Origin of the sequence: Pseudomonas sp. HR1 (assembly GCF_030175875.1) — a bacterium.
Classification (GTDB): domain Bacteria; phylum Pseudomonadota; class Gammaproteobacteria; order Pseudomonadales; family Pseudomonadaceae; genus Chryseomonas; species Chryseomonas oryzihabitans.
In genome coordinates, this window is the sequence record NZ_JASNRF010000001.1 from 1,110,059 (window position 1) to 1,165,722 (window position 55,664).

The following is a 55,664-nucleotide window of genomic DNA, read 5'->3' on the forward strand; positions in this document are numbered from 1 at the left end:
AATTGCGGTTGGCCAGGATCACCAGGCCGAGCTGGCGCTCGGGGATAAACAGCGCATAGGCGCCGAAGCCGTTGGTGGAGCCGGTCTTGTTCAGCAGGCGGGCACCGCTCGCCGGCAGGGGCGGGTGTTGCCAGTCCACCGGTTGCGGCTCCAGGGCCATCGCCGGGGTGTTGCCGGCCAGCAGCTGGGTCTTGGCCAGCGGATAGGGGTAAGCCTCCCAGCCCAGGCCCTGGGTCAGGGGACCACTGCGGTAGTAGCCCTGCTGGGTGGCGTCGAGCGCCTTGGCCAGGGGTGCCGGCAGCCGGCCGGGATTGAGATTCGCCTCGACGAAGGCGAGCAGATCGCCGGCGGTGGTCTTGATGCCATAGGCCTCTTCGGCATAGACACCCGGATTGACCCGCAGCGGCTGATCGTTCTTGCCATGGCCCCAGGCATAGTGGGCCTGCTCGGCCGCTGGCACCTGCAGATAGGTGTGATCGAGTCCCAGGGGCTTGAGTACGTGGCGCAGAAGCGCTGTGGCGAAGGGTTCGTCGAGCCGCTGGGCCGCCAGGGCGCCGAACAGGCCGATGCTGGGATTGGCGTAGAGGCGGCGGCTGCCGGCGGGGAAGGGCGGCTGGAAGGCGCGGTAGAAGGCCGTCGCCTGATCTTCCGTGGTGACGCTATCGGGAAATTGCAGCGGCAGGCCGCCGGCGCTGTAGGTGGCCAGTTGCAGCAGGCTGGCCTGGCCGATGGCGCTGCCGGCCAGGGCCGGGCGGACCTGAGCGGCGGACTCGTCCAGCCGCAGGCGACCGGTCACCGCGGCGTAGCCACCCAGGGTGGCGGTGTAGGTCTTGCTCAGGGAGCCGATCTCGAACAGGGTGGCGGCGTCCACCGGCTGGCCGCTGCGACGGTCGGCGGTACCGAAGTAGTAGAGCCGGCGCAGGCCCGGGGCCGTGACGCCCACGGCCAGACCGGGGATGTCCTGCTCGGCCATCACCGCGCGGGCGGCGGCGCGGACCTCGTCGTCGAGGGGATTGGCCGCGTTGGCCAGGAGCGGCAGGGCCAGGCCCAGGCCGAGCAGCAGGGAAAGACGCGGGAAAGCCGACATGCGGGAGCCATTCCTGAAGAGGGGAGACCAGGAGTCTAGCCGAGCGGTGCGGCACCGGTATGAGACGCGGCCAGCGTTGGAAGATTTTACCGCCGCTGCTGTCCATGGCTGGCTGGAGCCCGGTCCTCGACTGGACTACAGTCGCCTCTCACCTTTTCCAGGAGTCATCCCATGTCCGCTGCCCCCCTCGTCGAACAGATCCAACTGGGTCAATTGCCCGTCTGGCGCATCCGCGTCGGCCAGGCCGAAGCCCTGGTGGCCTGCCAGGGCGCCCATGTGCTGCGCTACGGCTTCGACGGCGAACCGGACATCGTCTGGGGCAATCCGGAAGCCGTGTTCGAGCCCGGCACCCCGATCCGTGGCGGCATCCCGGTCTGCTGGCCCTGGTTCGGCGACCTGCTGAAGAATCCGCCCGCGGTCCAGGCCATGTGCACCACCACCGCGGACGCCCCGGCCCACGGCCTGGCGCGGCAGGTCGCCTGGCAGGCCGGCGGCGTCGAGGTGGACACCGACCGGGTGCGCCTGGACTTCCACCACCGCACCTCCGCCGAGACCACCCCGGGCTGGCCCCATGCCACCGAGCTGACCCTGAGCCTGAGCGTCGGTGAGCGCCTGGAGCTGACCCTGAGCGTGCGCAATCTGGAAGATCATCCGCTGGTGCTGAGCCAGGCGCTGCACACCTATTTCGCCGTGAGCGACGTGCGCGAGGTGGGTATCGAAGGCCTTGCCAATGCCGACTACTACGACTGCCTGGACGGCTGGACCCGCAAGCGGCAGAACGGCGAGCCCACCATCACCGCCGAGACCGACCGGGTCTATGTCGGCCTGCCGGCCCGCCTGGCGATCCGCGATCCCCAGTGGCAGCGCCGGCTGTTCGTCGAGACCCGCAACAGCCATTCGGCGGTGCTGTGGAATCCCTGGATCGACAAGGCCGCGCGCCTGAGCCAGTTCGCCGACGACGCCTGGACCGGCATGCTCTGCATCGAGACCGCCCGGGTGATGGACGACGTCCTCACCGTGGCGCCGGGCGCCTCCGCCGAGATGGCGGTGAGCCTGTGGCGCGAGGCGCTGTAAGGGTCTGAGCGGCGCCTGGGGCGGCCCTCACCCCGACCCTCTCCCGCAGGGAGAGGGGGCGCTCAGGGGGAGTTTGGTGCGAAGGGCTTGGGCTGTCAGGCTTCAAGCGTACCCTCACCCCGACCCTCTCCCGGAGGGATGGGGGCGCTTAAGGGGGACTTTGGTGCGCAGGACTTGGGGCTGTCAGGCTTCAAGCGCACCCTCACCCTGGCCCTCTCCCGGAGGGATGGGGGCGCTTAAGGGTGACTTTGGTGCGCAGGACTTGGGGCTGTCAGGCTTCAAGCGCACCCTCACCCCGACCCTCTCCCGGAGGGAGAGGGGGCGCTTAAGGGGGAGTTTGGTGCGAAGGGCTTGGGGCTGTCAGGCTTCAAGCGCACCCTCACCCTGGCCCTCTCCCAGAGGGAGAGCGGGGGCTCCGATAGAGGTTGGCGCGGAGAGATGATCGCGTCGAGGGCAAGCCTGGATCCAGGCCAGGATGCAGCGGGCTAGCGGGCGGCAGAGGTCACACAGGAGCCCGCACGAAGCCGACCCAAACGCCCCCTCTCCCCCAGGGAGAGGGCCGGGGTGAGGGAACAGCCGGCACCTAGCCGACGATCACAACTCCTCGCACAGATTCCGCCCGATCCACTCGGCCACCGCGGCGCGCTCCAGGCCGCAGCCGAGCAGGGCGTGCAGCTTGCCCAGGGCGGCTTCGCGGGTCATGCCGCGACCGGAGATGACCCCGGCGTCGGCCAGGCCGCTGCCGGCGGCGTAGGTGCCCAATTCCACGGTGCCACGGGCACCCTGGCTGAGGGCGACCACGGGGACCCCGGCGTCGCGCAGTTCAGCGAGGGCGGCGAGAAAGTCGGCGTCGTCCGCCGGCCCCGTGCCGCTGCCGTAGCACTCCAGTACCAGCCCCTGCACGCCACTGCCCATCAGACCGCGCAGGACCCCACCGTCGACCCCCGGAAACAGCGGCAGCACCGCCACCCGCACCGGCTGGCGCGGCTGGTCGAAGCGTAGCGCGGCAGGTGCGGCGACGAGGGCGTCGCCGCTGCGCGGCCGGGCGCTTGCCACGAAGGCCTTCCAGCCGCTGCTGGCCTGCTTGGTGCAGCGCGCCGCGGGCAGGCGTTCGCCATGGAATTGCACTTGGACTCCCGGCGCCAGTCCGCTCGAGAAGGCCGCGAAGCTGTCGGCCAGGTTGCCGTCGGCATCGCTGTCCGGCACGCCGGCCGGCAGCATGGAACCGGTCAGCAGCACCGGAATGGCCAAGCCCAGCAGGCGGAAGGCCAGGGCGGCGGCGCTGTAGGCCAGGGTGTCGGTGCCGTGCAGCACCAGCACGCCGCGACAGGCCGGGTCCGTAGCGGCCGCAATGATCGCCTGGGCCATGCGCTCCCAGGCGGCGGGGGTCATGTTGGCGCTGTCGATCAGCGGCAGCAGCTCCTGCAGCCGCCAGGCCGGATTGCCCAGCTCCGGACGGCTGGCCAGCAGGGCATGGATGCGCGCCTCGAAACCGGCGGCCGGGGCCAGGCCGGCGGCGGTCGCCTGCATGCCGATGGTGCCGCCGGTGTAGAGGATGTGCAGGTAGGGTGAGCTCATGAGGGACTTCCTGATAAGACTGCCCCCACACGGGGTGGGGGCAGGAAAGCGGTCGCGGTCCGGGTCGGGACGACCCGGTGGCGGCGGTCAGTGCGCCTGGCGCGGCTGGGCGGCGCGGGCTTCGGCGACGGTCTCTTCCAGACGCTCCAGCGCCGGCCAGGCCTGGCGATCCAGGTCCAGGTCGCGGAACTGGTCGGCGTCGAACACCGGCTGGTCGACCCCGGCACGGCGCTGGGCGTCGTAGTCGTTGAGCACGCGCATGCCGACCTTGATCAGCAGGGCCAGGGCGATCAGGTTGACGAAGGCCAGGCAGGTCATGGTGATGTCGGCGAAGGCGAACACCGTGGTCAGGTTCTGCATGGAGCCCCAGCAGATCAGCACCAGCACCAGGCCGCGATAGCCGAGCAGCACGGCCTTGCCGCGGCCGAGCAGGTAGCGCAGGCCGTTCTCGCCAAGGTAGATGTTGTAGAGGATGCAGGTGAAGACGAACAGCGACAGGGCGACGCTGATGAAGATGCGACCCCAGTCACCGACCACCGCGGCCAGGGAGTTCTGGGTCAGGACGATGCCATCGCCTTCGAAGCCCGGGGTGTAGAAGCCCGACAGCAGGATCAGCAGCGCGGTGCAGGTGCAGATGACGAAGGTGTCGAGGAAGACGCTGAAGGCCTGCACCACGCCCTGGGCGGCCGGGTGCTTGACCGCGGCCACGGCGGCGACGTTGGGCGCTGCGCCCAGGCCGGCTTCGTTGGCGAAGACGCCACGCTTGACGCCCATGGTGATGGCGGCGCCCAGCAGGCCGGCGAAGGCCGGTTCCAGGCCGAAGGCGCTTTTGACGATGGTCAGCAGGGTGCCGGGGACCAGGTCGATCTGGGTGACGATCACATAGAGGGTGACGGCGATGTAGGCCAGGGTCTTGACCGGCACCAGGATGTCGGAGACCGCGGCGATGCGCTTGATGCCGCCGATGAACACCAGGCCCAGCAGGATGGCCAGGGCGATCCCGGTGTACTGCACCGGCAGGCCGAAGGCGTTTTCCAGCGAATGGGTCACGGTAAAGGACTGCAGACCGACGAAGGCGAAGCCGTAGGTCACCAGCAGCAGCGCCGAGAAGGCCAGTGCCATCCAGCGCTTGTTGAGGCCGTGCTGGATGTAGTACGCCGGGCCGCCGACATAGAGGCCGTCGCCGTCGGCGCGCTTGTAGACCTGCGCGAGGGTGCACTCGAAGAAACTGCTGGCCATGCCGACCAGGGCGGTCACCCACATCCAGAACACCGCGCCGGGGCCGCCCAGGGTCACGGCCAGGCCCACGCCGGCGATGTTGCCGGCACCGACGCGACCGGCCAGGCTGAGCATCAGCGCCTGGAAGGAGCTCAGGCCATCACCGCTGTTGCGCAGGGAGTCCTTGAACACGGTGAACATGTGCGGGAAATGGCGCACCTGCACGAATCGCGAGCGCAGGGTGAAATAGCTGCCCAGGCCGACGATCAGCACGATGAGCACGTGGCCGGACAGGAAGTCGTTGAGCATTTCTAGGTAGTGCATGAAGAATCCTCGAGCATGCTAGTGATGCTCCAAGGCCGGCTCGCAAGCCTTGGGGCTATTATTGTGGAATATCCCGCCAGGGTCTGCTCCCGTCGTGGGGAGACGACGGCAACAGGCGCTGGGACGGGTCGGTCCGGGTGGAACGGGCAGTAGGTCGGACCGGGCGCCTAGATTCGGCTATCCCACCGGCGTGAACAATTCCGCGCCTCGCTTCAAAATGGCGCGACTTGATGCTAGTTTTCTGGCCGTCTGTCAAGCTCGGGCCGGACTCATGAGCGACTTTTCCGCCAATTTGCAGCTGCTCTGCCAGCGCCACCGCTCGATTGCCGCCGTCTGTCGCGCCGTCGGCATCAACCGCGCCCAGTTCAATCGCTACCTCAACGGGCAAAGCCGTCCGTCGCCCTACAACCTGCAGCGGCTGGCGGAATTCTTCGGCCTGCCGGTGGGCGATCTGCAGCTGCCGCAGCGGCAATTCGCGGCGCGCCTGGGCGCGCCGGTCGGCCAGGAAACGGGGTGGGCCGGGCAGGCCCTGGCCCTGTTCGGCGAGCGTCAGGAGGGCCTGGCGCGTTACCAGGGCTACTACCACGAATACTATCCGTCGCTGTCCACGCCGGGCGTGGTGCTCTGCGGACTGGTCTGGCTGTTCGCGGAAGCGGGTGTCTTCCGCTATGTGCGCTTCGAGCGCCTGCGTCGCCGCGGCGAGACCACCAGCCAGGCACGCTTTCGCTACCTGGGCCTGGCCATGAGCCTGGAAAGCCGGCTGTTCTTTACCGACTACGAATCCCTCACCGGCAACGAGTTGTCGCAGACGGTGCTGCTGCCCAGCGCGCGCAACCGTATCGATCGCCTCAACGGACTCAAGCTGGGCGTCAGCGCCTCCGACCGGCGCGAGCCGGCCTGCACCCGGGTGGTCTGGGAGTATCTGGGCACCCGGCCGCCACGGGGTCGGGCCTATGCCCGCATCGGCCTCTACGACTGGCAGGATCCCAGCCTGGACGACGATCTGCGCCAGCGCCTGGCCAGCATGGTCCTGATCGATCGGGTCTATCGCCTGGGCTAGAGGGATTCTTCCATCGCTGGGTGGCAGCGATCGCAGTCCTCGAGGATGGCGCGGTCGCGCCCGGCTTGCTTGGCCCAGTAGAGCTGGCGATCGGCGGCTTCGATAAAGCTCTCGGCAGAGTCGTGATCCGGCCGGGCGCAGGCGCCGCCAATGCTCACGGTCACCCGCGGACCGGCCTGGGGCCCGAGGTGGGGGATCTCCAGGCGCCGTACCGCGTCGAGCAGGCGCTGCGCCAGCTTGGCGGCATCCTCTTCGCGCGACGGCGTGCAGAGGATGGCGAATTCCTCGCCGCCGTAGCGGGCCAGGCAATCGCCGGCGCGCAATTCGTCGGCCAGGGCGCTGGCGACCTGTTGCAGGCAGCGATCGCCCGCCGGATGCCCATAGCGGTCATTGAAGGCCTTGAAGTGATCGACGTCGATCATCAGCAGGAGCAGCGGCCGGGGCGGGGGATGGGCCAGGGCGGTGGCCAGGGCCTGCATCAGCGCCCGGCGATTGGCCACGCCGGTCAGGGGATCGGTGGCGGATTGCTGCGCCAGGAAGCGGTTGGAGGCGGTCAGCTCTTCGTTGCGCAAGCGGTCGCGCAGGATCAGCAGATAGCCCTGACGGCGGGCGCGCTCCATCCAGAAGTTGTTGAGCAGGGTAAAGCTCGCGGTGGCGAACGCCAGGGTCATGACCAGCGACGCCTCCAGGGCCGGCAGGCTATGCATCTGGGTGGCCAGGCCGATGGCCAGCAGGGCGATCAGGGTGTGGACCGCGGCCTGGCGCAGGGGCGGCGCGATGCAGCTGTTGGTGAAGAGCGTCATCAGCGGCATGGTCGCCAGCCAGAGGGCGCGATGCGCGGCATCGGTGGCCTCGACATCGAGCAGCGGCGGGAGATAGGCCAGCAGACAGGGCAGGATGCCCAGCCACTCGCGCGCGGGATGTTCGGCACGTATCAACCCGAGCGCCAGCAATACCAGCCCGCCGCCGATCACCACCAGCGCGCTGAGCAGGCTGATGAGCCAGAAGGCATCGGTCATCAGGATCCAGTCCCAGATCGAGAAGCTGGCGTAGGCGAGGATGGCCACGGTCAGGCTGATGCGCAGGTGCCGCCGGCGCGAACGGGCGATGTCGTGCTGGTAATGCCGTTCCAATACCGGTTCGAAGCGCAGGGCCCAGAAAGGCCGAGCCAGCGCTCGGGTGAGGGCGAGACTGAGGGACATGACGCCGTACCTGGCAGGTAAATCCAATGGGTCACTTCAGCACAATAAGTCCCTTAGCGCGATAGAGGGTTCCCGGACGCGGGGATGTAACCGCCGAATGGTAGCCATTGGCTACCATTCGGATGATCGTGGAGGACTCGACCTTCAATTACCGGCCTTGATACGACTCCAGGCACGGGTGCGGACCCGCTCGATGGGCTGCGGCAGCGGCTGCACCACATAGAGCTTCTTGAGCATCTCCGGGGTGGGCACCAGGTCGTGGTTGTCGCGGATGGCGGCGGTCACCAGCGGCATGCCCGGCTTGTTGGCGTTGGGGTAGCCGAGGTAATCGCTGATCCCGGCGATCACCTTGGGCTCGAGCAGGTAGTTGATGAAGGCATGGGCCTGGTCGACATTGGCAGCACTGGCCGGAATGGCCCAGGTGTCGAACCAGATGGGCGCGCCCTCGCGTGGCAGACGCCAGTCCACCACCACGCCGTTGCCGGCTTCCTTGGCGCGATTGCCGAACTGGTAGAAGCTGCCCGAATAGCCCACCGCCACGCAGATGTCGCCGTTGGCGATGTCGGTCATGTACTTGGTGGAATTGAAGTAGGCCATGTAGGGGCGGATCTTCAGCATCAGCGCCGTGGCCTTTTCGTAGTCCTTGGCGTTGGCGCTGTTGGGATCCAGGCCCAGGTAGTGCAGCACCACCGGCAGGATGTCCGAGGGCGAGTCCAGCATGGCCACGCCGCAACTCTTGAGCTTGGCCATGTTCTCCGGCTTGAACACCAGGTCCCAGCTGTCCACCGGTGCGTCCGCCCCCAGCGCCGCCTTGACCTTGGCCGGGTTGAAGCCGATGAGGATGGTGCCGTACATGTAGGGCACGCCGTACTGATTGCCCGGGTCGTTGACCTCCAGCAGCTTGAGCAGCTCGGGATCGAGATTCTGCCAGTTGGGCAGCTTGCTCTTGTCCAGCTTCTGGAATACGCCGGCCTTGATCTGGGTTTCCAGGAACTGGTTGGAGGGAATCACCAGGTCATAGCCGGAGCGGCCGGTGAGCAGCTTGGCCTCCAGCGACTCGTTGCTGTCGAAGGTATCCCAGGTGACGCGGATGCCGGTCTGCTTGGCGAAGTCCTTGGGCGTCTCGGGCAGGATGTAGTCGGCCCAGTTGTAGACCCGCAGTTCGCCGGGATCGGCGGCCTGGACGGCGGTGGCGAGCAGGGCGCCACCGAGCAGGGCGGTGAGCGGACGCAGGAGGCTGTGCATGGTCGGATTCCTCGCGATAGGGATCAGGCGCCGTCGAAGGCGGCCAGGACGTTCACCGTGTTGATGCCGATCTCCGCCACGGCGTAACCGCCTTCCATGACGAACAGGGTCGGCAGGCCGAGCCGCGCCAGGCGTTCGCCCAGGCGCAGGTAGTCGTCGCTCTCCAGCTTGAACTGGGAAATGGGATCGGCCTTGAAGGTATCCACGCCCAGGGAGACCAGCAGCAGGTCCGGGGCATAGTCCTGCACGCGCGCCAGCGCTACCTCCAGGGCGGCGCTCCAGCTGTCCCAGGCGCTGCCGGCGGGCAGCGGCAGATTGAGGTTGAAGCCCTGGCCCGCCTCGCTGCCGGTCTCGTCGGCATAGCCGAGGAAGAAGGGGAATTCAAAACCCGGATCGCCGTGCAGCGAAAGGAACAGCACATCGTCGCGCGCATAGAAGATGTCCTGGGTGCCGTTGCCGTGGTGGTAGTCGACATCGAGGATGGCCACCCGCCGGGCGCCGCCGTCGAGGGCGGCCTGGGCGGCGATGGCGGCGTTGTTCAGATAGCAGTAGCCGCCCATGACATCGGCGGCGGCGTGGTGGCCCGGCGGGCGGCAGAGGGCGAAGGCGCTGCGGGCACCTGCGGCGACCTCGGCTCCGGCACTCAAGGCCACCTGGGCGGCGCTGTAGGCGGCCTGCCAGGTGCCGGCGGTGATGGGCGCGCCGCCGTCGAAGCTGTAGTAACCCAGGCGCCCGTGCAGGCTGGTGGGCGGCAGTACCTGGCGCAGGGTGCGCGCCGGCCAGGTATAGGGCAGCAGGTCCACGGTCTCGCCGCGGGCCGCCCATTCGTCCCAGGCGCCGGCGAGAAAGTCGAGATAGGCCGTGCTGTGGATGCGTGCCAGTGGCGCCCGGCCGAAGTCCTTGGGCGGCACCACCTCGCCGAGCTGCCTACGGTGACACTCGGCGAGGATGAATTCGACGCGCTGGGGCTTTTCGAAACAGGGCTGCAACTGGCCATCGATCAATTCGCAGCGGCCGTGATGCAGGGCGTGATCGGGACTGTGGTGGATGCGCATGGCGACTCCGGGCGGCGGGCTCTCTCCAGATTCTTGCCAGCCCGGCGGCCCGCGACGAGAGGCGCTGCGGCCAAAAGGGGATAGATCCGGCCAGATTGCGCCCGGCGGCGGCCATCAGCTGCCCTTGGCTTCGTAGACCACGAAGCGCTTCAGGGTCGGCTCCAGCACCTCCCAGGTGCCCTGGAAGCCGCGCGGGACGACAAAGCTGCTGCCGGGCCCGAGACGAGTGGCATGGCCCTGGTCATCGGTGACCAGATTCACCCCTTCGAGGATCTGGCAGTACTCCTCTTCGGTGTAGTTCACCCGCCACTTGCCCACCTCGCTGTGCCAATGGCCGACGGCGAACACGCCGCTGCCATCCTCGTAGTCGAGCCAGAGGCTCTGCAGCGGATCGCCCTCCAGGCGTTTTTCCGCCGGCAGGCGGTATTGATCGGTGGGTTGGCCGCGGTCCGCGAGCAGGGTCAGCGAGGGCATGGGGAATCCTCCATGGGGACGGGAAGCGCTCAGCATACGCCGGCCGCTAGAGTCGATAACCCCGCGGCGACTGGCCGCTCCAGCGGCGGAAGGCATGGCGGAAGCTGGCTGTCTCGCTGAAACCCATCGCCTCGGCGATGCGATAGATGGGCAGCCGCTCCTGGGCCAGCAGGTCGCGCGCCCGCGCGAAGCGCAACTCATCCAGCAACCGTTGATAGCTGCTGCCGCCGGCCTGCAGGTGGCGACGCAGGCTGCGCGGTGCCATGCCGAGGTGGCCGGCCAGGGCCGCGAAGGAGGGTGGGGCCGCCAGATCGGCACCCAGCAGGGTGCGGATGCGGGCGAGCAGGGCGCGCTGGCGATCCTGTTCGGGGGCGAGGCGGCCGCACTGCTCCAGGGCGTCACGATGGGTCACTGGATCGGCCAGTGGCAGCCCGCGATCAAGCCAGGCAGCGGGAAAGGCCAGGCCGTTGAAGGCGGCGGCGAAGGCCAGGGGCGTGGCGCCGAAGCAGTCGCCATAGCGCGCGCGATAGACCGGCTCGGGGTGCCGGAAGGCCACCTGCACCAGCGGCAGGGACGTACCCAGGAGGTCGCAGCAGATCGCCAGGAGCGAGGCCAGGCAGCACTCGGCGTTGCAGCGCTCCAGCTCGGGCGCGAAGGGATGGTCATCAGCCCTGAGCCAGGCCAGTTCGCCGTGGCGCTCCAGGCGCAGGGTGAAATAGGCGCCCAGCAGCCTTTGGTGGGCCAGGGCCGCCTGCAGCGCGGCGCCCAGGGTCGGGGCGCTGAGCAGGGCATAGCCGAGCAGGCCATAGCCGGAGACGCGCAGCCGCCAGCCCAGCAGCAGCCCCAGTTCGGGCGGTGCGACGGGGAGGGCGTTGGCGATGACCCGTTGCTCCTGGGCCAGGGTGATGAGCCGATGGGGCTGTTCGAGATCGTCCAGCCGCAGGCCGCTGCCGGCCAGCAGGGGCGCCGCCCGGGCGGGCGTGTCAGCCGCCAGTTGCTGGAGGACCAGAGACACCAGGTTGAGATTGATCAGACCGGACTGACGCATGGGCAAACTCCCCGGGGCGGTGGCAGCCTTCCAAGCAAGAAGGATACCGCGCCCGGGGGGAGTTGCCGTCGGTTACCGCTCAGGTCTGGCGTGCGGGACTCAGACCTTGGCTTTGAGCGGTACCAGCCGCGGGGCGATCATGTTTTCCGGGCGCAGGATGTCGTCCAAGGTCGCCTCGTCCAGCAGATTTTCCTCGCGCACCAGCTCCAGCACGCCGCGACCGGTTTCCAGCGCCGTCTTGGCGATGCGGGTGGAGGTCTCGTAGCCCAGGTAGGGGTTGAGCGCGGTGACCAGGCCGATGGAGTGCTCCACCTGGCGGCGGCAGTGCTCGACGTTGGCGGTGATACCGGTGATGCAATGCTCGCGCAGCATGTCCATGGCGCGCTGCAGCAGACGGATGGAGTCGAAGATCTTGTAGGCGATCAGGGGCTCCATGACGTTGAGCTGCAGCTGGCCACCCTCGGCCGCCAGGGTCAGGGCCAGGTCGTTGCCGATGATCTCGAAGGCCACCTGGTTGACCGCCTCGGGGATCACCGGATTGACCTTGCCCGGCATGATGGAGCTGCCTGGCTGGCGCGGCGGCAGGTTGATCTCGTTGATGCCGGTGCGCGGGCCGCTGGAGAGCAGGCGCAGGTCGTTGCAGATCTTCGACAGCTTCACCGCGGTGCGCTTGAGCATGCCGGAGAACAGCACGAAGGCGCCCATGTCCGAGGTCGCCTCGATCAGGTCGGCGGCGGGCTTGAGCGGCTGGCCGCTGATTTCCGCCAGGCGCTGCACGGCCAGGAGCTGGTAGCCGGGATCGGCGTTGATGCCGGTGCCGATGGCGGTACCGCCCAGGTTGACCTCGGTGAGCAGTTCCGGCGCCAGGCTCTTCAGCCGCGCCAGGTCTTCGCCCAGGGTGGTGGCGAAGGCATGGAATTCCTGGCCGAGGGTCATGGGCACCGCGTCCTGCAGCTGGGTGCGACCCATCTTCAGCACCTCGGCGAACTCCACGCCCTTGGCGGCGAAGGCGGTGATCAGGCTGTCCAGGCTGGCGAGCAGGGCGTCATGGCCGAGCAGCAGGCCCAGGCGAATGGCGGTAGGGTAGGCGTCGTTGGTCGACTGCGCCATGTTGACGTCGTTGTTCGGGTGCAGGTGGCGATACTCGCCCTTGGCGTGGCCGAGCAGCTCCAGGGCCACGTTGGCGATCACCTCGTTGGCGTTCATGTTGGTCGAGGTGCCGGCCCCGCCCTGGATCATGTCCACCACGAACTGGTCGTGGAATTCGCCGCGAATGATGCGCGAGCAGGCGTCATTGATCGCCTGGTGCTTTTCCGCGGGCAGATGGCCCAGTCGGTGGTTGGCGTCGGCCGCCGCCTGCTTGACCATGGCCAGGGCCACCACCAGCTTGGGGTAGTGACCGAGGGGCACGCCGGAGAGGCGGAAGTTCTGCACGGCGCGCAGGGTCTGGATGCCGTAGTAGGCATCGGCAGGGACTTCGAGGGTACCGAGGAGATCTTTTTCGAGGCGGACGGATGATGCAGAGTCGGACATGATAGCGTTGGGCTTCGATCGAGCGGCAGGCGCCGCGATGCCCTAGAATCTAGGCTTGCCAGCCGATCTCGGCCAATGCCGATCCGCCAAGCCTCATGCCGGATCGGCATAACTTGGGTTGTGACCTCACGAGATCAGATGACGTATGGGTGCCATGAACATCGAATTCAAATGGCTGGAAGACTTCGTGGCCCTGGCGGCCACCTACAGTTTTTCCCAGGCCGCCGAAAAGCGTTTCGTCACCCAGCCCGCCTTCAGCCGGCGCATCCGCGCCCTGGAGGAAAGCGTCGGCCTGACCCTGGTGGACAGATCCCACACCCCGGTCAGCCTCACCGAGGCCGGGCAACTGTTCCTGGTCACGGCGCGCAGCGTGGTGGAGCAGCTGGGCGAGACGGTGCGCCACCTGCACCACCTGGAAGGCGGGCAGGGCGAGGTGCTGCAATTCGCCGCCGCGCACTCCCTGGCGCTGGGCTTCTTTCCGCAGTGGATCGCCGGCCTGCGCGGCCAGGGCCTGGCCCTGGCCAGCCGCCTGGTGGCCACCAACGTCGGTGATGCCATCCACGCCCTGCGCGACGGCGCCTGCGACCTGATGCTGGCCTTCCACGATCCCGATGCCGCCCTGCAGATGGACCCGGAGCTGTTTCCTTCGCTGCACCTGGCGCACACCGCCATGCTGCCGGTCTGCGCCACCGATAGCGAAGGACGACCCCTGTTCCAGCTCGACGGGCAAAGCAGTGTGCCGCTGCTGGCCTACAGCGCCGGCGCCTTCCTTGGTCGCTCGGTGAATCTCCTGCTGCGCCAGCGCAAGTTGCGCGCCGTGACCCTCTATGAAACCGCCATGGCCGACAGTCTCAAGACCATGGCGCTGCAGGGCCTGGGCGTGGCCTGGGTGCCGCAGCTGTCGGTGGCCGCGGAACTGGCCCGCGGCGAACTGGCCATCTGCGGCGATGCCGCCTGGCAGGTCGGCCTGGAGATCCGCCTCTACCGCTGTGCCCTGTTGCGCAAACGGCTGGTGCAGCAGGTCTGGCGACATCTCGAAAAGCAGGGGCCCTCGAGCTGAAAATCTAGCCCTGATTGTGCTGATATCGGCTTTTGGCTAGCCGACGTCCTGCAAGCCTTTTGTGCCGATCTGCGCGACACTGGCCTCTCTCTCACGGAGGTCAGCCATGCAGCGCATCCGCGTCATCGATTCCCACACCGGCGGTGAACCCACGCGCCTGGTGCTGGATGGTTTTCCCGATCTCGGCCACGGCAGCATGGCCGAACGCCGCAGCCGTCTGGCCGGCGAGCACGACGCCTTCCGCCAGGCCTGCATGCGCGAACCGCGCGGCAACGAGGTGCTGGTCGGGGCGCTGCTCTGCGAGCCGGTATCGCCTGCGGCCAGCGCTGGCGTAGTGTTCTTCAACGAGGTCGGCTATCTGGGCATGTGTGGTCACGGCACCATCGGCCTGGTGGTCTCCCTGGCCCATCTCGGCCGGATCGGCCCCGGCGATCACCTGATCGAGACCCCGGTCGGCGACGTCACCGCCACCCTGCATGACGACGGCAGCGTCAGCGTGCACAACGTTCCGGCCTATCGCTATCGCCACGCCGTCCGGGTGGAGATTCCCGGCCATGGCCCGGTCACCGGCGACATCGCCTGGGGTGGCAACTGGTTCTTTCTCTGTGCCGATCACGGCCAGCGCATCGCCGCCGACAATCTCGACGGCCTGCTCACCTTCAGCCTGGCCCTGCGTGGCGCCCTGGAGGCCGCCGGCATCACCGGCGAGCAGGACGGGCACATTGATCACATCGAACTCTTCGCTGAGGATCCGGACGGCGCCGACAGTCGCAGCTATGTGCTCTGCCCGGGCCGTGCCTACGACCGTTCGCCCTGCGGCACCGGCACCAGCGCCAAGCTGGCCTGTCTCGCGGCCGATGGCGACCTGGCCCCTGGCGCCGTCTGGCAGCAGGCGAGCGTCATCGGCAGCCGTTTCGAAGCCCATTATCAGCCCGGCGACGAAGGCCGCATCCTGCCGGTGATCCGCGGCCGCGCCCATGTCATGGCCGAAGCCACCCTGCTGCTGGCCGCGGACGATCCCTTCGCCTGGGGTATTCCGGGGTGAAGCAGGTGGCGGACGTCCTCGTCGTCGGCGCCGGCATCGTCGGGGCCAGTTGCGCCGCGGCCCTGGCCGCGCGCGGCTGTCGCGTGCGGGTGCTGGACGCCGGCCTGCCTGGCGCCTCCGCCGCCGGCATGGGCCACCTGGTGGTGATGGACGACGACCCCGCAGAATTGACCCTGAGCGCACGCTCCCTGGTGCTCTGGCGCGAGCTGGTGCCCCAGCTGCCAGCCGCCGCCGACTACCGCAACTGCGGCACCCTCTGGCTGGCCCGTGACGCCGCCGAACTCGATCTGATCGAGGCGAAGCGCCAGCGCCTGGACGCTCAGGGCGTCGCCAACCAGCCGCTGAACGCTGCGGCGACCGCCGCGGCGGAACCGGCCTTGACCGCCCTGGCTGGTAGCCTGGAGGTGCCCGGCGACGGCCTGCTCTATGCACCCGTGGTGGCCGCCTGGCTGCTACAACGCTCGCCGCTGATCGAATTCCAGCGTGCCCGGGTAAGCGCCGTCGAAGGCAGACGGGTGCGTCTGGATGACGGGCGGTGGCTGACCGCCGACGCCGTGGTGCTCGCCGCCGGCCTGCAGGCCGCCAGTCTCTGCCCGGACCTGCCGCTGGTGCCCAAGAAGGGCCATCTGCTGATCACCGACCGCTATCCCGAGCAGGTCCGCCACCAGCTGGTGGAGATCGGCTACGGCGCCAGCGCCCATGCCAGCAGCGGTGCCTCGGTGGCCTTCAATGTCCAGCCGCGCCCCACCGGCCAGTTGCTGATCGGCTCGTCGCGCCAGTTCGAGCGTCCGGACATGGCCGTGGAACCTGCGGTGGTCGGCCAGCTGCTGCGCCGCGCCCTGGATTTCCTGCCCGGTCTGACCCATACCTCGCTGATCCGCGGTTGGACCGGCCAGCGCGCCGCCAGCCCCGATGGCCTGCCGCTGATCGGCGCCCATCCCGATCAGCCCGGTCTGTGGCTGGCGGTCGGTCACGAGGGCCTGGGCGTCACCACCGCGCCGGCCACCGCCGAAGCCATCGTCAGCGGGCTGTTCGGCGAGGGTTCCACGTTCCACGTGGAACCCTTCGCACCGGCTCGCTTCGCGACTGCCCCGAGGAGCCTGGCATGCTGACCCTGTTCATCGATGGCGAGCGCCTGGAGATCCGTCCCGGCAGTCTGCTTACCGCGGCCCTGGCCAAGAGCGGCAACCCCGCCGCGCGCCGTTCGGTAGGCGGAGAAGCCCGGGCCCCTTTCTGCGGCATGGGCATCTGCCAGGAATGCCGGGTACAGGTCGACGGCGTGCGCCGCCTGGCCTGCCAGACGCCGTGCCAGGACGGCATGCAGGTGGAGCGCCTGTCATGAACGCCACGCGCTGCGATCTGCTCATCATCGGCGGCGGCCCGGCCGGTCTCGCCGCCGCCCGCGCCGCCAGTGGTCGGGGCCTGAACCTGGTGCTGCTGGACGACAATCCCTTGCCCGGTGGTCAGATCTGGCGCGCTCGTGCGGGCCAGGTCGCCGCCGAAGTCGGTCAATTGCCGGCAGACGTCACCCTGCTTACCCAGACCCGCGTCGCCGCGGTCCTGGGCTCACACCAGCTGCTGCTGGAAGACGCCCACGGCAGCCGTACCCTGGATTTCCACACCCTGATCCTCTGCACCGGTGCCCGCGAACTGCTGTTGCCGTTCCCTGGCTGGACCCTGCCCGGAGTGACCGGCGCGGGTGGTCTGCAGGCGCTGATCAAGGGTGGCGTGGAGGTGGCCGATGAGCGCCTGGTGGTCGCCGGTACCGGTCCGCTGCTGCTGGCCAGCGCCGCCACCGCGCGCCAGGCGGGTGCCCGGGTCGCCCTGGTCGCCGAACAGGCCGGGCGCCGCGCGGTACTCGAGTTCGGTCTGCAGCTATGGCGTTGGCCGAACAAGCTGCGCCAGGCGCTGACGCTGGCTACTCCTCGCTATAGCCCCGGCACCTGGGTCGAGGCGGCGCTCGGTACCGACCGTCTCGAAGCCGTACGCCTGCGCCAGGGCGAGCGTCGCTGGGAGATCGCCTGCGATCGCCTGGCCTGTGGCTATGGCCTGGTGCCCAATGTCGAACTGGCCCAGAGCCTTGGCTGTGCGACCCTGGATGGCGCGGTGGCGGTAGATGACCAGCAGCGCACCAGCCAGCCGCACATCCTGGCCGCCGGCGAATGCACCGGCATCGGCGGCAACGAACTGGCCCAGGCCACCGGCCGTATCGCTGGTCTGGTCGCCAGCAGCCAGCTTGACGCCGTGGCCCCCGTGCAGGCCGAAGCCCGGGCCTGGCGCCGCTTCGCCGCCCAACTGGCTCGCACCTTCGCCCTGAATCCGGCCATTGCCCGGCTGGCCCAGCCGGATACCCTGGTCTGCCGCTGCGAAGACGTCGCCCTCGGCGCCCTGGTCGGCCATGCCGACTGGACCCAGGCCAAGCTGCGCAGCCGCTGCGGCATGGGCGCCTGCCAGGGCCGCATCTGCGGCCAGGCCACCCGCGTCTTGCTGGGCTGGACGCCCCCGGCGCCGCGCTTTCCCCTGCAACCCACCCGTATCGACAGCCTGCTGGCCCTGACCGAGGACGAGAGATGAACGCCGCCGCCCACCTGGACGCCCTGAGCCGCGCCCGGCCCGCCGACCTGCCCGCGCTGCTTGCCAGCCTGAGCCTGGTGGCGCCGCTGCTCGACGCCATCCCCGGCGTGGTGTTCTTCGTCAAGGATCTGGAGGCGCGCTATGTGCTGGTCAACCTGACCCTGGCCCAGCGCTGCGGCTTCGAGGACGTCAGCGAGTTGCTCGGCCGGACCGCCGAGGAAGTCTTTCCCGCCCCCCTGGGCGGCGCCTACGCCGAACAGGATCGCCGCGTGCTGCGCGAAGGCCTGGCGCTGGACGATCAACTGGAATTGCACCTCTACGCCGGTCGTACCCCGGGCTGGTGCCTGACCCGCAAGCTGCCACTGCACGACGCCCAGGGCCGGCTGATGGGCATGGCGGGCATCTCCCACGATCTCCAGGCTCCGACCGCCGATCATCCGGCCCACGCCAAGGTGGCCGAGGTCGATCGCTATCTGCGCGAGCACTATGCCCAGCCGCTCTCGGTAGGCGAACTGAGTCAGAGGGTCGGCCTGTCGGTCTCCCAGCTCGAACGCCAGTGCAAGCGCATCCTGCGCCTCACGCCCCAGCAGTTGCTGCACAAGGCCCGGCTCGACGCCGCCTCGCGCCTGCTGGCCCGCGACCTGCCCGTCACCGAGGTGGCCCTGGCCTGTGGCTATACCGACCACAGCGCCTTCAGCCGTCAGTTCCGCCGTCTCACCGGCCTGTCGCCCCGGCAATACCGCGACTCTCTCAAGCCCCGTTCCCGTCTGGAGGAAACCCCCGCATGAGCACTCCCCGCGTTAACTGGAGCGGCGTCTTTCCCGCCGTCACCACCCAATTCAACGACGACTTCTCGGTCAACCTGGAAAAGACCCATGGCGTGATCAGCAACCTGGTGCGCGATGGCGTCTCCGGCCTGGTGATGTGCGGGACCGTGGGCGAGAACACCTCCCTGACCCTGGAAGAAAAGATCTCCCTGGTGGAGGTCGCCAAGGACGCCGCCGGTGGTCGCGTACCGGTGATCTGCGGCGTGGCCGAATTCACCAGCCTCAATGCCACCCGCACCGCCCAGGCGGTCGGTCGCGCCGGCGCCGACGGCATCATGCTCATGCCGGCCCTGGTCTACTCGGCCAAGCCCCACGAGACCGCCGCCCACTTCCGCAGCGTGGCCAGCGCCCTCGACCTGCCGCTGATGGTCTACAACAACCCGCCGATCTATAAGAACGATGTCACCCCGGACATCCTCATCTCCCTGGCCGACGTCGACAACATCGTCTGCTTCAAGGATTCCTCCGGCGACACCCGTCGCTTCATCGACGTGCGCAACGAGGTGGGTGACCGCTTCGTGCTCTTCGCCGGTCTCGACGACGTGGTGCTGGAAAGCATCGCCGTGGGCGCCGAAGGCTGGGTCTCGGGCATGTCCAACATCTTCCCCACCGAAGGCGAAACCATCTTCCGCCTGGCCAAGGCCGGTCGCTTCGCCGAGGCCATGCCGCTCTACGAATGGTTCATGCCGCTGCTGCACCTGGATGCCCGCCCGGACCTGGTGCAGTGCATCAAGCTCTGCGAAGAACTCGCCGGCCGCGGCAGCGCCCTGACCCGTCCGCCACGCCTGGCCCTGCCCGACGCGGACCGCGCCTTCGTCGAACGCCTGATGGCCAAGGCCCTGGAAACCCGCCCGCAGTTGCCTGACGTGGGGATCTGAGGCAAGGCCTTATCGCGGCCATGGCGGTCCGCCGACGTGGCCGCTCTTACAGGTTCAGATACGACTGTAGGAGCGGCCCATGGCCGCGATAAAAACCACCCCTCACGCCGCGCCAATCCACCCCTCTCCTGCCTGCGGGAAAGGGCCGGGGTGAGGGCGCTCTCTAGCGCGATCCCACCTCAAGCGTCCAGGCATCTAGCCCGCACCTCTCGCCCCACACCACCACCCGTCCCGTGAGCGCCACAGCCTGTCCTCCAACCGACAGGCGATACCCGGCGCAGGGGCACGCTCCGCCCCGCTTTCGTCTATACTAGGCCGCTCATTTCCCAAGCCACGTCCACCGCGTGGCTTCTTCATTTCAGAGGCACGACGATGAGCGCACTCGTAGGCGTGATCATGGGCTCCAAGTCCGACTGGTCCACCCTGAGCCACACCGCCGACATGCTGGACAAGCTGGGCATTCCCCACGAAGTGAAGGTGGTCTCCGCCCACCGCACCCCCGATCTGCTGTTCCAGTACGCCGAAGAGGCCGCCGGGCGCGGTATCGAGGTGATCATCGCCGGGGCCGGCGGCGCCGCCCACCTGCCGGGCATGTGCGCTGCCAAGACCCACCTGCCGGTGCTGGGCGTGCCGGTGCAGTCGTCCATGCTCTCGGGCGTCGACTCCCTGCTGTCCATCGTGCAGATGCCGGCCGGTGTACCGGTCGCCACCCTGGCCATCGGCAAGGCCGGCGCCATCAACGCCGCGCTGCTGTCCGCCAGCATTCTCGGCGGCAAGTACCCCGAATACCACGAGCGGCTCAACGCCTTTCGCGAAGAGCAGACCCGCACCGTGCTGGACAACCCCGATCCGAGGGAGCAGGCATGAAGATCGGCGTCATCGGTGGCGGCCAGCTGGGCCGCATGCTCGCCCTGGCCGGCACGCCGCTGGGCATGAACTTCGCCTTTCTCGATCCGGCGCCTGACGCCTGCGCCGCCGCCCTGGGCGAACACCTGCGCTCCGACTACGGCGACCAGGATCACCTGCGCCAGCTGGCCGACGAGGTCGATCTGGTGACCTTCGAATTCGAGAGCGTCCCGGCCGAGACCGTGGCCTTCCTCTCCCAGTTCGTGCCGGTCTATCCGTCCGCCGAAGCCCTGCGCATCGCCCGTGACCGCCTGTTCGAGAAGTCCATGTTCCGCGACCTGGGGATCCCCACGCCGGCCTTCGCCGACGTCCTCTCCCAGGCCGACCTGGACGCTGCCGTGACCCGTATCGGCCTGCCGGCGGTGCTCAAGACCCGCACCCTGGGCTACGACGGCAAGGGCCAGAAGGTCCTGCGCCAGCCGGAAGACGTCACCGACGCCTTCGCCGAACTAGGCAGCGTGCCCCTGCTGCTGGAAGGCTTCGTGCCCTTCACCGGCGAGGTCTCCCTGGTCACGGTGCGCGGTCGTGATGGCGAGGTCGCCTGCTACCCGCTGGTGCACAACACCCACGAGAGCGGCATCCTGCGCCTGTCGGTGGCCAGCTCCGACCACCCGCTGCAGGCGCTGGCCGAAGACTATGCCCGCCGCGTGCTGGAACAGCTCGACTACGTCGGCGTGCTGGCCTTCGAATTCTTCGAGGTCGAGGGTGGCCTGAAAGCCAACGAGATCGCCCCGCGCGTGCACAACTCCGGGCACTGGACCATCGAAGGCGCCGAGTGCAGCCAGTTCGAGAACCACCTGCGCGCCGTGGCCGGCCTGCCGCTCGGCTCCACCGCCAAGGTTGGCGAGAGCGCCATGGTCAACTTCATCGGCTCGGTACCGCCGGTGGCCGCCGTCACCGCTCTGGAAGACTGCCACCTGCACCACTACGGCAAGGCCTTCAAGGCCGGGCGCAAGGTCGGTCACGCCACCCTGCGCAGCGCCGATGCCGCGACCCTGCAGACCCGCATCGCCGCCCTGGAAGCCCTGATCCAGGATTGATGCCAGACGGCTTCCGCACACGGAAGCCGTTTTCCCCTGAACCTCGACGGATCACCGGTGGTCGGAGACTACAACGACGCCTGCTGACCGGCGTTGTCTTACCAGCACTCAAACAGGGGATTCTTCACATGGGCATCATCGCAACCATCATCATCGGTCTCATCGTCGGCCTGGTTGCCCGCTTCCTGAAGCCGGGCGACGACAGCATGGGCTGGATCATGACCATCATCCTGGGCATCGTCGGCTCCGTGGTCGCCACCTACCTGGGCCAGGCTCTGGGCATCTACCGTGCCGGTGAAGGCGCAGGTTTCATTGGTGCCGTGGTCGGCGCCATCATCGTGCTGTTCATCTACGGCATGGTGACCAAGCGTCGCTAAGACGCCGCTTCGCCTCGGCGAAGCCAAGTAGCACAGCGTTTTCGCCCCTGGTGTCGCCCGTCGACCCAGGGGCTTTTTCATGGGCGAGGCTTTGCTTTGCGGCCTGGAGACTGGACCCCTGACCCAGCGCGCCTCACACTCGGACTTTTGCGTCCGACCTGCCGACCATGCCCAGACTGCTCATCACCCTGCTGCTCGCCAGCCTGCCGCTGCTGACCCATGCCGCCAAGGGCGAACCCCCGGAAACCAACTGGCTCGACCTGCTCACCGCGGAGGATCGCCACGCCCTGGAAACCATGCCGGAGATCAGCCACGACAGCCCCGAGGCGCCTGGCGGTTTCGGCTCACCGGGCGGGCTCAAGCAGAAGGACAACGGCCTGCCCGAGGTGATGCACTCCACCCGCACCGTGGCCGCCCTGGATGGCCAGAACGTGCGGCTGGGGGGATTCCCGGTGCCGCTGGAAACCGACGCCAAGGGCAATTTCCGCGAATTCTTCCTGGTGCCCTATCCAGGCGCCTGCATCCACGTGCCGCCGCCGCCGCCCAACCAGATCGTGCTAGTGCGCTACCCCAAGGGCGTGCCGCTTCCCGACATCTACGAGCCCTACTGGATCATCGGCACCCTGCACACCGAGGCGGTCGACAATGCCTTGGCTGAGGCCTCCTACACCCTCGACGCCAGCAAGGTCCGCAAGGTCGAAGAAAGCGATCTCTGATGCCGTAGGTTGGTTGAGACGGCTCCACCGTCGCAGCCCAACAGCCAGAGGTGGCCCCGTAGCGTGGACAACGGCGCAGCCTTGTCCACATCGCCAAGTCCTTGTCTTGCACCAGTGGAAAACGCTGTGCAGTTTTCCACGCTACCGGCACCAGGATAATCGCGGCGCGCTGCCCCGAAAGTCGCTAAGCCAAACGCAGCGGCAGGTGCAGGGTGATGACCACCTCGCCCGTGCCATTGGCGAAACGTGCCTCGCCGCCGAAGCTTTCGCTGAGCGCCTTGACGATGGGCAGGCCCAGGCCCCAGCCGCGCTTGTCGCTGCGGGTGGAGATGAAATAGGGCGTGGCCAGGTTGGCCAGGACCTCGTCGGGAAACTGGCCGAGGTTGCGCAACTCCAGCATGACCTGGTCGTCGGCCAGCCACTGGCGGACCCGGATCGGCGTTCCCGCCTCGCCGTGCTTGGCGGCGTTGAGCACCAGGTTGTCGAAGATGCGCAGGAAGGCGTATCTGTCCCACAGCACCTCCTGCGCCGGGGTCTCCAAACTCAGGTCGAGGTGATTGGCGAACTGCAGGCGCAGATTGGCCGCGGCGTCGTTCAGCAGCGGACCCAGCACCAGCGGATCGCCGCTGAGGCGGACACCGCCGCCCAGGCTCATGTGGCTGATGTCCAGCACGTCGGTGATCATCTGGTTCATGCGCTGCAGGTTGTCGTGCAGGGTCTGCAGCAGATCGTCGGTACGCCGCGCCGGATTGCGCTGCATCAGGTTGACCACCATGGTCGCGGCGGTGAGCGGCGAGCGCAGGTCGTGGTTGAGCGACCTCATGAAGCGTTCGAGCATGACCTTTTCCGCCTGCAGATTCTCGCTGCGGGCGATGGCCGAATTGCGCTGCTGCTCCATGTGGCCGACCCGGGAGCTGGCCTTGAGCAGGGCGCCGACGGTGGCCAGCACCTCTTCCGGATTGATCGGGTGGGTCAGGTAGGCCTGGGCGCCGGTATTGAAACCCTGGGCCTTGTCCCTGCCGGAGACGAAGGTGGCCGAGATGTTGATGATGGCCGGCAGCCGGCCCCAGCCGCACTTGTGCTCGATGGCCTGGATCAGCTCGAAGCCGGTGGTGTCCGGCAGATTGACGTCGATGATCACCAGCTCGACGGATTCGTCGATCAGCGCCAGGCCACTGGCACCGCTGGCGGCTTCCAGCACCTCGTAGTGGCTCTGGCTGCCGAGGATCTTGCGCAGCACATAGCGATTGGCCTCGGTGTCGTCGATGATGACGATGCGGCGCGGGGCACTAGTCATCGGACAGGCTCCGCGCCAGGGCGCAGACCTCGGCCAGCAGCCGCTCGGCGTGATCGGGGGCGTGCTTGAACAGGATGGCGTGGCAGTAGTCCTGCAGGCGCTGGCGGCCCGCCTCGTCGAGGGGCTGGGCGGTGTTGATCAGCACCCGCCGGTGCATGCTCCAGTCCATGCTGGCGAGCAGGTCCTCGCCATTGATGTCGGGCAGGTCGAGGTCGAGGATGATGATGTCCGGGCGCACCGCATTGAGCCGGTCCAGGCTGCTGCGGGCGCTGTCCGCCTCCAGCAGGACCGGATTGAGGCGTTCGAGGGTGCGCCGGACCAGATAGCGATCGCCCTCGTTGTCCTCGATCACCAGCACGGTGAGGCCGCTGAGATCGGGCTCCGGTTCGGCGGCCCGGTGGCTGGCGTAGTGGCGCGGCAGGCGCAGGGTGAAGCGACTGCCGCGGCCGACTTCGCTGTCGAGGGACAGCTCGCCGCGCAGAAGCACGGTGAGGCGCTGCGCCAGGGGCAGGCCCAGGCCGGTGCCTTCGATATGGGTCAGGTGCGGCGAACGGATCCGCTCGAATTCCTCGAAGATCTTCTGCTGATCCGCCGCGGCGATGCCGATGCCGCTGTCTTCCACCAGGAATTCCAGGCTGGCGTCGTCGGGCTGGAACACCTGGATGCGCACCTGGCCCCGGGGGGTGTACTTGAAGGCGTTGGAGATCAGGTTGCGCAGCACTTGGAACAGCCGACTCTCGTCGGTATCTAGCAGCACCCCGGCCGGCGGCGGGGCGACGCTGAAGCTGACCTGCGGATAACGCGGCGCCAGGGCCGCGGCGAACTGTTCGAGGCGATCGATGAAAGGCCCCAGCGCAAAGGGCTGGGGCACGATGGTCAGGCGGCCGGACTGCACCTCGGCCAGCGCCAGCAACTCGCCGACCAGATTGGCCAGTTCCAGCGCCGCGTCGCTGATGAAGCGCACCTGGCGCTGCTGTTCGGCATTGAGCGCCCCGTCCACGCCGCTGGCGAGCAGCTTGGCGACATTCTCGATGATGTTGATCGGGGTGCGGAATTCATGGGTCATGTTGGAGAAGAAACGGGTCTTCGCCTCGCTGGCCTCCTTGAGCTCCTGAGTGGCCTTTTCCAGCTCGGAATAGAGCGCCACCACGCCCTGGTTGGTGTTTTCCAGTTCCTTGTTGGTGACCTCCAGTTCCGACTGGCGCACCTGCAGCTCGGTGTTGGTCAGCAGCAGCTCTTCGCTCTGCAGGCGGATCTGCTGGTAGGGATCCGGTGGCGGACTGCCCTGCAGCTCTGCCGTCAGCGCCTGGAGCTGCTCCGCCTCGGGAAAGGGTCGCGGCGCCTGGTACTTGCGGGCGGTGATGCAGGTGCCGGCAGGGGAGGTCTGGATGTCGAAGTCGTCGAACAGCCGCTGGGCGCCGCGCAGGCCGATGCCCATGCCGGTGCTGGAGCGATAGCTGCCCGCGCGGATGGCCTCCATCTCGGCGATGCCCGGACCCTGGTCGACCGCCCGCACCTCCAGGCCGCTCAGGCGCAGGTCTTCGCCACGCAGCAGGGCGAAGTCGAAGTGACCGCTGCCGGCGTACTGGTGGATGTTGCGCGCCAGTTCGGAGACCGCGGTGGCCAGGCGGATCTGCTCCAGCACCGGCCACTCCATGGCCGCGGCCAGGCGCTTGGCGGCCTGGCGGCAGTGCACGATGTCCTGCTCGCAGTGCAGGGCGAGGGTCAGCAGGGGCAAGACGTCAGACATGCTTGAGTACCAGAACGGTGGCATCGTCGGCGGAGCGCCGGAAGTCGCGGTGCAGGAGGGCGGCGATCAGTGCCGGATGGCGCGCCCCGAGCCCGGAGTGCTCGCCCAGTCCCACCTTGGACGTCAGGCCATCGGAGTTCAGCACCAGCAGGGTGCCGGGCGTCCAGGGGTAGGTATAGGTCTGGATCCGCCCGATCCGGTAGCCCAGGGTGCCGTTGTTGGACACCAGGCTGCGTGTGGTGTTGCCCAGCAGGCGCCCGGCGATGTTGCCGATGCCGCAAAAGCTCACCTGGCCCTGATCCGGGTCCAGCTCGGCCAGCGCCAGGGCGGCGCCGCGGGTTTCCATGAGCGCCTGGTGCAGATTCTCCATCAGCCGCTGCAGGGGCAGGTGCGCGCCATGGCGCAGGAACAGTTCCCGCGCCCGGCGACTGGCGGTGGCGGCCTGCTGGCCATGGCCCAGGCCGTCGCAGACGAGCAGGCGGCGCCCGCTGACCGCCCAGGTGTCGCCGCAGAGTTGCTCCTCGGGGTGCGGCGTGCACAGGGCGCCATGCTGCAACCGGCTGCTGGGCGTCCCGGCCAGATGGAAGCGCGCCAGCACCACGGTGCCCTGACCCGGTCGCGAATGGATGTCGAACACATCGGCCTGCCGGCGAATCGCCCCCAGGCCGGCGCCCAGCGTCGCGGCCGTGCTGTAGTGATCGCTCAGACAGCGGGCGACGTCGTGCATGCCCGGGCCGCGATCCACCGCCAGGACATCGAGCACCCCTTCGCCGCCCAGGGTGGCCAGGAGTTCGCCGTGCCCGGCATGGCGGACCAGGTTGTAGCCCAGCTCCTGGGCGACGATGGTCAGGCGCCCGAGCAGGGTTTCGTCGGCGGTGACGGTGCCGGCCAGCCGGACCAGGGCGCGCCGGGCGGCATCGACATGGACGCTGGTGCTCACCGGCAGCACCAGGCTGCACGGCTGGTCGTTCATCGCCACTTCCAGAGTTCGACGGTGGTGCCCTGGCCGGGCTGGCTGTCGATGTGGAAGTCGTCCACCAGCCGCCGCGAACCGGACAGGCCCAGGCCCAGGCCCTTGCCCGAGGTGTAGCCGTCGACCATGGCGCGCTCGAGATCGGCGATGCCCGGGCCGTGATCGCGGATCACCAGGCGGATCGCCGGCTTGCCGGCGCGCAGCGTCTCCTCGATCAGGCACTCGCCGCCCAGCCCGTAGACCAAGCCGTTGCGCGCGATCTCGCTGGCCGCAGTGACGATCTTGGTCTGGGAGATGAGGCCCAGGCGGATGGCTTCGGCGACCTTGCGCACCTGCTGACGGATCAGCACGATGTCAGTCTCCTGGCGGAGTGGAAGCGTCTGTGTCTTCGCCACCCTCTGACTCCTCCAGCGATTCGTCCGCGGCGACCATGGCTTCCAGCCGGCGCATGCCCTTTTCCATGTTCAGCGCCGTGGCGATGCCTTCCAGCGATAGCCCCAGTTCCACCAGGGTGATGGCCACCGCCGGCTGCATGCCGACCACGATCACCTTGGCATCGAGGATGCGCGAGACCTGGGCGATGTGGGAGAGCATCCGGCCAATGAAGGAGTCGACGATTTCCAGCGCCGAGATGTCGATGAGCACGCCCTTGGCCTTGTGCCGCACGATCTGCTCGGTGAGGTCTTCCTGCAGGTCCAGCGCCAGCTGGTCGTGCATGTCCACCTGGATGCTCAGCAGCAGGAAGGGTCCAAGCTTGAGAATCGGAATCCGCTCGATCATGAGGCGCTCCCTAACCCTTGGCGGCCGGGGCGGCCAGGCGCACGCCCTGCTGGCGCAGGGCCAGGCGGAAGGCATCGGCCAGGGACGCCTTGGTGATGACGTCGCCCAGGTCCACGCCCAGGTGGACGATGGTGGCGGCGATCTGCGGGCGGATGCCGCTGATGATGCACTGGGCGCCCATCAGCCGGGCGGCGGTCACCGTCTTGAGCAGGTGCTGGGCGACCATGGTATCCACCGTGGGTACGCCGGTGATGTCGATGATGGCGATGTCCGACCCGGTCTGGACGATCTTTTCCAGCAGCGACTCCATCACCACCTGGGTGCGGTTGCTGTCCAGCGCGCCGATCAGCGGGATGGCCAGGATGCCGTCCCACAGCTCCACCACCGGGGTGGACAGTTCCAGCATGCTTTCCTGCTGCTCGCGGATCACCGTCTCGCGACCGCTCATGAAGCTTTCCATGCTGTACAGACCGAGCTCGTCGATCAGCCGGGTGGCGGCCCAGATCTCGGCGAGGGGATCGTCGCACTCGTTCTGGATCAGGTTGAACAGCGGTTCCTTGAGCGAGAAGACGAAGGTCGCCGTCTGCGCGGGCGTCAAGCCCGCGCGACTCTGGTCGAAGGAGAAGCGCTCCAGCAGCGCGCGCACCGGCTGCCAGTGCGGCTCGCGCAGATTGCCCAGGCCCTGGGCGGCGGCCACGGTGATGCGGCGCAGCAATTCGGCGGAGTTGGCCAGGATGGTGGTTTCATCGAGCAGGTCGATGCGCATGCCGGCCGCGCGCTGGGCGCCGATCCAGGCATCGAGCAGCGACCGCTCGTGGGTGCGCAGCAGCTCGACCAAAGCGGTACTGTACATGGGGGTTCCTAGGTGACAAGAAGGTGGCTCAGGACGAGCCGACCAGGCAGAGAGCGGGCAGGAAGAGGCGCAGGTGTCGGTGGGGATCCGAGCGCGTGGCCGGATCCCCGAGAGATCACATGTCCATCTTTTCCTTAGTGATCTTGCCGGTCTTGGCGTCGGCATGGAAGTCGTACTTCATACCATCCTTCTTCATGCCTTCGCCTTCCCACTGACCGTCATCGGCTTCGATCTTGGTGATCGAGGTGTAGCCCTGCTCCATGAGCTTGGACTTGACGTCGTTCATGGGCATCCAGTCGGCACCGGGCTGGTCGGCCAGGGCGGCGGTGCTGGCCAGGACGGAACAGGCGAACAGGGAAGCGAGCAGCTTGGATTTCATCGCGAGACCTCGGCGTGGTGGTGTGCCCGGACTTGGACCACCAGCACGCGCGACAAATCCCGTCTGGCGCAGACGTTAGACTGACGATTCCTCGACCAGGTGCGGCAGCAGTCCGGCAGGGGCCTTGGCGCTCTGGCCCTTGGTCTTGCGCGGGGCATAGGGGCGGCTGGCCAGCCGCCAGAGATCCCGCCAGCGTTCGGCGAGGGCAGTGGGCTTGTCCAGATAGAGGCGCAGGCCCAGGGAAAAGGCCTTCGCCTGCAGCCGCTCGCGCTGCTGGGCCAGGCTTTCGCCGATCGCCAGGCGGGTGTTGCTGGCGCCGAACAGGGTCGGCTCGTCCAGCAGCAGCTGCTGCATCACCGCCAGGTCGTGATCGTCGCCCAGGTATTCCGACAGGCGCTTGAGGCTCTTCTGCCGCGTCTTGAATTCCGCCGGCCAGGCCGCGGCGAGCAGCTGGGTGTGATACCAGTGATCCTTCACCCGCTTGCGCCAGTCGTGCAGGGTATCGTCGGTGGGCTTGTCGCGCGCGGTCTTGAGCGCCTGGCGCCCGGCCTTGTAGTTGTCTTCCAGGCCGCGGGCGAAAAGGGCGAAGCCCTTGCCGGACAGTTTCCAGCCGGCCACCTCCTCACGCATGGCGGTCAGTTCCTCGAGCAGTTCGGGATGGCCGCTGGCCGCGGCGATCTGCTGGTCGGCGCGCTCCTGCAGCCGCTGCCGCACGCGCTTCATGGCCGGCGAGGCGAATCTCTTGCGGTCGGATTCGCCCAGCTTGTCCCAGCTTTCCACCAGGGCGGCGCTGTCGCGCAGCGACGACAGCTCCCGGCCCAGATCGCGCAGACGCCGATTGCGACTGGCGAAGGCGCGCTTGCCCAGGGCGCCGTGCAGCAGCCGCAGGAGGGCGCGCAATTCCTTGAGGCGCTTGCGCGTCTCGTGGACGCCCTTGGGGGTACCGCTCGCCAGGGACGCTTCAGCCTGCACCAGACGATCCGTCACCACGCGGCGGACTTCCTCGTCAGCCGGTTGCCGTGCATCGAAACGAAAGGCCATCGAACTCTCCTCAATAGGTGGACTGCCACACCCGCTTGCGCGGGAGCGTAACGGTATGAAAGACCTCCACGACAGCGGGAGATGCCAAATTTCATCTAAACGTCATATTTCCTTCATACCGCCTGGCGCCGGGCACCGCCTGCCGCAGGCCGGGTCAGAAGGGCTATAGTTGCCCGACCACCTGCGCAAGGAGATCCGGATGTTCGAAGCCGCCGAAAACGAACACCTGCTCGATGAGGCCACCTACGACGCCAAGCTACCCAAGCTGCGCGAGGCACTGCTGGCCGCCCAGTACGAACTCAAGGCGCAGGGCCGTTTCCCGGTGATCGTGCTGATCAATGGCATCGAGGGGGCGGGCAAGGGCGAGACGGTCAAGCTGCTCAACGAGTGGATGGATCCGCGCCTGATCCGCGTCGAGACCTTTCTCCAGCCCACCGCCGAGGAGCGCCAGCATCCACCAGCCTGGCGCTACTGGCAGCGCCTACCGGGCAAGGGCCGGACCGGCGCCTTCTTTGGCAACTGGTACAGCCAGATGCTGCACGGCCGGGTCAACAAGGAACTCAGTCGCGTCGAGCTGGATGCCGCCATTGGCCAGGCGGAACGCTTCGAGCGCATGCTGGCCGACGAAGGTGCGCTGATCCTCAAGTTCTGGTTCCACCTCTCCAAGCCCCAGCTCAAGCAGCGCCTGAAGCACCTCAAGAACGATCCCCGCCTGGGCTGGAAGCTCAGCCCGTTGGACTGGCGCCAGGCCAAGGTCTACGACCGTTTCGTCAAGGAGGGCGAACGGGTGGTGCGGCGAACCCACCACGACTACGCCCCCTGGCACGTGGTGCCCGGCTTCGACGAGCGCTTTCGCAGCCTGACCGTCGGCACCGTGCTGCTCAAGGCGCTGCAGCGCGCCCTGGTCAACAAGCCGCGCAAGCAGCGCCGGGCTGCCGCCGTGGTACCGCCGCCGGTGGATGGCCGCGGCGTGCTGGAAGCCATGGATCTGACCCAGCGCCTGGACAAGGCCGACTACGAAGACCAGCTGCTCGCCGAACAGGCGCGCCTGGCGCGCCTGCTGCGCGACAAGAAGTATCGCCGCCACGCCCTGGTGGCGGCCTTCGAGGGCAACGACGCCGCCGGCAAGGGCAGCGCCATCCGCCGGGTCACCGGCGCCCTGGATCCGCGCCAGTACCGCATCGTCCCGGTTGCCGCACCCAGCGACGAGGAGCTGGCCCAGCCCTATCTTTGGCGCTTCTGGCGGCACATCCCGCGGCAGGCCAACTTCACCATCTTCGATCGCTCCTGGTACGGCCGGGTGCTGGTGGAGCGGGTCGAGGAGCTGACGCCCGTCGCCGACTGGCAGCGGGCCTATGGCGAGATCAACGACTTCGAGGAACAGCTCCACGACGCCGGTATCGTGCTGGCCAAGTTCTGGCTGGCCATCGACCAGGACACCCAGCTCGAACGCTTTCGCGCCCGCGAGGAAACGCCCTTCAAGCGTTTCAAGATCACCGAGGACGACTGGCGCAACCGGGACAAGTGGGATCTCTACAGCCAGGCGGTCAACGACATGGTGGTCCAGACCAGCACCGCCATCGCGCCCTGGACCCTGGTGGAGGCCAACGACAAGAGGTTCGCCCGGGTGAAGGTGGTGCGGACGCTCAATGAGGCGTTGGAGCGGGCGTATGACAAGGGGTAAGCCAATGCCAGGGCTGTTTGGCTGATTATCGAGGTTTGCGGCTACCTCTTGTTTCGCCCCCTCGGGCGAGTCACTTTTGCCAGTCGCGGCTGCGCGCCCCGGACAAAAGTAACCAAAAACGCTTGCCCCTCCATCCGGCCCCGGCTGCGCCGGGGTCCACTCCCTCCATCGCCGCTCCAGGGGCCCGCCGCGAAGGGCCTTCCATGGCCCTCGCGACTCTCGCGGCATCCATGCCGCTCGACCCCTTGCGCAACGATTGCGTTCGCCCTGCTGGAAGGGGCATTGGGCGCGCCTGAGGCTTTGGGTGGTTTGGGCAATCAGCGTCTTTGTGGCGGAGATGGGCAATCCCGCAAAACCCGAATCCCAGAAACGAAAAAGCCCCACCGAAGTGGGGCCTTTCTGCAACCGGATCAGTCGTTAAACGACTTGAACCTGGTCAGCTTGCATACCCTTCTGGCCTTTGACAGCCACGAAAGTGACCTTCTGGCCTTCGCTCAGGCTCTTGAAGCCGGCGCTTTCGATGGAGCGGTAGTGCACGAACAGGTCGGCGCCGCTTTCCGGGGTGATGAAGCCGTAGCCTTTCTCATCGTTGAACCACTTGACGGTGCCATTTTCACGATTGGACATGAGTATCTCCAGGATGTAGGGGGAACAACCACGTTAGCGAGACATTCGCTAGCGGGACTGTAATGCGAGAGTGAGACGAGCCAGGAGATGAAAATGAAGCAACATCAAGCAGGTATCGAGTAACTATTGCAGTAGCAGTGCCTACACCATACGCGCTTTCGCGAGCTTGTATAGCCCTGATTCGCATATTTGTTGACCAATGGCGCTGCTTGCGCTGCCAGAGCGTCTCACTCAGGCTACGGACTCCCCTGCTCGAAAGAGACTCCGCATGGACAAGCTGCACCGGATCAAGGGGGCCTGGCCCTACCTGATCGCCGTCTTTCTCAACGCCTTCGTCGATCTTGGCCACAAGATCGTCATCCAGAACACCGTGTTCAAGGTCTATGACGGTTCCACCCAGGTGGTGCTGACCGCGCTGGTCAACGGCATGATGCTGCTGCCCTTCATCCTGCTGTTCAGCCCCTCCGGCCATGTCGCCGATCGCTTCGCCAAGGTGCGGGTGCTGCGCCTCGGCGGCTGGGCGGCGGTGGCCATCACCCTCGGCATCACCCTGGCCTACTACGCCGGGCTGTTCGAGCTGGCCTTTGCCATGACGCTCCTGCTGGCCATCCAGGCGACCTTCTATTCGCCGGCCAAGTACGGCTACATCAAGGCGCTGTTCGGCAAGCAGCGGCTGGCCGAGGGCAATGGCCTGGTGCAGGCCAATTCCATCATCGCCATCCTCGCCGGCACCGTGGTCTTCACCGCCTTCTTCCAGCTGCACCTGGGCGCGGACCAGGCCACGCCTCACGCCATCCTGCAGGACATCGCCCCGCTGGGCTGGCTGCTGGTGCTCTGCAGCCTGGCCGAGGTGGCGCTGCTCTATCGCCTGCCGCTGCTGGAAGAGCCCAGGCCGCGCGCGCCCTTCGACTGGCATGCCTATGTGCGGCTGCAGAGCGCCCGGCAGAACCTGGCGGTGATCGGCGAGAATCCGGTGATCCGCCTGTCGATCATCGGCCTCGCGGTGTTCTGGTCGGTGGGCCAGGTGCTGCTGGCGAGCTTTCCGGCCTATGCCAAGGATCACCTGGGCATCGACAACGTGTTGCTGCTGCAGGGCATCCTGGCCTGCGCCGGAATCGGCATCGCCCTCGGCTCGGCGCTGGCCAGCCGGGCCTCGCGCGGGCGCATCGAGACCGGCCTGATCCCGGTGGGCGCGCTGGGCATCGCCCTCGGTCTGTGGTGGCTGCCGGCGCCCAGTTCGGCGCTGGTGCATGCGCTCAACTTCGTCTTCATCGGGCTGATGGGCGGGCTGTTCATCGTTCCGCTCAATGCGCTGATCCAGTTCCATGCCCGGGAAGACCAGCTCGGCACGGTGCTGGCGGCCAACAACTGGGTGCAGAACGTCGCCATGCTGAGCTTTCTGGTGCTCACCGCGGTGATCGCCCTGCTCGGCCTGGACAGTCGCTGGCTGCTGCTGCTGATCGCCGCGGTAGCGCTGATCGGCGGCGCCTACACGGTGTGGAAGCTGCCGCAGAGTCTGGTGCGCTTTCTGCTCGGCCTGATGGTCACCCGCCACTACCGCATCCAGGTGCAGGGGCTGCAGAACCTGCCGGCCCAGGGCGGGGTGCTGCTGCTGGGCAATCACATCAGCTGGGTCGACTGGGCCATGGTGCAGATCGCCAGTCCGCGCCCGGTGCGCTTCGTGATGCTGCGCTCCATCTATGAGCGCTGGTACCTGAAGCCCTTCCTCAAGGCCATGGGCTGCCTGCCCATCGCCCAGGGCAACGGTGCCGGGGCGGCGCTGGAGCAGGTGGCGGGATTGCTCAGCGCGGGCGAGGTGGTCTGCCTGTTTCCGGAAGGGGCGATCAGCCGCACCGGGCAACTCGGCGAATTCCGCCGCGGCTACGAAAAGGCCTGCGAGCGGGTCGGGCCCGAGGTGCAGATCGTGCCCTTCTACCTGCGCGGCCTCTGGGGCAGCCAGTTCTCGCGCTCCTCCAGCAAGCTCAAGGAACTGCGCGACAGTCCGCTGCACCGCGAGGTGGTGGTGGCCTTTGGCAAGGCGCTGGCCAAGGACACCCCGGCCGATGTGCTCAAGCGGCGGATCTTCGAGCTGTCGATCCGCTCCTGGGAGCGCTACATGCAGGGCCTGCCGTCGTTGGCCGATGCCTGGGTGGCCAGCGTCAAGCGCCGACCCAATGGCCTGGCGCTGATCGACGACCTGGGCGCTCCGCTCAAGGCCGCCCAGGCGCTCACCGGCGCCGCCTGCCTGGCGCGGCGGATGCGCAAGCGGCCCGAGGCCAATCTGGGTCTGCTGCTGCCCACCAGCAGCGGCGGCATGCTGGCCAACATGGCGGTGCTGCTGGCCGGCAAGACGCTGGTCAATCTCAACTACACGGCCACGCCCGAAGCCCTGGCGTCGGGCCTGGACCAGGCCGGTATCCGCACCGTCTACACCTCGACGCGCTTTCTCGACCGCCTGCGCCAGCGCGGCCTGCCGGTGGACGAGTTGCTCGCCGGGCGCGAGGTGGTGGATCTGGAGGCATTGCGCGCCGGGATCGGCAAGGCCGAGTTGCTGGCCAACTGGCTGGCGGTCTGGCTGCTGCCGACCGCCATGCTGCAGGTGCTGGTGAGTCGCGCCCACGATCCCGAGGCCACCGCCGCCATCCTCTTCTCCAGTGGCAGCGAGGGCACGCCCAAGGGGGTGATGCTCAGTCATCGCAACCTGATGGCCAATCTCAAGCAGACCTCGGACGTGCTCAATACCCAGGACGACGACGTCTTCATGGCCTCGCTGCCGCTGTTCCACGCCTTCGGTCTTACGGTGACCCAGTTCCTGCCGCTGATCGAGGGGGTGCCGGTGGTCTGCCAGGCCGATCCTACCGACGTGGCCGGCATCGCCAAGGCTGTGGCGACCCATCGCGCCACGGTGCTCTGCGGCACCTCGACCTTCCTGCGGCTGTTCGTGCGCAACACCAAGGTGCATCCGCTGATGCTGGAGAGCCTGCGCATCGTGGTGGCCGGCGCCGAACGCCTGGATCCGGCGGTGCGCGAGGCCTTCAAGCTCAAGTTCAACCAGGACATCTACGAAGGCTACGGCGCCACCGAGACCGCCCCGGTGGCCTCGGTCAACCTGCCCGATGCCCTGGACGTCAGCTACCTGCAGGTGCAGCGCGGCGGCAAGCTCGGCACCGTGGGTATGCCGCTGCCGGGGACCGGCTTCAAGATCGTCGATCCCCAGACCTTTGCCGAATTGCCCACCGGCGAGGCCGGCATGGTGCTGATCGGCGGGCCGCAGCTGATGCAGGGCTACCTGAACGATCCCGAGCGCACCGCCAAGGCCATCCGCGAGATCGACGGCGAGCGCTGGTATGTGACCGGCGACCAGGGTCGGCTGGACGAGGACGGCTTTCTCACCATCGTCGACCGCTATTCGCGCTTCGCCAAGATCGGCGGCGAGATGGTCAGCCTAGGCGCCGTGGAGCAGGCCCTGGCCAGGGCGGTGGCCGATCCGGAGATCGAGCTGCAGGCGGTCAATCTGCCGGATGCCCGAAAGGGCGAGCGCATCGTGGTGCTGCATACCGGCGCCCTGGACGCCGCGGCGGTGGAGAAGACCCTGCTGGCCCAGGGGGTGGGCGGACTACTGCTGCCCTCGGCCTGGCTGGCGGTGGACAGCCTGCCGAAACTGGGAATCGGCAAGGCCGACGTGGCCGGGGCGAAACGTCTGGCGCAGACGCGGTTAAACGAGGCGGAGGAGGTTTAGGCGGCATTTCGTCCATCCGGCGCCGGCGAGCCCTAAAGCCTGGCGCCGTTTGGCCGATCATGAGGGGGCTAATCATTTTTCGAGGTCTTCCCGGTGAAGCTACGCTCCCTCAACATCGCCCCGCGGGCCCTGGTCGCCTTTGGTTTCTTCGCCCTGCTGGTGATCGGCCTGGGGTTGTTTTCCCTGGGCCAGAATCGGGTCATCAAGGAGAGCGAGGAGCAGATCGTCGGCAACGTCATCCCCAGCGTCCAGACCATCGGCGAGATCCGCGCCGATCTGCTGAGTCTGCGCATGCAGAACCAGGGGTTGATGCTGGCCAGTTCCAACGCCGAGACCCAGGCGGTGCACAAGGCCATCGACGCGGCCAAGGCCAGCCTGGAACAGCATGTGCGCCAGTTCGACGGCCTGTTGCTCACCGACTCCGGGCGGGCGGTCTACACCCGGATGACCGGCCAGCTAGCCACCTACCTGAACAACCAGAATCGCTATCTCAAGGCGCTGGACGACCAGAACGACGCCGAGTTGCTCAAGCTGGCCGGGCAGGACGGCGAGATGGCCCACAGCGGCAATGCCCTGAGCGCCACCGTCAACGAACTCGCCGGGCTGGTCGATGGCAAGGTCACGCGCCTGGCCGCCGCCTCCATGGCCAGCTACCACAACGCCATCGCCATCACCGTGGCGGTGATGGTGGCGGCCCTGGCCGGTACCCTGCTGCTGGCCTGGCGCTTCACCCGCAGCCTCACCGGGCCGCTGGAAAAGGCCCTGGCGGTGGCCGAGCGCATCGCTGCCAACGATCTCAGCCGGACGATCGAGCCCGACGGGCGCGACGAACCCGGCCGGCTGCTGGCGGCCATGGCGCGGATGCAGGACAACCTGCGCGGCACCCTGGAACGGCTGACCCTGTCGTCCACCACCCTGGCGTCCACCTCCGAAGAGCTGTCGACGGTCACCGAGACCGGCCTGCGCGGCATCCAGCGGCAAAACGACGAGCTGGCCCAGGCGGCCACCGCCGTCAATCAGATGACCGCCGCGGTGGAGGAGGTGGCGCGCAATGCCGCGGCTGCCAGCGCTGCCGCCCAGGACTCGCGCACCTCGGCCGATCTCGGTCAGCGCCGGGTCGAGGAAACCCTCGCCACCATTCATGCCCTGCACAGCGCGGTGGCTTCCAGCAGCGGCGAGATCGACGGCCTGGCGGGCCAGGTGCAGCGCATCAGCGGGGTGCTCGACGTGATCCGCGGCATCGCCGAGCAGACCAATCTGCTGGCGCTCAACGCCGCCATCGAAGCGGCGCGCGCCGGGGATGCCGGGCGTGGCTTTGCCGTGGTGGCCGACGAGGTGCGTGCCCTGGCGGCCCGTACCCAGCAGTCCACCGGCGAGATCGAAGACATGATCGGTGCCATCCAGGGCGGCGCCGGCAAGGCGGTGGACGCCATGGCCACCAGCAATCAGCAGGCCGGTGCCTGCCTGACGGTGGCCGCTGCCGCCGGCGAGGCGCTGGCCGAGATCGCTCGCCACATCGTGCAGATCAACGAGCGCAACCTGAGCATTTCCGCGGCCACCGAGGAGCAGGCCCAGGTGGCGCGCGAGGTGGATCGCAACCTCACCAGCATCCGCGACCTCTCCACCCAGAACGCCGCCGGGGCCGAGCAGACCGCCGCCGCCAGCACCGACCTGGCGCGCCTGGCCGGCGACCTGAACGGCGCGGTCCGGCAATTCCGCCTCTGACCGCGGGCCTGCCTCAGCGGGCGATGTCTTCCAGCGCCCGATTGCGGGTGCGCGGGCCGAACAGGCCGATGGTCAGCACCACGATCAGCATGCTGGCGACGATGAAGGCCAGCACGCCCGGGGTGCCCAGGCGCTCCAGCAGGGTGCCGATCAGCAGGCTGCTGAACACCGTCGACAACCGGCTGAAGGAATAGCAGAAACCCACCGCCCGGGCGCGGATGGCGGTGGGGAACAGCTCCGCCTGGTAGGAGTGGAAGGCAAAGGTCAGCCAGGCGTTGCAGAAGGTGATGCCGACGCCACAGAGGATCAGACCGAGGGCGCCCTGCTGCAGGGCGAACAGGCTGCCGAAGCCCACCGTCCCCAGGGCGGAGCCGACGATCTGCCACTTGTTCTCGAAGCGGTTGGCGATGCGCACGAACAGCAGCGGTCCCAGCGGATAGGCGAGGGTGATGACGAAGGCATAGCCCAGGCTGTGGGTCAGGCTCACGCCCTGGCCGGAGAGCAGCGCCGGCAGCCAGTTGCCGAAGCCGAAGAAGCCGATGGCCTGGAACAGGTTGAAGACGATCAGCATGATCACCCGGCGCCGATAGGGCGGTTGCCACAGCGCCGCGAAGCGCGCGCTCACGGCGCGTTCTTCGACGATCGCCGCGGGTGGCGGCAGCGGCTGGCCGCTGTCGGCCTGGCAGGCGGCTTCCAGGCGCTCCACGCCCTGTTCGGCTTCGTCCAGCCGGCCCTGCTGCGCCAGCCAGCGCGGCGATTCGGGCAGGCGCTGGCGCAGCCACCAGATGAACAGGGCGAAGACGGCACTGGACAGCACCACCCAGCGCCAGCCGGAAATGCCCAGCGGCGCCTGGGGCACCAGCCACCAGGACAGCAGCGCCACCGCCGGCACCGAGAGGAACTGGAGGGCGAAGGCAAAGGCGAAGGCCGAGGTGCGCATGGCCTTGGGCACCAGCTCCGACAGATAGGCGTCGATGGTCACCAGCTCCAGGCCCAGGCCGATGCCCACCACGAAGCGCAGGGCGATCAGCCCCAGGGCGGTGGTCTGCAGACCCATGGCCAGGGTCGCCAGGGTGTAGCCGACCAGTGCCCAGGTAAAGATCGCCCGGCGGCCGAAGCGGTCGGCAATGGGGCTGAGCAGGCTGGCGCCGACGAACAGGCCGAGAAAGGTGGCCGCGGCGAAGGCGGCCTGATCGGAGACCCCGAACACCCCGGCCGCGCCGGTCTGGAAGACGCCATCGCGCAGGAGCCCGGGGCTGATGTAGGCGGTCTGGAACAGGTCGTAGAGTTCGAAGAAACCGCCGATGGACAGCAGGGCCACCAGGCGCCACAGGCTGCGGGTGGCCGGCAGGCGATCGAGACGCGCCGAGAGGGCGGCGGCCCGCTGGGAGGCGGGCAGGGCAGTGGCCGAAGCCGAAGACGCTGAGGGCATGGGACGCTATCCAGAGAACAGTCGTCCTACAGCTTACGGATCAGTCCTTGCCGAATGTTGCCAAAGATTTCCGTGCCGGGTGGGCCGTTTGGCAGCAAATCGCGTTTTCCGGCCTGGTTCTGGCAGCCGCTTGCGTGGATCAGGGGACCAGCGCCAGGGCAGTGCGCAGATCGACCACCAGGACATCCAGATAACCGCCCTGCAGCGCGCCGCGGATGGCATTGACCTTGCGCAGGCCCCCGGCCAGACCCACCACGCGGTCGATCTTCAGCAGTTGCGGCAGGTCCACCGCGACCACGGTCTCTTCACTGTCGTCCAGTACCGGTCGGCCCTGGGCGTCGAAGTACCTCAGGCAGATGTCGCCCACCGCGCCGCGGGCGGCGAGCACTTCCAGCATGGCCTCGCCGTGATAGTTGCCGCTGTTGCGCAGGAGCTGCGACGGCTCCAGCTCGCCGATGCCGACCAGGGCCACGGTGAGCCGGGCGAAGCGTTCGGTGACCTCGCGCACCTCGTCCAGCTGCAGGATGCGCTGGCGACTTTCCGGCGACTGCTCGATGCTCTGGGACGGCAGCAGATAGGCCGGGCAACCCAGCAGATTGGCCAGTTGCTGGGTCAGCAGGGTGGCTTCGAAGGCGCCCTTGTTGCCGACCCCGCCGAGCAGCTGCACCACCTCGGTCGCGCCTTGACGACTGCTGCCGCGGTGCATGTGGCCGACCATGGCGCGGATGGTGGAGCTCCAGGAGGAGATACCGATGTGGTCCTTTTCGGTGACGCTGGTTTCCAGATAGTGGGCGGCGGCCGAGCCGATGGCCTGCTTGATGGCCTCTTCGTCGTCACCGGTGGGCTCCACCACGATCGCCTGGCGGATGCCGTAGCGCTGTTGCAGCTGGCGCTCCAGCTCCAGGTGGAAGTTGCGCGGGCGCTGCACCGAGATGCGCACGATGCCTTCCTTGAGCGCTCGGCTCAGGGCACGGCTGACGAAGGATTGCGACAGGTCGAGCTGTTCGGAGATCTGCGACTGCTTGAGCCCTTCTTCGTAGTAGAGGGAGGCGATCTTGGTCAGCAGGCGTTGTTCTTCGAGATTACTCATCCAGATTTCCGGTACCGGCGGCTAGGTTGCACCCAGGGCTGCCGGGCCGGGGCGGCCGTGACAAACCCTCAAAAAGCAGGCACTTGGCTGTTAGAAAGGCGCATTTTCCCGCTATTTTCCCTCAGCCTCCCGCTGGACGCCAAGGCTTTTGCGGCCTGGCGTCCCCGGGGGTCGATCAGGACATGATCAGACCACCGTCCACATTGATCGCCTGGCCGGTGATGTAGGCGGCGTCCGCCGAGGCGAGGAAGGCCACCAGGCCGGCCACATCGGCCGGGGTGCCGGCGCGCTTCATGGGGATGTTGCCGACCCATTCCCGCATCAGTTCGCCCTGGCCATAGCGCTTTTCCGGGGTGGAAAGGATCTCGCCCCAGACGCGGTCGTTGTAGTCCCACATCTCGCTTTCGATGATGCCGGGGCAGAAGGCGTTGACCGTGATGCCGTGGCGCGCCAGTTCGTGGGCCAGGCTCTGGGTGATGCCGATGACGCCCATCTTGCTCGCCGCATAGTGGGGCGTGTAGATGAAGCCCTGGCGCCCCTGGCCGGAGCTGGTGTTGATCAGGCGTCCGCCACGCCCGGCGGCGACCATGCGCCTGGCCGCCTCGCGGCAGCACAGCCAGACGCCGGTGGTGTTGACCTGCAGGATGCGGTCGAAGTCCTCGCGCGGCATGCGGTCGAAGGCATCGATGGTGATGATCCCGGCGTTCTGCACCGAGACGTCGACCCGGCCGAAGCGCGACTCGGCCTGGGCATAGAGGTCGGCCACCGCCGCCTCGTCGGTGATGTCCACCACCAGCGGCAGCACCTCGGCCCCGGTCTCGGCGGCCAGCCGTGCGGCGGTGTCATGCACCCGCTCGGCGTTGGAGACCAGCACCAGGTTGGCGCCCTCACGCCCGAAGCGCTCGGCGATACCCTCACCGATGCCCCGACAACCGCCGGTGATGACCACGGTTTGACCTGCGAAGCGACGTTCCACGTGAAACCTCCTAGGGCTATAGGCGATGATCTCGCGAGCTAGAGCCAAACTAGGCGAAAAGACCTGAGGAAGCGGAGTTTACGAGCGGTAAATGAGCATTCCGAAGGTCTTTTCAACGCCGTTTGGCCGACGCGCAGCAGATCGTGAAAGGCGTTACCAGCAGACGAAGCCGCCATCGACGATGAGATCCACCCCGGTGCAAAAGGATGCGGCCGGGCTGCAGAGGAAGATCGCCGGACCAACCATTTCCTCCACCTCGGCCATGCGGCCCAGGGGGGTGGTCTGCTCGAAGATCTTGACCTGGTCGGCCACCTCGGGACGGGTGTTCATCGGCGTGGCGGTGTAGCCGGGGCTGATGCAGTTGACACGGATGCCGCGCTCGGCCCACTCCATCGCCAGGCTCTTGGTCAGGTGGATGACCCCGGCCTTGGAGGTGTTGTAGTGGGCCTGCAGGAGGCCGCGGTTGACGATGCTGCCGGACATGGAGGCGATGTTGACGATGGCGCCCTTGCCGCGCGGCAGCATGACCCGCGCCTGGGCCTGGCAACTGAGCATCACCCCGGTGAGGTTGATGTCGAGCATGCGCTGCCAGCGCTCCAGTTCCAGCTCCTCGGCCGGCTGGGCGTTGGCGATGCCGGCGCTGTTGACCGCGAGACTCAGGGGGCCGAGTTCGGCCTCGGTACGGGCCACGGCGGCTTCCAGGTCGGCGGCGCTGGTCACCGACCCTTCCAGGGCCAGGGCGCGGCGGCCGTGGGCCTGGATCCGCGCGACGGTACCGGCGAGGTCGCGGCTGCCGGGCAGGTCGAAGCAGGCCACCTGGGCGCCGGCCTCGGCCAGTCCGACGGCGATGGCCTGGCCGATGCCACTGCCGGCACCGGTAACGAAGGCGGTCTGGCCGCCGAGATCGAAGAGACGCATGGGAAAACTCCTAGTCAGGCGGTCGCCAGTTCCATCACGGCCACCGGAGTGGCCTGTTCACGTTCGAGAATGCCCATCTGCTGGCCACGGCTCATCACCATGACCCGATGCGACAGGCCGAGGACCTCGTCGAGGTCCGAGCTGACCACGATCACCGCCATGCCGGTGGCCGCCAGTTCGGCGATCACCTGGTAGATGGCGGCGCGGGCGCCGACGTCGATGCCGCGGGTGGGCTCGTCGAGGATGAAGACCTTGGGATTGCGCGCCAGCCACTTGGCGATGATCACCTTCTGCTGGTTGCCGCCGGACAGGGCGGCGATGGCCTGCTCCGGCTGGCCCTTGACGCCGAGCCGCGCCACCGCCTTGCGGGCGAAGGCGCGCAGGCCGCCGGGCGAGACCCAGCCGCCCCCGGCGAGCAGGTCGGTGTTGCCATAGATGAGGTTTTCCTCGATGGCGTGATCGACCACCACGCCCTGCTGCTTGCGATCCTCGGGCACCAGCACGATGCCGGCATGGATGGCGTCGTAGGGACTGGCGAAGCGACAGGCCTGGCCTTCCAGCACCAGCTCGCCGGTGACCTGCTCGGCCGCGCCGGCGATGGCGCGGACCAGCTCGGTACGCCCGGCACCGACCACTCCGGCCACGCCAAAGACTTCGCCCGCGCGCACGCTGAAATCGATGTGTTTGAGCGGCATCTCGCGGCAGCTCAGGCCCTTCACCCGCAGCACCTCGCGGGCAGCGGGCGCGGCCATGGCCGGGAAGATGCGCTCCACGCTGCGGCCGACCATCTCTTCCACCAGTTGCCGCACCGGCACCTGGGCGGTGGCGTGCAGGGCGATCTGGCGGCCGTCGCGCAAGACCAGCACCCGGTCGGCGATGCGCGCGATCTCTTCCAGGCGATGGCTGATGTAGATGAAGGAGACGCCCTCGGCCTTGAGTCGCTCGACCTGGGCGAACAGCAACTCGGTCTCTTCGCCGCCCAGGGCCGCGGTGGGTTCGTCGAGGATCAGCAGGCGCGCCTTGAGGGTCAGCGCCTTGGCGATCTCCACCAGTTGCTGGGCGGCCACGCTGAGGCCGGCCACGGTGCGCGTGGCGGGTACCTTCAGGCCCAGGCGATCCAGCTGGCGCTGGGCCTCGGTTTCCATGAAGGCGCGATCGATACGGCCACCGCGCATGGGCAGGCGCCCGACGAACATGTTCTCGGCGATGGTCAATTCCGGCAGCAGGCGGATCTCCTGGTGGATCAGGCCGATGCCGGCGGCCAGGGCGGCGCCGGGAGAATCCGGGGCGTAGTCGCGACCCAGCCAGGTCATGCGCCCGCCGGCTTCGGGCGGCACCAGGCCGGCGATGATCGACGACAGGGTGGACTTGCCGGCGCCGTTCTCGCCGAGCAGGGCCAGGACCTCGCCGGGCTGGATGTCGACGTCCACGCCGCTCAGCACCTCGATGCCGGCGTATTTCTTGCCGATGTTTCTCAGGCTGAGGGCCGCGGGCTGTTCCAAGGGCATGACGGCGGACATGGAGCCTCCGAAAGGGGGAGCTAAAACGGTGCCTCCCTAGGGAGGCACCTGGGGCAGGAGCCAACACGATCTCGCGAGCTAGAGCCAACCAAGGCGAATACAGCTGAGGACGCGGACCGGGCTTGCGCTCAAGTTTACGAGTGGTAAATGAGCATTCCGACCGGGCTGGCGATCCAGGTTGTATTCAACGCAGGTTGGCCGACGCGCAGCAGATCGTGGTTACGGGTGGTTCTCGATGAAGGGGGCGACGTTATCCTTGGTGGTCAGGATCGCCTCCTGCAGCTGCTCCTTGGGAACCTGCTTGCCCTCCTTGAGCGCCACCGCCGATTCCAGGGCCATGCGCCCCATCTTGCGGGTCTGCTGGGTCATGGTGGCGGACAGGGTGCCGGCGGCCACGGCCTTGAGGCCGGCCACGTCGCCGTCGAAGCCGACGATGGTCACCGGATGGTCGAGGTTGGCCACCTTGACCGCCTGGGCCGCGCCCAGGGCCATGGCGTCGGCACGGCCGAAGAAGACGCTGATGTTGGGATCGCGCTGGAGCATGTCCTGAGCCACGGCGAAGCCCTTGTCCTGGGCCCACTCGGCGGGCTGCTGGGCGACCACCTTCAGCTCGGGAAACTTGGCCAGGCCTTCGGCGAAGCCCTTGGCGCGATCGTTTTCCGGGGTGGTGCCGATCTGACCCTGGAGGATGGCGACGCGGCCCTTGCCGTTGGTGACCTTGCCGACGTATTCGGCCAGGGTGCGGGCGGCGGCGACGCTGTCGCTGGCGATGAAGGTGTCACCCGGGGCGTCGGGGGCGTTGCGGTCCACCGCCACCACCGGGATGCCGGCGGCCTTGGCCGCCTTGACCGGGACACCGGCGGCGGTGGCGCCGGCCGGGATGTAGATCAGGGCGTCGACCTGGCGGGTGATCAGGTCCTGGATCTGGTTGACCTGGGTCGCCGAATTGCCCTGGGCGTCCACGGTGATCACCTTGATGCCCTTGGCCTTGCCCTCGGCCTCGACGGCCTGCTTGATCTGGTTGAAGAAGTCGGCCTGCAGGTTGGCCACGGCCAGGCCCACGGTGAGTTCCTTGGCCTGGGCATTGAGGGCGCCGGTGCAGGTGATGGCGGCGAACAGGGTACTGAGCAACAGCTTCTTGGGGGTCAGCATGGATGGCACTCCGTTGTTATTGTTGTACTGCGGTGACGAGACGAAGCAGTTCTAAACTAGCGCTGCCCGTTACGGCGGCGCAGGGTGTCCAGGGTGACGGCCAGGGCGATGACGATGCCGATGATCACCTGCTGCACGAAGGGCGAGACACCCAGCAGATTCAGGCCGTTGCGCAGCACGCCGATGATCAGCACTCCCACCAGGGTGCCACCGACGCTGCCGACGCCGCCGCTGAGGCTGGCGCCGCCGATCACCACCGCGGCGATGGCATCCAGCTCCATGGACAGGCCGGCGCTGGGCTGGGACGAATCCAGCCGCGCCGCCATGGCCACCGCCGCCAGACCCGCCAGGGCGCCGCTTAGGGCATAGATCCAGATGGTGATGGTGCGCACCTTGATGCCCGACAACCGCGCTACCTCGGCGCTGCCGCCCATGGCATAGAGGTTGCGACCACCGGCGCGAAAGCGCAGGAACACCCAGGCCACCAGCAGCATCAGCAAAAACAGCCCGACGGTGACCGAGAGGAAGCCGAAGTGCCGCACCGTGGCCAGGCTGGTGAACCAGTCGGGAAAGCCGACGATCTGGCGACCGTCGGTGAGGATGTTGGCCAGGCCGCGGGCCACCGACATCATGGTCAGGGTGGCGATGAAGGCGGGCAGCCGGGCGCGGGCGATGAGCAGGCCCGAGACCAGCCCGCAGACCAGGCCGCCGAGGATGGCGGCGGGAATCGCCAGGCCCAGCGGCCAGCCGATGTCCTGATAGAGCCAGCCCAGCAGCATCATGGAAAAGGCCAGCACCGAGCCCACCGAGAGGTCGATGCCGCCGATGACGATGACCAGGGTCATGCCGATGGCCAGGATGCCGAGCACGGTCACCTGGTCGAGGATGTTGAGGGCGTTGCGCACGGAGAAGAAATACTCCGAGGCAAAGGAGAACACGGCGATCAGCAGCGCCAGGCCGATCAGCGGACCGCCGACGTTGCGCGGCAGGCGCAGGGCCAGGCGGGCGAGGGGCTTGGCGGGTGGCGAGGCGGTTGGGGCTTTGGCGTCCACGCACTTCTCCTGAGGTTATTGTTCTTGTGTCTGGCTCGCCTGAATATTTATGCGTGCCTGATTTTTAATTCAGACTCCGCCTGTTCCGGATGGAAGTCAAGCGCCTTTTCATCACCGCGCGCCGAACGCGACGGCCTCGGCAATCCCGCATCCTGGCCCACATTCTACCCGTACACCCGGTCGCCGATGGCCCTTCATGGCTATTGACGGCCCTGCGGATTGGGGTCTAAATGATAAATATATTTTCAGTGACGAATAAATATTCATAAGACGCCCACTGAAACCTCGGCAGGCGTCTGCTCCACTGCAGCTTCGGATACCCGAGGGGGTCGCCTGATGAATCCGTTCCAGTACGACGTCGCGCAGATTCGCGAAAAGGCCCGGCTGATCCGCCGGCGCGTCATCCAGCTCAATGCCGGCTCGCCCGCCGGCGGCCACACCGGGGCGGATCTGTCGGAAACCGACATCCTCGCCACCCTCTACTTCCGCCTGCTCGACGTCGCCCCGGAACGCCTCGCCGATCCCCGGCGCGACATCTACATCCAGAGCAAGGGCCACGGCGTCGGCGGTCTCTACTGCTGCCTGGCCGAAGCCGGCTACTTTCCGCCGGAATGGCTCGACACCTACCAGCACTTCGACTCCCACCTGCCGGGCCACCCGGTGCGGCAGAAGACCCCCGGCATCGAACTCAACACCGGCGCCCTTGGCCACGGCCTACCCGTGGCCACTGGGATCGCCCTGGCCGCGCAACGCGATGGCAGTCCGCGGCGCGTCTATGTGCTGACCGGCGACGGCGAACTGGGCGAGGGCTCCAACTGGGAGTCGGCGCTGACCGCCGCCAAGTACCGGCTGGACAACCTGACGGTGATCGTCGACCACAACCGTCTGCAACTGGCCGGCCCCACCGCCGAGATCCTGCCGCTGGAGCCCCTGGCCGAGAAGTGGCGCGCCTTCGGCTTCCATGTGGTCGAGTGCGACGGCAACGACGTGGCCCAGTTGGTGGAGACCCTGGAAGCCCTGCGTGAACACCGCGGCCAGCCCCAGGTGCTGATCGCCAACACCGTCAAAGGCAAGGGGGTTTCCTTCATCGAAGGCAAACCCGAATGGCACCACCGGGTGCCCAAGGGCGACGAGATCGCCGCTGCTCTGGAGGAGCTCGACCATGGCCACTGATACCCAGACCCCGGGCGGAGCCCATCTCGCCAGCGTCATGGTCGAGGCCTTCATCGCCGCGGTGGACGCCGGCGTCGACCTGGTGCCGGTGGTGAGCGATTCCACCTCCACGGCCAAGATCGGCCCCTTCGTCAAACGCTTCCCGGAGCGCCTGGTCAACGTCGGCATCGCCGAACAGACCCTGGTCGGGGTGGCCGCCGGCCTGGGCCTGGCCGGCAAGGTGGCGGTGACCTGCAACGCCGCGCCCTTCCTGATCTCCCGCGCCAACGAACAGGTCAAGGTGGACGTCTGCTACAACAGGTCCAACGTCAAGATGTTCGGCCTCAACGCCGGGGCCAGCTACGGTCCCCTGGCCAGCACCCACCACAGCCTCGACGACATCGCCGTGATGCGCGGCTTCGGCCACGTGGAAATCTATGCCCCGGCCGATGGCGCCGAGTGCCGGCAGATCGTCGAACACGCCCTGGCCCATGACGGTCCGGTCTATATCCGCCTGGACGGCAAGGCGCTGCCCGATCTGCACGGGCCCGACTATCGCTTCGTCCCCGGTCAGGTCGACGTGCTGCGCCAGGGGCACGACGTCAGCCTGGTGGCCCTGGGTTCGGTGGTCCACGAGGCGGTGGACGCCGCACGCTTGTTGGCCGAGCAGGGCATCAGCGCCCAGGTGATCAACCTGTCGTCGATCCGGCCGCTGCAGCGCGAGGTCTTGCTCGAAGCCCTCTGCGCCGCCCGCGGTGGGGTGGTCACGGTGGAAGAGCACAACGCCAATGGCGGGGTGGGCAGCCTGGTCGCCGAGGTGATGGCCGAGGCCGCGCTGGGCGTGCCGCTGATCCGCCTGGGCATCGCCGATGGCGAGTATGCTGCCGCCGGTGGCCGGGGGCCGACCCGCGCCAAGCACGGCATCGATGCTGCCGGGATCGTCGCCGCGGTGCAGCGCCTGCGCTGAGCTCTGGCGTAGTGAGCCGATAAGAACAAGGAGCCGCCATGGCCGCCGAACCGCTGATCCTCGCCCTCGACGAGGGCACCACCAATGCCAAGGCGATCCTGGTGGATCGCGCCGGTCGGGTCGTGGCCCGCGGTTCCCGGCCGCTGACCGTCCAGCATCCCCAGGCGGGCTATGCCGAGCAGGATCCCCTGGCCATCTGGCAGGCCCTGCAGGGCGCCATCGGCGACTGCCTGGCCCAGACGGACGCCCCCCTGGCGGCCATCGCCATCAGCAACCAGCGCGAATCCGCCCTGGCCTGGGAGCGCGGCAGCGGCCAGTTGCTCGGCCCCCTGGTGAGCTGGCAGTGCAAGAGATCCCAGCCGCAGTGCGAAGCCTTGCACGCCGCCGGCCACGGCGAGCTGATCCGCGAGCGCAGCGGCCTGGCGCTGGATCCGATGTTTTCCGCCGGCAAATGGCGCTGGCTGCTCGACCAGATTCCCGACGGCACGGCCCGCGCCGCCGCTGGCGAGATCTGCCTGGGCACCGTGGACAGCTGGCTGCTCTGGCAACTCAGCGGTGGCACGAGCTTTCTCATCGACGCGGCCAACGCCGCCCGTACCCAGTTGCTCGATCTGCGCGGCGGTGACTGGGATCCGCAGCTGCTGAGTCTGTTCGGGATTCCCCGGGCGGCCCTGCCAGAGATCCGTCCCAGTGCCGGCTGCTTCGGCGAGACCCGCGCCCAGGGTCCGCTGCCGGCCGGTCTGCCGATCCTGGCGATGATCGGTGACTCCCATGCGGCGCTGTTCGGCCAGGGCGGTTTCGTCCCGGGCAAGGTCAAGGCAACCCTGGGCACCGGCTCCTCATTGATGACACCCATTGCCGAACCCGTGGTCTCCGCCCATGGCCTGGCCACCACCCTGGCCTGGCGCCTGGGGGATACGCCGACCTTTGCCCTGGAAGGCAATATCGTCCACACCGGCGCCGCCGTGGGCTGGACGGCGCGGCTGCTGGGGGGCGCCGGAGAGCTGGAGGCCCTGGCCGCCGAAGCCGCGGCGCTGCCGGACAACGGTGGCGTCTACTTCGTCCCGGCACTCGGGGGGCTCGGTGCGCCGCATTGGCGCGCCGAGGCGCGGGGGCTGTTCTGCGGTCTCAGCGAGAATTGCGGACGGGCGCACCTGATGCGTGCGGCGCTGGAGGCCATCGCCTACCAGATTCGCGATGTCTTCGACGCCATGCAGCAAGACAGCCCGACGGCCCTGGACGAACTCTGGGTGGACGGCGGCGCCACGCGCAACGAATGGCTGCTGCAATTCCAGGCCGACCTGCTGCAGCGCCCGGTGATCTGCAGCCTGTCGCCGGAGGTCTCGGCCCTGGGCGCCGCCCACCTGGCCGGCCACGCCCTGGGCTGGTGGCAGAACGCCGCGGCCCTGGCCGATCTCGAACGGCCACGTCGCCGCTACGAACCCCGCGCCAACGCCGTGCCCGACCTCTATGCCGGCTGGCGCCAGGCGCTGGCGCGGACGCTGCGGTAGGATTCCGGTGTTTTGCTGATCGCGGCCATGGGCCGCTCCTACAGGATGTCCGGCTCCTGTAGGAGCGGTCGCTACGGCGCACCGGCATGGCCGCGATTTGGCGGGATCAGCCCCGTAGCCTTTTCCAATGGGACACCGTGGCGAGGGGCGCCCTCACCCCAACCCTCTCCCCGAGGGAGAGGGGGCTGTCCGAGCAGGCGGTTGGCTGCATTCGTCCCGGCAGGAGCGGGGTCGACTAGCGCGGTGCCGCCCGTAAGAGCAGCCCGGGATGACTCAGGTCGGCAGGGTCATGAAGATCTGGGTGCCCTGGCCTGGGCGGGAGACGACGCCGATGCGGCCGCCGTGCTGGCGGATGATTTCCTTGCACAGGGCCAGGCCCAGGCCGGCGCCGCCCTTCTGGCTGCCGATCTGCACGAAGGGTTCGAATACCCGGCCCTGCTGGGCGTAGGCGATGCCCTCGCCGTTGTCCTGCACCGCCATCAGCAGCTGCTCGTTCTGGCGCATGGCCTGGATGACGATACGGCCGCCGGCCGGGGTATGGCGCAGGGCATTGCTCAGCAGGTTGTCGAACACCCGGCTCAGTTGCTTGGGGTCCAGGCTGACCCGTGGCAGCGGCGTATGCAGCAACTCGACGGCCAGCTCGACATCGCGCTCGCGCGCCTCGTCGGCGTGGCGGGCGCGGGCTTCCTCCAGCAGGTCGCCGATCTCGCTCGGCAACTTTTCCGGACGCTGCAGACCGCTCTGGTGGCGCGAATAGTCCAGCAGGTCGTTGATCAACTGCACCAGGCGATGGGTCTCCTCGTCCACCGTCTGCAGCAGAAAGGCCTCGCGGGATTCCGGCGCCACCTTGAGGCGTTCGCGCAGCAGACCGAAGGCCATGTGCATGCCGGTGACCGGGGTGCGCAATTCGTGGGAGGCGCGCAGGACGAATTCGTTGCGCACCCGATCGAAGGCGCGCTGCTCGGTGACATCGCGCAGCACCATCAGCGCACCCACGCTGCGGCCGTCGGCGTGGTTGACCGGGGTCAGACTCCAGGCCAGCAGCCGCACCTCGTCGTCGACGCGGATCTCCAGGTCTTCGGGCGCCGCGTCCAGGGCGCCGCCGGCCAGTACCCGTTGTACGCTGGTCTCGATTTCCGGCCGTTCCAGGGCGGCGATCAGGGATTCGCCCAGGTGATTCTCGTTCCAGCCCAGCTGGCGGCAGGCCACCGGATTGGCGTGCTCGATGTTGCCCTGGGGATCCAGGATCACCAGGCCGTAGTCGATACTGTCGAGCACTGCCTGCAAGCGCCGCTGGCCGGCCACCAGGGCCTCGACATTGGTCTGGCTGAGGCGGTGCAGGGCCTGGGCCATGTTGCCGAAGCGGCGGCTGAGCAGGGTGAACTCGGCGATCTGCGAGGTGGGCAGCTGGACGTCGAAATTGCCCTGGCTGATGCGTTCGGCGGCCTTGGCCAGGCCGTCGATGGGCCCGGTGAAGCGCCGGGCGATGCCGTTGGCGGTGACCACCCCGGTGACCAGGATGGCCACGCCGATCAGCGCCAGCAGCAGGGCGATGATCACCGCCCGGTCATGGGCCTCGTCCTGCATGCGCTCCAGGGTCACCACATAGCTCTTTTGCAGGTCGTAGATGCGATTGCGCAGGGCGTCGAGGGTCTGCTGGAAATCCGGATCGGCGCGCAACTGGTTGTAGCCGCCGGGTGGGGAGCGCAGATAGTCGGCGAAGCGCTCGTAGCGGCGCTTGACGTCTTCCAGTACCGCCAGTTGCTCAGGCTTGTGCATCTCGCCCTGCACCATTTGCAGATTCTGTTCGAAGCGCTGCTGGGCAGCGACCAGAACCTGGGGATCCGGGGCACCGTCGAGCATCTGGAACAGGCTGTTGCTCAACTCCTGGCGCATGTTCAGCGTCAGGTTGATGAAGTCCAGGTTGCTGCGGGTCTGGACGCTCTGCTCGCGGGCCAGGTGCAGGACGCTGACCAGGCCCACCAGCAGCCCGATGAGGGCCACGGCGATCAGGGCGGAGATGCTGAGAAAGAGGCGGGTGTGCAACTTGATCGGCAGCTTCATAGCCCGTACTGCTTGCGTTTTCGATAGAGCGTGGAGGCGTCGATGCCCAGCGTCTTGGCGGCCTGGTCGAGGGTCTCGCTGGTGGCCATCACCGCGGCGATGTGGGCGCGCTCCAGGGCTTCCAGACTCAGCGCCTCGCCGACCCGCGGTGCGCTGGCGGCGCCGCTGGAGGCCGGGCTGTCACCCATGCCCAGGTGGTTGACGTCCACCAGGTCCTGGCCGCAGATGATGCTCGCCCGCTCGATGACGTTGCGCAGCTCGCGGACGTTGCCCGGCCAGCCATAATTGCGCAGGGCGTCCAGGGCTGCCTCGCTGAAGCCATGGGCGGGTCTGTTGTAGTCCTTGACGAAGCGGGCGAGAAAGCGCTCGGCCAGATCGACGATGTCTTCCTTGCGCTCGCGCAGCGGCGGCAGGTTGAGCACGATGACGTTGAGGCGATAGAGCAGGTCTTCGCGGAATTCGTTTTCCGCCACCATCTGTTCCAGGTTGCGGTTGGTGGCGGCGAGGATGCGCACGTCGGCGCGACGGGTCACCGGATCGCCGACGCGCTCGTATTCCTTGTCCTGGATGAAGCGCAAGAGCTTGGGCTGCAGGGCCAGGGGGAAGTCGCCGATCTCGTCGAGGAAGAGGGTGCCGCCATCGGCCTGGCTGACCCGGCCGAGGGTGCTCTCGCTGGCCCCGGTGAAGGCGCCGCGGGTATGGCCGAACATCTCGCTTTCCATCAGATCGGCGGACAGCGACGGGCAGTTGATGGTGACGAAGGTCTTCTTGGCGCGGCGACTCCAGGCGTGGATGGCGCGGGCCAGTTCGCCCTTGCCGGAACCGGACTCGCCGAGGATCAGCACGTTGGCATCGGTGGTGGCGACCTGTCGGGCGGTCTCCAGGATGCTCATCATCGCCGGGCTGCGCGAATCGAGACCGGCACTGGATTTGCGTACCTCGCCCTCGAGGGCCTCCAGGCGCGCCGAGAGCTGGCGGAATTCCAGCTGCTTGGCCGCCGCCATGCGCAGCTGATCGGGACTGCAGGGCTTCACCAGGTAGTCGGCGGCGCCGGCCTGCATGGCGTCCACCGCGGTGTCGATGGCCGAGTGGGCGGTGACAATCACCACCCGCATCCAGGGCGCCTGGATGCGCATCTGCTGCAGCACGTCCAGACCGTTGTCCGCGCCCAGGCGCAGGTCGAGAAAGCAGAGGTCGTAGACCTGGCGCAGGAGCAGGGCCTCGGCCTGGGCCGCGCTGTTGGCCGTGGCCACGCTGTAGCCGGCGTCTTCCAGGCAGAAACGAAAGGTCCGCAGGATGGCGGCTTCGTCATCCACAAGAAGGATACGACCGCTGGTTTGTTCCATGACGGGAGAACTCCAGGCCGCAGGGGCCGAAACGCGCTAAAGGACAGAGCTGGCAGTTAGTCCATCATACATCGTGCAAGTTGCAATCCGCAGGACCATCGGGCAATCCGGGCAGGCCGTCACGGGCATCGTGCAGATCGCAACCCGCCGGGGAGAAAGTGGCAAAAAGCAGATTTTTTGGTGGGCAATGGAAGGTTTCGGGCTCCCTTTCCCCGTCGCGCGGTCGAGCGGACTGGCCCGGTGCCTCCAGATCAGCCCCTGGCCATCATGCAAAACGCAATGGTTCAGGCGTTGCACCTTGCAAGGTGCAAGTGCAGGCGCTTCTGCCAAAAATCATAAGTTGTTGTTTTTAAAGGAAAAAATAGTTTTCGAAAAGCTGGCACGCAGTCTGCAATCTCCTTGGCAAGCCGGCCTCAGGGCCAACGGATTGCAGGAGATACCCGATGATCAGCCAGACCCTTCGCAAGCACTTGGTAGGTACTGCGCTCTTCGCTTGCTTCGCCAGCGCCGCCGTCGCCGCCCCCCAGGGCCAGGACGTCAGCCGCGAACAGGCACTCATCGCATCCACCCGCATTGCTGCCCAGGCCATGGTGCCTGCAGCCAAGCCGCTGGCAAGTCAAGGCCGTGGGGAACTCAAAGCCATCCCGGCACAGTCCAACGGTGACCGTCTGGTGAAGCAGACCCGCTGGGTATTCTGAGGTCATGACCATGATGTGGATGCTGCTGATGATTGTGTTGTTCGCTGCAGCGGCGGTCGTACTCGGGATGTTGCTCAGTGCTTTGATGATGGGTCGTGCGCTCAATCAGACGCACAACCTCAACGGTCTGGATCTCGATCTGACCGATGTGGAACCACGGATGGCGAGTCTGGATACCCAGGATTTCGCTAATAAAACCACTGCTCGCTGGACAGGTGCTGTCGTCCGCTGAGTGCACTTGCAATACATAGGAGAAACACCATGCTGAGCTGGGCTATCACTTTCCTGATCATCGCGATCATCGCAGGCGTCCTGGGTTTCGGTGGCATCGCCGGTACCGCCACCAGTATCGCCAAGATCCTGTTCGTGCTGTTCCTGGTGCTGTTCGTGGTGTCGTTCTTCATGGGTCGCCGTCGTCCCTGACGTTCGGTCCGTGAGCAAGACAGGCAGCCGGTCGTGATGACCGGCTGCTGAGGCTCTGTCATCGGATTGCAGCTTTAAGCCGATTCAATGGACAACCTCTAAGTCGTCTCCTAATCCGAGACGCAAGGGCCACATGGTCGGGACGCTCTGCAGTAGGGGAGGGTTCCAAGAGTACAGGGAGTACTTTCGCACTCGCGGCGGACTGGGCTGGTTACGACCACACCCCTGAATTCGACCGGTTTCGTCTCTAGCGAAACCCGCCGACGTCAGGGGTGTTGTCGTTTGGGAGAGGCAAAAGTCGGACGTTCGGCAGGACTCAACCCTGCCAGAAGGCGTCCCACCAAGAACGCTCGCCGCGAGCGTCTTCCAGAACCACCGTACAGGTGGTGCCGGCCGCCAGCAGCAGGCCCTCAGGCAGCGGGTCCAGGGCGATGCGCACCGGCACCCGCTGGGCCAGGCGTACCCAGTTGAAGGTGGGATTCACATCGGCGGTGAGTTCACGACTCTGGGGGTTGTCCCGGTCATAGATGCCGCGGGCGATGCTTTCCACGTGGCCTTGCAGCGTCTGGCCGCTCATCAGGCGCATCTCCGCCGCCGCACCCACCCGCACATGGGGCAGCTTGGTCTCTTCGAAATAGCCATAGACCCAGAACGAATGGGCGTCGATGACGGCCAGCTTGGGCGCGCCCGCGGCGGCATAGTCGCCCCTGAACACCGAGAGGTTGGTGACGTAGCCGTCCACGGGGGCCAGCACCCGGGTGCGCTTGAGGTTGAGGCGCGCCGATTCCAGCTGGGCCTGGGCCTGGCGCAGATCGGCCTCGGCGGCCAGGGCCGCGCTGCTGGCGTCTTCGCGGTTCTCGCGAGAGACCACCAGGCTGTCGATGTCGGCGCGGCGGCGGGCGTTCTGCTGACGCATGGCCAGGGTGGCCTTGCGCGCGGCGACCGAAGCCTCGGCCTGATGCACGGCGATCTCGTAGTGCTCCGGATCAATCTGCAGCAGCAGGTCGCCCTTGTTGACCCACTGGTTGTCGCGCACGGCGATCTCGGTCACCAGGCCCGCCACGTCGGGCGCGATGGTGATGACCTCGGCGCGCACTCGGCCGTCGCGGGTCCAGGGATCGTTCATGTAGTGCACCCAGAGCAGCCGACCGAGGATCAGCGCCAGGCAGACCACCAGCAGGGTAAAGAGCACGCCGAAGAGTTTCTTGAGGATCATGGCAGGAGTCCTAGCGATAGACGCACAGCGCCAGGGCGCAGTAGAGGCAGATGAACAGGGCCAGGCGCAGCAGCGCCGGATGCCAGACGACGTGATAGAGACCGACCGCGGCGAGCACCCGGTCCAGCGCCCAGGCGAGCAGGGCAGCGACCAGGAACAGCACCGTCACGGTGGGCAGGTAGAGGCCGTGGAAGGCGATTTCACGTGGCATGGGGGATCTCGAGATAGCGGGCCAGCGGCCCCTGGGGATCGAGCAGGGCGCTGCGGATGAAATGCAGATCGCTTTGCACCTGGCGCAGCGGCGACTCGTCATAGGGCAGTTCCGGCGGTTCGGTCACGACCGTCACGGCGGCCAGGGCCGCATCCACCGCCACCAGCGCTCGGCGCAGATGTTCCGCGCCGGGCTTGAGGAAGAGACGCACCAGGGCGCGTCCGAGCACCCGGATGGCCTGGCGCCAGGCGCTGCCCTCGGCATAGCGTGGCGCGTTCGGCAGGCGCGCCTGCAGCTGGCGCAACTCGATCACCGCATGGCCGATCTCCAGCACCGCGAAAGCCCAGCCGATCAGACGCCGCTGCGCCGCGCCGCGCCCGGCGCTGACGCCATAGGCCTGGTTGAGCAGGTCGCGGGTCTGGCCCTCGAAGGCCGGTGCCAGGTGCGGCAGCGGCGCGCTCACCGCCCGTACCAGCTGCTGGCGCAGGTCCCGTTCCAGCCGGCGCCACAGCCAGGGGCTGTTGGGCGGCAGCAGCACCGCCGAGACCGCCGCGGTGATCACCATCGACAGGACCACGGCGATGCCGTTGTTGATGAAGGCGTAGGCGTCGTAGACCGGCGGATTGTCGGGAATCGAGGTGAAGCAGAAGAACACCAGGCAACCCAGGCCATAGCCCATCCAGCCCGGGCGCAGGGAGATCCAGGTGCCGAGCATGAACACTGGCGCCAGGGTCAGCAGCAGCAGCGGCAGGCCGGTGATCCAGGGA

The 55,664-nt window shown here is 67.6% G+C and carries 51 protein-coding genes and 2 pseudogenes (2 of these 53 running past the window's edge); 23 read left to right on the forward strand and 30 right to left on the reverse strand.

What is annotated here, in order from left to right; translation table 11 throughout:
• On the reverse strand, positions 1-1,087 hold the 5' portion of the coding sequence (gene ampC / locus QKY98_RS05045; protein WP_284670434.1) for a class C beta-lactamase. 68 nt of this gene lie to the left of the window's left edge; the window shows 1,087 of its 1,155 coding nt (coding positions 1-1,087); it begins with the start codon at positions 1,085-1,087; the stop codon falls past the left edge of the window.
• A 171-nt stretch (positions 1,088-1,258) separates the two neighbouring features.
• Here ampC and QKY98_RS05050 point away from each other — a divergent pair, with 171 nt between their 5' ends.
• On the forward strand, positions 1,259-2,161 hold the full coding sequence (locus QKY98_RS05050) for a D-hexose-6-phosphate mutarotase (RefSeq protein WP_027598676.1): 903 nt from the start codon (positions 1,259-1,261) through the stop codon (positions 2,159-2,161).
• Positions 2,162-2,755: 594 nt separating this feature from the next.
• Here the strand turns inward: QKY98_RS05050 and QKY98_RS05055 are convergent.
• Together QKY98_RS05055 and QKY98_RS05060 are read right to left on the reverse strand one after the other, a co-directional pair.
• Positions 2,756-3,739, reverse strand: a complete 984-nt coding sequence (locus tag QKY98_RS05055) for an asparaginase (protein ID WP_144945458.1) — start codon at positions 3,737-3,739, stop codon at positions 2,756-2,758.
• Positions 3,740-3,826: 87 nt separating this feature from the next.
• Positions 3,827-5,281, reverse strand: a complete 1,455-nt coding sequence (locus tag QKY98_RS05060) for an alanine/glycine:cation symporter family protein (protein ID WP_077171202.1) — start codon at positions 5,279-5,281, stop codon at positions 3,827-3,829.
• Between the two features lie 271 nt (positions 5,282-5,552).
• On the opposite strand from QKY98_RS05060, the gene QKY98_RS05065 reads away from it, so the two are divergent.
• On the forward strand, positions 5,553-6,341 hold the full coding sequence (locus tag QKY98_RS05065; protein WP_042134893.1) for a helix-turn-helix domain-containing protein: 789 nt from the start codon (positions 5,553-5,555) through the stop codon (positions 6,339-6,341).
• On the opposite strand, the gene QKY98_RS05070 is transcribed toward QKY98_RS05065, so the two are convergent.
• The 6 genes from QKY98_RS05070 to QKY98_RS05095 all read right to left on the reverse strand — a co-directional run bounded on the left by QKY98_RS05070 (position 6,338) and on the right by QKY98_RS05095 (position 12,898).
• Complete coding sequence (locus tag QKY98_RS05070) at positions 6,338-7,543, reverse strand: GGDEF domain-containing protein (RefSeq protein ID WP_108582223.1); 1,206 nt, start codon at positions 7,541-7,543, stop codon at positions 6,338-6,340. The genes QKY98_RS05065 and QKY98_RS05070 overlap by 4 nt on opposite strands.
• Positions 7,544-7,687: 144 nt before the next feature.
• The gene (locus tag QKY98_RS05075; protein WP_027600465.1) at positions 7,688-8,788 is read right to left on the reverse strand and encodes a polyamine ABC transporter substrate-binding protein; all 1,101 of its coding nucleotides are present in this window, start codon (positions 8,786-8,788) and stop codon (positions 7,688-7,690) included.
• A 23-nt stretch (positions 8,789-8,811) separates the two neighbouring features.
• Complete coding sequence (locus QKY98_RS05080; RefSeq protein ID WP_284670435.1) at positions 8,812-9,843, reverse strand: histone deacetylase family protein; 1,032 nt, start codon at positions 9,841-9,843, stop codon at positions 8,812-8,814.
• 114 nt (positions 9,844-9,957) lie between these two features.
• Positions 9,958-10,317: a cupin domain-containing protein gene (locus QKY98_RS05085; protein WP_144954781.1), complete on the reverse strand. Its 360-nt coding sequence runs from the start codon at positions 10,315-10,317 to the stop codon at positions 9,958-9,960.
• 46 nt (positions 10,318-10,363) lie between these two features.
• On the reverse strand, positions 10,364-11,365 hold the full coding sequence (locus tag QKY98_RS05090) for an AraC family transcriptional regulator (RefSeq protein ID WP_284670436.1): 1,002 nt from the start codon (positions 11,363-11,365) through the stop codon (positions 10,364-10,366).
• 99 nt (positions 11,366-11,464) lie between these two features.
• A complete protein-coding gene (locus tag QKY98_RS05095) occupies positions 11,465-12,898 on the reverse strand; it encodes an aspartate ammonia-lyase (RefSeq protein ID WP_027598670.1) in 1,434 nt (477 codons plus the stop codon).
• A 154-nt stretch (positions 12,899-13,052) separates the two neighbouring features.
• Between QKY98_RS05095 and QKY98_RS05100 the strand changes: the two genes are divergently transcribed.
• From QKY98_RS05100 to QKY98_RS05150, 11 genes are all read left to right on the forward strand, one after another.
• Entirely contained in the window at positions 13,053-13,958 is a 906-nt protein-coding gene (locus QKY98_RS05100; protein WP_027600461.1) for a LysR substrate-binding domain-containing protein, read from the forward strand.
• A gap of 106 nt (positions 13,959-14,064) precedes the next feature.
• Positions 14,065-15,003, forward strand: coding sequence for a 4-hydroxyproline epimerase (locus tag QKY98_RS05105; protein WP_284670437.1), 939 nt, complete (start codon positions 14,065-14,067; stop codon positions 15,001-15,003).
• Positions 15,000-16,115, forward strand: coding sequence for an NAD(P)/FAD-dependent oxidoreductase (locus QKY98_RS05110; protein WP_284670438.1), 1,116 nt, complete (start codon positions 15,000-15,002; stop codon positions 16,113-16,115). Before QKY98_RS05105 ends, QKY98_RS05110 begins: the two co-directional genes overlap by 4 nt.
• Entirely contained in the window at positions 16,109-16,345 is a 237-nt protein-coding gene (locus QKY98_RS05115) for a (2Fe-2S)-binding protein (protein WP_027600458.1), read from the forward strand. The genes QKY98_RS05110 and QKY98_RS05115 overlap by 7 nt, the downstream gene beginning before the upstream one ends.
• Positions 16,342-17,577, forward strand: a complete 1,236-nt coding sequence (locus QKY98_RS05120; protein WP_181084760.1) for an NAD(P)/FAD-dependent oxidoreductase — start codon at positions 16,342-16,344, stop codon at positions 17,575-17,577. The genes QKY98_RS05115 and QKY98_RS05120 overlap by 4 nt, the downstream gene beginning before the upstream one ends.
• Positions 17,574-18,365 (forward strand): AraC family transcriptional regulator, encoded by a 792-nt coding sequence (locus QKY98_RS05125; protein WP_284670439.1) that lies wholly within the window; start codon positions 17,574-17,576, stop codon positions 18,363-18,365. Before QKY98_RS05120 ends, QKY98_RS05125 begins: the two co-directional genes overlap by 4 nt.
• Entirely contained in the window at positions 18,362-19,282 is a 921-nt protein-coding gene (locus tag QKY98_RS05130) for a dihydrodipicolinate synthase family protein (RefSeq protein WP_027598659.1), read from the forward strand. The genes QKY98_RS05125 and QKY98_RS05130 overlap by 4 nt, the downstream gene beginning before the upstream one ends.
• Positions 19,283-19,654: 372 nt before the next feature.
• Positions 19,655-20,149 carry a 5-(carboxyamino)imidazole ribonucleotide mutase gene (gene purE, locus QKY98_RS05135; RefSeq protein WP_027598658.1) on the forward strand — a complete coding sequence of 165 codons (495 nt, stop codon included), beginning with the start codon at positions 19,655-19,657 and terminating at the stop codon, positions 20,147-20,149.
• Positions 20,146-21,228, forward strand: coding sequence for a 5-(carboxyamino)imidazole ribonucleotide synthase (locus QKY98_RS05140; protein WP_284670440.1), 1,083 nt, complete (start codon positions 20,146-20,148; stop codon positions 21,226-21,228). Before purE ends, QKY98_RS05140 begins: the two co-directional genes overlap by 4 nt.
• A gap of 128 nt (positions 21,229-21,356) precedes the next feature.
• Entirely contained in the window at positions 21,357-21,605 is a 249-nt protein-coding gene (locus QKY98_RS05145) for a GlsB/YeaQ/YmgE family stress response membrane protein (RefSeq protein WP_007160058.1), read from the forward strand.
• Positions 21,606-21,772: 167 nt separating this feature from the next.
• The gene (locus tag QKY98_RS05150) at positions 21,773-22,321 is read left to right on the forward strand and encodes a DUF3299 domain-containing protein (RefSeq protein ID WP_284670441.1); all 549 of its coding nucleotides are present in this window, start codon (positions 21,773-21,775) and stop codon (positions 22,319-22,321) included.
• Positions 22,322-22,505: 184 nt separating this feature from the next.
• On the opposite strand, the gene QKY98_RS05155 is transcribed toward QKY98_RS05150, so the two are convergent.
• The 8 genes from QKY98_RS05155 to QKY98_RS05190 form a co-directional block, all read right to left on the reverse strand.
• Positions 22,506-23,618, reverse strand: a complete 1,113-nt coding sequence (locus QKY98_RS05155) for a hybrid sensor histidine kinase/response regulator (protein ID WP_074583304.1) — start codon at positions 23,616-23,618, stop codon at positions 22,506-22,508.
• Positions 23,611-25,368 (reverse strand): ATP-binding protein, encoded by a 1,758-nt coding sequence (locus tag QKY98_RS05160; protein WP_284670442.1) that lies wholly within the window; start codon positions 25,366-25,368, stop codon positions 23,611-23,613. The genes QKY98_RS05155 and QKY98_RS05160 overlap by 8 nt, the downstream gene beginning before the upstream one ends.
• Positions 25,361-26,341 carry a SpoIIE family protein phosphatase gene (locus QKY98_RS05165; RefSeq protein WP_108582233.1) on the reverse strand — a complete coding sequence of 327 codons (981 nt, stop codon included), beginning with the start codon at positions 26,339-26,341 and terminating at the stop codon, positions 25,361-25,363. The genes QKY98_RS05160 and QKY98_RS05165 overlap by 8 nt, the downstream gene beginning before the upstream one ends.
• Positions 26,338-26,691 (reverse strand): ATP-binding protein, encoded by a 354-nt coding sequence (locus QKY98_RS05170; protein ID WP_027597259.1) that lies wholly within the window; start codon positions 26,689-26,691, stop codon positions 26,338-26,340. Before QKY98_RS05170 ends, QKY98_RS05165 begins: the two co-directional genes overlap by 4 nt.
• A gap of 4 nt (positions 26,692-26,695) precedes the next feature.
• Positions 26,696-27,121, reverse strand: coding sequence for an STAS domain-containing protein (locus tag QKY98_RS05175; RefSeq protein WP_007160184.1), 426 nt, complete (start codon positions 27,119-27,121; stop codon positions 26,696-26,698).
• 10 nt (positions 27,122-27,131) lie between these two features.
• Complete coding sequence (locus QKY98_RS05180) at positions 27,132-27,974, reverse strand: STAS domain-containing protein (RefSeq protein WP_169854581.1); 843 nt, start codon at positions 27,972-27,974, stop codon at positions 27,132-27,134.
• Between the two features lie 115 nt (positions 27,975-28,089).
• A complete protein-coding gene (locus QKY98_RS05185) occupies positions 28,090-28,353 on the reverse strand; it encodes a PepSY domain-containing protein (RefSeq protein WP_007160186.1) in 264 nt (87 codons plus the stop codon).
• A gap of 75 nt (positions 28,354-28,428) precedes the next feature.
• Entirely contained in the window at positions 28,429-29,394 is a 966-nt protein-coding gene (locus QKY98_RS05190) for a CHAD domain-containing protein (RefSeq protein ID WP_042135039.1), read from the reverse strand.
• A 199-nt stretch (positions 29,395-29,593) separates the two neighbouring features.
• Between QKY98_RS05190 and pap the strand changes: the two genes are divergently transcribed.
• Positions 29,594-31,078: a polyphosphate:AMP phosphotransferase gene (gene pap, locus QKY98_RS05195; RefSeq protein WP_284670443.1), complete on the forward strand. Its 1,485-nt coding sequence runs from the start codon at positions 29,594-29,596 to the stop codon at positions 31,076-31,078.
• A gap of 417 nt (positions 31,079-31,495) precedes the next feature.
• On the opposite strand, the gene QKY98_RS05200 is transcribed toward pap, so the two are convergent.
• Positions 31,496-31,705: a cold-shock protein gene (locus QKY98_RS05200; RefSeq protein ID WP_007160189.1), complete on the reverse strand. Its 210-nt coding sequence runs from the start codon at positions 31,703-31,705 to the stop codon at positions 31,496-31,498.
• 268 nt (positions 31,706-31,973) lie between these two features.
• Between QKY98_RS05200 and QKY98_RS05205 the strand changes: the two genes are divergently transcribed.
• The 3 genes and pseudogenes from QKY98_RS05205 to QKY98_RS23920 all read left to right on the forward strand — a co-directional run.
• The gene (locus QKY98_RS05205) at positions 31,974-35,444 is read left to right on the forward strand and encodes an acyl-[ACP]--phospholipid O-acyltransferase (RefSeq protein ID WP_284670444.1); all 3,471 of its coding nucleotides are present in this window, start codon (positions 31,974-31,976) and stop codon (positions 35,442-35,444) included.
• Between the two features lie 159 nt (positions 35,445-35,603).
• Positions 35,604-36,263 (forward strand): annotated as a pseudogene (locus tag QKY98_RS23915) (MCP four helix bundle domain-containing protein); the annotation flags it as partial.
• A 309-nt stretch (positions 36,264-36,572) separates the two neighbouring features.
• Positions 36,573-37,169, forward strand: a pseudogene (locus QKY98_RS23920) (methyl-accepting chemotaxis protein); the annotation flags it as partial.
• A 13-nt stretch (positions 37,170-37,182) separates the two neighbouring features.
• Here QKY98_RS23920 and QKY98_RS05215 read toward each other — a convergent pair.
• From QKY98_RS05215 to QKY98_RS05245, 7 genes are all read right to left on the reverse strand, one after another.
• On the reverse strand, positions 37,183-38,601 hold the full coding sequence (locus QKY98_RS05215; protein WP_027597265.1) for an MFS transporter: 1,419 nt from the start codon (positions 38,599-38,601) through the stop codon (positions 37,183-37,185).
• Between the two features lie 139 nt (positions 38,602-38,740).
• Positions 38,741-39,691 carry a sugar-binding transcriptional regulator gene (locus tag QKY98_RS05220; RefSeq protein ID WP_027600541.1) on the reverse strand — a complete coding sequence of 317 codons (951 nt, stop codon included), beginning with the start codon at positions 39,689-39,691 and terminating at the stop codon, positions 38,741-38,743.
• A gap of 175 nt (positions 39,692-39,866) precedes the next feature.
• Positions 39,867-40,667 (reverse strand): SDR family oxidoreductase, encoded by an 801-nt coding sequence (locus QKY98_RS05225; protein ID WP_027597267.1) that lies wholly within the window; start codon positions 40,665-40,667, stop codon positions 39,867-39,869.
• Between the two features lie 153 nt (positions 40,668-40,820).
• A complete protein-coding gene (locus QKY98_RS05230; RefSeq protein WP_027600543.1) occupies positions 40,821-41,585 on the reverse strand; it encodes an SDR family oxidoreductase in 765 nt (254 codons plus the stop codon).
• A gap of 14 nt (positions 41,586-41,599) precedes the next feature.
• The gene (locus QKY98_RS05235) at positions 41,600-43,105 is read right to left on the reverse strand and encodes a sugar ABC transporter ATP-binding protein (protein ID WP_027597269.1); all 1,506 of its coding nucleotides are present in this window, start codon (positions 43,103-43,105) and stop codon (positions 41,600-41,602) included.
• A 219-nt stretch (positions 43,106-43,324) separates the two neighbouring features.
• Complete coding sequence (locus QKY98_RS05240) at positions 43,325-44,257, reverse strand: sugar ABC transporter substrate-binding protein (RefSeq protein WP_027597270.1); 933 nt, start codon at positions 44,255-44,257, stop codon at positions 43,325-43,327.
• Between the two features lie 56 nt (positions 44,258-44,313).
• Positions 44,314-45,309 carry an ABC transporter permease gene (locus tag QKY98_RS05245; protein WP_027600545.1) on the reverse strand — a complete coding sequence of 332 codons (996 nt, stop codon included), beginning with the start codon at positions 45,307-45,309 and terminating at the stop codon, positions 44,314-44,316.
• A gap of 336 nt (positions 45,310-45,645) precedes the next feature.
• Here QKY98_RS05245 and QKY98_RS05250 point away from each other — a divergent pair, with 336 nt between their 5' ends.
• From QKY98_RS05250 to QKY98_RS05260, 3 genes are read left to right on the forward strand one after another with little or no spacing between them, the layout of a single operon-like run.
• Entirely contained in the window at positions 45,646-46,482 is an 837-nt protein-coding gene (locus QKY98_RS05250; protein ID WP_027600546.1) for a transketolase, read from the forward strand.
• A complete protein-coding gene (locus QKY98_RS05255; RefSeq protein WP_150340340.1) occupies positions 46,472-47,428 on the forward strand; it encodes a transketolase family protein in 957 nt (318 codons plus the stop codon). The genes QKY98_RS05250 and QKY98_RS05255 overlap by 11 nt, the downstream gene beginning before the upstream one ends.
• Before the next feature lie 38 nt (positions 47,429-47,466).
• Positions 47,467-48,939: an FGGY family carbohydrate kinase gene (locus QKY98_RS05260; protein WP_150340342.1), complete on the forward strand. Its 1,473-nt coding sequence runs from the start codon at positions 47,467-47,469 to the stop codon at positions 48,937-48,939.
• A gap of 273 nt (positions 48,940-49,212) precedes the next feature.
• Here QKY98_RS05260 and QKY98_RS05265 read toward each other — a convergent pair whose 3' ends face one another.
• Positions 49,213-51,003, reverse strand: coding sequence for an ATP-binding protein (locus QKY98_RS05265; RefSeq protein WP_284670446.1), 1,791 nt, complete (start codon positions 51,001-51,003; stop codon positions 49,213-49,215).
• Positions 51,000-52,349, reverse strand: a complete 1,350-nt coding sequence (algB, locus tag QKY98_RS05270; RefSeq protein ID WP_042135059.1) for a sigma-54-dependent response regulator transcription factor AlgB — start codon at positions 52,347-52,349, stop codon at positions 51,000-51,002. Before algB ends, QKY98_RS05265 begins: the two co-directional genes overlap by 4 nt.
• 443 nt (positions 52,350-52,792) lie before the next feature.
• Between algB and QKY98_RS05275 the strand changes: the two genes are divergently transcribed.
• From QKY98_RS05275 to QKY98_RS05285, 3 genes are read left to right on the forward strand one after another with little or no spacing between them, the layout of a single operon-like run.
• Positions 52,793-53,047, forward strand: a complete 255-nt coding sequence (locus tag QKY98_RS05275; protein WP_007160204.1) for a hypothetical protein — start codon at positions 52,793-52,795, stop codon at positions 53,045-53,047.
• 10 nt (positions 53,048-53,057) lie between these two features.
• A complete protein-coding gene (locus QKY98_RS05280; protein WP_171991203.1) occupies positions 53,058-53,279 on the forward strand; it encodes a hypothetical protein in 222 nt (73 codons plus the stop codon).
• Between the two features lie 29 nt (positions 53,280-53,308).
• Positions 53,309-53,470, forward strand: a complete 162-nt coding sequence (locus tag QKY98_RS05285) for a DUF1328 domain-containing protein (RefSeq protein ID WP_007160206.1) — start codon at positions 53,309-53,311, stop codon at positions 53,468-53,470.
• Between the two features lie 316 nt (positions 53,471-53,786).
• Here the strand turns inward: QKY98_RS05285 and QKY98_RS05290 are convergent, their stop codons facing one another.
• The 3 genes in view from QKY98_RS05290 to QKY98_RS05300 are tightly spaced (at most 10 nt apart) and all read right to left on the reverse strand, a layout consistent with a single transcriptional unit that may run on beyond the window.
• On the reverse strand, positions 53,787-54,686 hold the full coding sequence (locus QKY98_RS05290; RefSeq protein WP_284670447.1) for an efflux RND transporter periplasmic adaptor subunit: 900 nt from the start codon (positions 54,684-54,686) through the stop codon (positions 53,787-53,789).
• A gap of 10 nt (positions 54,687-54,696) precedes the next feature.
• Positions 54,697-54,897, reverse strand: a complete 201-nt coding sequence (locus QKY98_RS05295) for a DUF1656 domain-containing protein (RefSeq protein ID WP_007160208.1) — start codon at positions 54,895-54,897, stop codon at positions 54,697-54,699.
• Positions 54,887-55,664, reverse strand: the 3' portion of a protein-coding gene (locus QKY98_RS05300; protein WP_284670448.1) for an FUSC family protein. Its footprint extends 1,379 nt past the window's final position; 778 of the gene's 2,157 nt are visible here — the last part of the coding sequence; the start codon falls outside the window, past its right edge; its stop codon occupies positions 54,887-54,889. The genes QKY98_RS05295 and QKY98_RS05300 overlap by 11 nt, the downstream gene beginning before the upstream one ends.

Bases quoted from the DNA above. Each gene is read 5' to 3' on its own strand.
- QKY98_RS05050 (WP_027598676.1), top strand. From the start codon at position 1,259: ATGTCCGCTGCCCCCCTCGTCGAACAGATCCAACTGGGTCAATTGCCC.
- QKY98_RS05055 (WP_144945458.1), bottom strand. From the start codon at position 3,739: ATGAGCTCACCCTACCTGCACATCCTCTACACCGGCGGCACCATCGGC.
- QKY98_RS05060 (WP_077171202.1), bottom strand. From the start codon at position 5,281: ATGCACTACCTAGAAATGCTCAACGACTTCCTGTCCGGCCACGTGCTC.
- QKY98_RS05065 (WP_042134893.1), top strand. From the start codon at position 5,553: ATGAGCGACTTTTCCGCCAATTTGCAGCTGCTCTGCCAGCGCCACCGC.
- QKY98_RS05070 (WP_108582223.1), bottom strand. From the start codon at position 7,543: ATGTCCCTCAGTCTCGCCCTCACCCGAGCGCTGGCTCGGCCTTTCTGG.
- QKY98_RS05075 (WP_027600465.1), bottom strand. From the start codon at position 8,788: ATGCACAGCCTCCTGCGTCCGCTCACCGCCCTGCTCGGTGGCGCCCTG.
- QKY98_RS05080 (WP_284670435.1), bottom strand. From the start codon at position 9,843: ATGCGCATCCACCACAGTCCCGATCACGCCCTGCATCACGGCCGCTGC.
- QKY98_RS05085 (WP_144954781.1), bottom strand. From the start codon at position 10,317: ATGCCCTCGCTGACCCTGCTCGCGGACCGCGGCCAACCCACCGATCAA.
- QKY98_RS05090 (WP_284670436.1), bottom strand. From the start codon at position 11,365: ATGCGTCAGTCCGGTCTGATCAATCTCAACCTGGTGTCTCTGGTCCTC.
- QKY98_RS05095 (WP_027598670.1), bottom strand. From the start codon at position 12,898: ATGTCCGACTCTGCATCATCCGTCCGCCTCGAAAAAGATCTCCTCGGT.
- QKY98_RS05100 (WP_027600461.1), top strand. From the start codon at position 13,053: ATGAACATCGAATTCAAATGGCTGGAAGACTTCGTGGCCCTGGCGGCC.
- QKY98_RS05105 (WP_284670437.1), top strand. From the start codon at position 14,065: ATGCAGCGCATCCGCGTCATCGATTCCCACACCGGCGGTGAACCCACG.
- QKY98_RS05115 (WP_027600458.1), top strand. From the start codon at position 16,109: ATGCTGACCCTGTTCATCGATGGCGAGCGCCTGGAGATCCGTCCCGGC.
- QKY98_RS05120 (WP_181084760.1), top strand. From the start codon at position 16,342: ATGAACGCCACGCGCTGCGATCTGCTCATCATCGGCGGCGGCCCGGCC.
- QKY98_RS05125 (WP_284670439.1), top strand. From the start codon at position 17,574: ATGAACGCCGCCGCCCACCTGGACGCCCTGAGCCGCGCCCGGCCCGCC.
- QKY98_RS05130 (WP_027598659.1), top strand. From the start codon at position 18,362: ATGAGCACTCCCCGCGTTAACTGGAGCGGCGTCTTTCCCGCCGTCACC.
- purE (WP_027598658.1), top strand. From the start codon at position 19,655: ATGAGCGCACTCGTAGGCGTGATCATGGGCTCCAAGTCCGACTGGTCC.
- QKY98_RS05140 (WP_284670440.1), top strand. From the start codon at position 20,146: ATGAAGATCGGCGTCATCGGTGGCGGCCAGCTGGGCCGCATGCTCGCC.
- QKY98_RS05145 (WP_007160058.1), top strand. From the start codon at position 21,357: ATGGGCATCATCGCAACCATCATCATCGGTCTCATCGTCGGCCTGGTT.
- QKY98_RS05150 (WP_284670441.1), top strand. From the start codon at position 21,773: ATGCCCAGACTGCTCATCACCCTGCTGCTCGCCAGCCTGCCGCTGCTG.
- QKY98_RS05155 (WP_074583304.1), bottom strand. From the start codon at position 23,618: ATGACTAGTGCCCCGCGCCGCATCGTCATCATCGACGACACCGAGGCC.
- QKY98_RS05160 (WP_284670442.1), bottom strand. From the start codon at position 25,368: ATGTCTGACGTCTTGCCCCTGCTGACCCTCGCCCTGCACTGCGAGCAG.
- QKY98_RS05165 (WP_108582233.1), bottom strand. From the start codon at position 26,341: ATGAACGACCAGCCGTGCAGCCTGGTGCTGCCGGTGAGCACCAGCGTC.
- QKY98_RS05175 (WP_007160184.1), bottom strand. From the start codon at position 27,121: ATGATCGAGCGGATTCCGATTCTCAAGCTTGGACCCTTCCTGCTGCTG.
- QKY98_RS05180 (WP_169854581.1), bottom strand. From the start codon at position 27,974: ATGTACAGTACCGCTTTGGTCGAGCTGCTGCGCACCCACGAGCGGTCG.
- QKY98_RS05185 (WP_007160186.1), bottom strand. From the start codon at position 28,353: ATGAAATCCAAGCTGCTCGCTTCCCTGTTCGCCTGTTCCGTCCTGGCC.
- QKY98_RS05190 (WP_042135039.1), bottom strand. From the start codon at position 29,394: ATGGCCTTTCGTTTCGATGCACGGCAACCGGCTGACGAGGAAGTCCGC.
- pap (WP_284670443.1), top strand. From the start codon at position 29,594: ATGTTCGAAGCCGCCGAAAACGAACACCTGCTCGATGAGGCCACCTAC.
- QKY98_RS05200 (WP_007160189.1), bottom strand. From the start codon at position 31,705: ATGTCCAATCGTGAAAATGGCACCGTCAAGTGGTTCAACGATGAGAAA.
- QKY98_RS05205 (WP_284670444.1), top strand. From the start codon at position 31,974: ATGGACAAGCTGCACCGGATCAAGGGGGCCTGGCCCTACCTGATCGCC.
- QKY98_RS05215 (WP_027597265.1), bottom strand. From the start codon at position 38,601: ATGCCCTCAGCGTCTTCGGCTTCGGCCACTGCCCTGCCCGCCTCCCAG.
- QKY98_RS05220 (WP_027600541.1), bottom strand. From the start codon at position 39,691: ATGAGTAATCTCGAAGAACAACGCCTGCTGACCAAGATCGCCTCCCTC.
- QKY98_RS05230 (WP_027600543.1), bottom strand. From the start codon at position 41,585: ATGCGTCTCTTCGATCTCGGCGGCCAGACCGCCTTCGTTACCGGTGCC.
- QKY98_RS05235 (WP_027597269.1), bottom strand. From the start codon at position 43,105: ATGTCCGCCGTCATGCCCTTGGAACAGCCCGCGGCCCTCAGCCTGAGA.
- QKY98_RS05240 (WP_027597270.1), bottom strand. From the start codon at position 44,257: ATGCTGACCCCCAAGAAGCTGTTGCTCAGTACCCTGTTCGCCGCCATC.
- QKY98_RS05250 (WP_027600546.1), top strand. From the start codon at position 45,646: ATGAATCCGTTCCAGTACGACGTCGCGCAGATTCGCGAAAAGGCCCGG.
- QKY98_RS05255 (WP_150340340.1), top strand. From the start codon at position 46,472: ATGGCCACTGATACCCAGACCCCGGGCGGAGCCCATCTCGCCAGCGTC.
- QKY98_RS05260 (WP_150340342.1), top strand. From the start codon at position 47,467: ATGGCCGCCGAACCGCTGATCCTCGCCCTCGACGAGGGCACCACCAAT.
- QKY98_RS05265 (WP_284670446.1), bottom strand. From the start codon at position 51,003: ATGAAGCTGCCGATCAAGTTGCACACCCGCCTCTTTCTCAGCATCTCC.
- algB (WP_042135059.1), bottom strand. From the start codon at position 52,349: ATGGAACAAACCAGCGGTCGTATCCTTCTTGTGGATGACGAAGCCGCC.
- QKY98_RS05275 (WP_007160204.1), top strand. From the start codon at position 52,793: ATGATCAGCCAGACCCTTCGCAAGCACTTGGTAGGTACTGCGCTCTTC.
- QKY98_RS05280 (WP_171991203.1), top strand. From the start codon at position 53,058: ATGATGTGGATGCTGCTGATGATTGTGTTGTTCGCTGCAGCGGCGGTC.
- QKY98_RS05285 (WP_007160206.1), top strand. From the start codon at position 53,309: ATGCTGAGCTGGGCTATCACTTTCCTGATCATCGCGATCATCGCAGGC.
- QKY98_RS05290 (WP_284670447.1), bottom strand. From the start codon at position 54,686: ATGATCCTCAAGAAACTCTTCGGCGTGCTCTTTACCCTGCTGGTGGTC.
- QKY98_RS05295 (WP_007160208.1), bottom strand. From the start codon at position 54,897: ATGCCACGTGAAATCGCCTTCCACGGCCTCTACCTGCCCACCGTGACG.